Origin of the sequence: Campylobacter sp. 7477a (assembly GCF_014892335.1) — a bacterium.
Lineage (GTDB): Bacteria > Campylobacterota > Campylobacteria > Campylobacterales > Campylobacteraceae > Campylobacter_A > Campylobacter_A californiensis.
The window spans coordinates 1-57287 of record NZ_JADBJH010000001.1; the positions used below are offsets into that span (position 1 = coordinate 1).

Annotated in this window: 58 protein-coding genes and 4 tRNA genes (1 of these 62 running past the window's edge); 30 read left to right on the top strand and 32 right to left on the bottom strand. The window is 36.7% G+C overall.

Annotated features, from left to right (window positions below; all coding sequences use genetic code 11):
- The first annotated feature begins 160 nt into the window (after window positions 1-160).
- Window positions 161-382, top strand: a complete 222-nt coding sequence (locus tag CCAL5182_RS00005) for a hypothetical protein (RefSeq protein WP_336609920.1) — start codon at window positions 161-163, stop codon at window positions 380-382.
- An 813-nt stretch (window positions 383-1195) separates the two neighbouring features.
- On the opposite strand, the gene CCAL5182_RS00010 is transcribed toward CCAL5182_RS00005, so the two are convergent.
- From CCAL5182_RS00010 to CCAL5182_RS00020, 3 genes are all read right to left on the bottom strand, one after another.
- Window positions 1196-1417: a hypothetical protein gene (locus CCAL5182_RS00010; RefSeq protein WP_336609921.1), complete on the bottom strand. Its 222-nt coding sequence runs from the start codon at window positions 1415-1417 to the stop codon at window positions 1196-1198.
- A 4-nt stretch (window positions 1418-1421) separates the two neighbouring features.
- Window positions 1422-2372: a hypothetical protein gene (locus tag CCAL5182_RS00015; protein WP_336609922.1), complete on the bottom strand. Its 951-nt coding sequence runs from the start codon at window positions 2370-2372 to the stop codon at window positions 1422-1424.
- A 76-nt stretch (window positions 2373-2448) separates the two neighbouring features.
- On the bottom strand, window positions 2449-2892 hold the full coding sequence (locus tag CCAL5182_RS00020) for a helix-turn-helix domain-containing protein (RefSeq protein ID WP_336609923.1): 444 nt from the start codon (window positions 2890-2892) through the stop codon (window positions 2449-2451).
- A gap of 135 nt (window positions 2893-3027) precedes the next feature.
- Here CCAL5182_RS00020 and CCAL5182_RS00025 point away from each other — a divergent pair, with 135 nt between their 5' ends.
- The 5 genes from CCAL5182_RS00025 to CCAL5182_RS00045 all read left to right on the top strand — a co-directional run bounded on the left by CCAL5182_RS00025 (window position 3028) and on the right by CCAL5182_RS00045 (window position 6160).
- Window positions 3028-3237: a hypothetical protein gene (locus CCAL5182_RS00025; RefSeq protein ID WP_336609924.1), complete on the top strand. Its 210-nt coding sequence runs from the start codon at window positions 3028-3030 to the stop codon at window positions 3235-3237.
- A gap of 224 nt (window positions 3238-3461) precedes the next feature.
- A complete protein-coding gene (locus CCAL5182_RS00030; protein WP_336609925.1) occupies window positions 3462-4376 on the top strand; it encodes a helix-turn-helix domain-containing protein in 915 nt (304 codons plus the stop codon).
- An 8-nt stretch (window positions 4377-4384) separates the two neighbouring features.
- Window positions 4385-4798 carry a hypothetical protein gene (locus CCAL5182_RS00035; protein ID WP_336609926.1) on the top strand — a complete coding sequence of 138 codons (414 nt, stop codon included), beginning with the start codon at window positions 4385-4387 and terminating at the stop codon, window positions 4796-4798.
- Window positions 4788-5054 carry a hypothetical protein gene (locus CCAL5182_RS00040; protein ID WP_336609927.1) on the top strand — a complete coding sequence of 89 codons (267 nt, stop codon included), beginning with the start codon at window positions 4788-4790 and terminating at the stop codon, window positions 5052-5054. The genes CCAL5182_RS00035 and CCAL5182_RS00040 overlap by 11 nt, the downstream gene beginning before the upstream one ends.
- Entirely contained in the window at window positions 5048-6160 is a 1113-nt protein-coding gene (locus tag CCAL5182_RS00045) for a tyrosine-type recombinase/integrase (protein WP_336609928.1), read from the top strand. Before CCAL5182_RS00040 ends, CCAL5182_RS00045 begins: the two co-directional genes overlap by 7 nt.
- Before the next feature lie 188 nt (window positions 6161-6348).
- Here the strand turns inward: CCAL5182_RS00045 and CCAL5182_RS00050 are convergent.
- The 4 genes from CCAL5182_RS00050 to flgL all read right to left on the bottom strand — a co-directional run bounded on the left by CCAL5182_RS00050 (window position 6349) and on the right by flgL (window position 11133).
- Window positions 6349-6423, bottom strand: a tRNA-Met gene (locus tag CCAL5182_RS00050).
- Between the two features lie 20 nt (window positions 6424-6443).
- A tRNA-Gln gene (locus CCAL5182_RS00055) sits at window positions 6444-6518 on the bottom strand.
- Between the two features lie 98 nt (window positions 6519-6616).
- On the bottom strand, window positions 6617-8704 hold the full coding sequence (locus CCAL5182_RS00060; RefSeq protein WP_442862133.1) for a DNA translocase FtsK 4TM domain-containing protein: 2088 nt from the start codon (window positions 8702-8704) through the stop codon (window positions 6617-6619).
- A gap of 164 nt (window positions 8705-8868) precedes the next feature.
- Window positions 8869-11133, bottom strand: a complete 2265-nt coding sequence (gene flgL / locus CCAL5182_RS00065; RefSeq protein WP_336609929.1) for a flagellar hook-associated protein FlgL — start codon at window positions 11131-11133, stop codon at window positions 8869-8871.
- Window positions 11134-11241: 108 nt separating this feature from the next.
- Here flgL and CCAL5182_RS00070 point away from each other — a divergent pair, with 108 nt between their 5' ends.
- The 4 genes from CCAL5182_RS00070 (at window position 11242) to CCAL5182_RS00085 (ending at window position 13404) form a co-directional block, all read left to right on the top strand.
- Window positions 11242-11982, top strand: coding sequence for a YaaA family protein (locus CCAL5182_RS00070; RefSeq protein ID WP_336609930.1), 741 nt, complete (start codon window positions 11242-11244; stop codon window positions 11980-11982).
- A 129-nt stretch (window positions 11983-12111) separates the two neighbouring features.
- Window positions 12112-12414 (top strand): HU family DNA-binding protein, encoded by a 303-nt coding sequence (locus CCAL5182_RS00075; RefSeq protein ID WP_169935850.1) that lies wholly within the window; start codon window positions 12112-12114, stop codon window positions 12412-12414.
- 90 nt (window positions 12415-12504) lie between these two features.
- Window positions 12505-12591 (top strand) — tRNA-Leu (locus CCAL5182_RS00080).
- Window positions 12592-12666: 75 nt separating this feature from the next.
- The gene (locus tag CCAL5182_RS00085) at window positions 12667-13404 is read left to right on the top strand and encodes a hypothetical protein (RefSeq protein WP_170016113.1); all 738 of its coding nucleotides are present in this window, start codon (window positions 12667-12669) and stop codon (window positions 13402-13404) included.
- Here CCAL5182_RS00085 and murG read toward each other — a convergent pair.
- From murG to CCAL5182_RS00100, 3 genes are all read right to left on the bottom strand, one after another.
- Window positions 13396-14430: an undecaprenyldiphospho-muramoylpentapeptide beta-N-acetylglucosaminyltransferase gene (gene murG, locus CCAL5182_RS00090; RefSeq protein WP_336609931.1), complete on the bottom strand. Its 1035-nt coding sequence runs from the start codon at window positions 14428-14430 to the stop codon at window positions 13396-13398. The genes CCAL5182_RS00085 and murG overlap by 9 nt on opposite strands.
- Window positions 14427-15587 (bottom strand): peptidoglycan glycosyltransferase FtsW, encoded by a 1161-nt coding sequence (locus tag CCAL5182_RS00095; protein ID WP_169935856.1) that lies wholly within the window; start codon window positions 15585-15587, stop codon window positions 14427-14429. The genes murG and CCAL5182_RS00095 overlap by 4 nt, the downstream gene beginning before the upstream one ends.
- A 73-nt stretch (window positions 15588-15660) precedes the next feature.
- A complete protein-coding gene (locus CCAL5182_RS00100; protein ID WP_336609932.1) occupies window positions 15661-16722 on the bottom strand; it encodes a tyrosine-type recombinase/integrase in 1062 nt (353 codons plus the stop codon).
- 79 nt (window positions 16723-16801) lie between these two features.
- Here CCAL5182_RS00100 and murI point away from each other — a divergent pair, with 79 nt between their 5' ends.
- The 4 genes from murI to CCAL5182_RS00120 all read left to right on the top strand — a co-directional run bounded on the left by murI (window position 16802) and on the right by CCAL5182_RS00120 (window position 22138).
- On the top strand, window positions 16802-17602 hold the full coding sequence (gene murI / locus CCAL5182_RS00105; RefSeq protein ID WP_336609933.1) for a glutamate racemase: 801 nt from the start codon (window positions 16802-16804) through the stop codon (window positions 17600-17602).
- 66 nt (window positions 17603-17668) lie between these two features.
- Window positions 17669-18862, top strand: a complete 1194-nt coding sequence (locus tag CCAL5182_RS00110; protein WP_169971705.1) for an efflux RND transporter periplasmic adaptor subunit — start codon at window positions 17669-17671, stop codon at window positions 18860-18862.
- Window positions 18859-20787: a MacB family efflux pump subunit gene (locus CCAL5182_RS00115; RefSeq protein ID WP_336609934.1), complete on the top strand. Its 1929-nt coding sequence runs from the start codon at window positions 18859-18861 to the stop codon at window positions 20785-20787. Before CCAL5182_RS00110 ends, CCAL5182_RS00115 begins: the two co-directional genes overlap by 4 nt.
- A gap of 1 nt (window position 20788) precedes the next feature.
- Window positions 20789-22138, top strand: coding sequence for a TolC family protein (locus CCAL5182_RS00120; RefSeq protein ID WP_336609935.1), 1350 nt, complete (start codon window positions 20789-20791; stop codon window positions 22136-22138).
- Window positions 22139-22617: 479 nt separating this feature from the next.
- Here CCAL5182_RS00120 and CCAL5182_RS00125 read toward each other — a convergent pair whose 3' ends face one another.
- Genes CCAL5182_RS00125 through CCAL5182_RS00140 form a run of 4 tightly spaced genes read right to left on the bottom strand, consistent with a single transcriptional unit; the run spans window position 22618 to window position 25150 of the window.
- Window positions 22618-23112: a SixA phosphatase family protein gene (locus CCAL5182_RS00125; RefSeq protein ID WP_169971708.1), complete on the bottom strand. Its 495-nt coding sequence runs from the start codon at window positions 23110-23112 to the stop codon at window positions 22618-22620.
- Window positions 23105-23920, bottom strand: coding sequence for a ferritin-like domain-containing protein (locus CCAL5182_RS00130; RefSeq protein ID WP_336609936.1), 816 nt, complete (start codon window positions 23918-23920; stop codon window positions 23105-23107). Before CCAL5182_RS00130 ends, CCAL5182_RS00125 begins: the two co-directional genes overlap by 8 nt.
- Window positions 23921-23928: 8 nt before the next feature.
- Window positions 23929-24453, bottom strand: a complete 525-nt coding sequence (locus tag CCAL5182_RS00135) for a rhomboid family intramembrane serine protease (RefSeq protein ID WP_336610004.1) — start codon at window positions 24451-24453, stop codon at window positions 23929-23931.
- Window positions 24454-24463: 10 nt separating this feature from the next.
- Window positions 24464-25150 (bottom strand): NlpC/P60 family protein, encoded by a 687-nt coding sequence (locus tag CCAL5182_RS00140; RefSeq protein ID WP_169935873.1) that lies wholly within the window; start codon window positions 25148-25150, stop codon window positions 24464-24466.
- A 141-nt stretch (window positions 25151-25291) separates the two neighbouring features.
- Between CCAL5182_RS00140 and murA the strand changes: the two genes are divergently transcribed.
- The 15 genes from murA to CCAL5182_RS00215 all read left to right on the top strand — a co-directional run bounded on the left by murA (window position 25292) and on the right by CCAL5182_RS00215 (window position 38460).
- Complete coding sequence (murA, locus tag CCAL5182_RS00145) at window positions 25292-26557, top strand: UDP-N-acetylglucosamine 1-carboxyvinyltransferase (protein ID WP_336610005.1); 1266 nt, start codon at window positions 25292-25294, stop codon at window positions 26555-26557.
- 1 nt (window position 26558) lies between these two features.
- On the top strand, window positions 26559-27719 hold the full coding sequence (locus CCAL5182_RS00150; RefSeq protein WP_336609937.1) for a molybdopterin molybdotransferase MoeA: 1161 nt from the start codon (window positions 26559-26561) through the stop codon (window positions 27717-27719).
- 43 nt (window positions 27720-27762) lie between these two features.
- Window positions 27763-27837: transfer RNA gene (locus CCAL5182_RS00155), tRNA-Gly, on the top strand.
- Window positions 27838-27905: 68 nt separating this feature from the next.
- Window positions 27906-28712, top strand: a complete 807-nt coding sequence (gene flgA, locus CCAL5182_RS00160) for a flagellar basal body P-ring formation chaperone FlgA (RefSeq protein WP_336609938.1) — start codon at window positions 27906-27908, stop codon at window positions 28710-28712.
- Window positions 28709-29260 carry a UbiX family flavin prenyltransferase gene (locus tag CCAL5182_RS00165; RefSeq protein WP_336609939.1) on the top strand — a complete coding sequence of 184 codons (552 nt, stop codon included), beginning with the start codon at window positions 28709-28711 and terminating at the stop codon, window positions 29258-29260. The genes flgA and CCAL5182_RS00165 overlap by 4 nt, the downstream gene beginning before the upstream one ends.
- A 57-nt stretch (window positions 29261-29317) precedes the next feature.
- Window positions 29318-29788 carry a pantetheine-phosphate adenylyltransferase gene (gene coaD, locus CCAL5182_RS00170; protein WP_169935882.1) on the top strand — a complete coding sequence of 157 codons (471 nt, stop codon included), beginning with the start codon at window positions 29318-29320 and terminating at the stop codon, window positions 29786-29788.
- A 2-nt stretch (window positions 29789-29790) separates the two neighbouring features.
- Window positions 29791-30375, top strand: a complete 585-nt coding sequence (gene tmk, locus CCAL5182_RS00175; protein WP_169935884.1) for a dTMP kinase — start codon at window positions 29791-29793, stop codon at window positions 30373-30375.
- Between the two features lie 20 nt (window positions 30376-30395).
- Window positions 30396-31634 (top strand): histidine--tRNA ligase, encoded by a 1239-nt coding sequence (gene hisS / locus CCAL5182_RS00180; RefSeq protein WP_336609940.1) that lies wholly within the window; start codon window positions 30396-30398, stop codon window positions 31632-31634.
- On the top strand, window positions 31627-33462 hold the full coding sequence (gene speA, locus CCAL5182_RS00185; protein WP_336609941.1) for a biosynthetic arginine decarboxylase: 1836 nt from the start codon (window positions 31627-31629) through the stop codon (window positions 33460-33462). Before hisS ends, speA begins: the two co-directional genes overlap by 8 nt.
- A gap of 114 nt (window positions 33463-33576) precedes the next feature.
- Complete coding sequence (locus tag CCAL5182_RS00190; RefSeq protein ID WP_336609942.1) at window positions 33577-34746, top strand: pyridoxal phosphate-dependent aminotransferase; 1170 nt, start codon at window positions 33577-33579, stop codon at window positions 34744-34746.
- Window positions 34747-34831: 85 nt separating this feature from the next.
- Window positions 34832-35035, top strand: a complete 204-nt coding sequence (gene thiS, locus CCAL5182_RS00195) for a sulfur carrier protein ThiS (protein ID WP_169935893.1) — start codon at window positions 34832-34834, stop codon at window positions 35033-35035.
- Complete coding sequence (gene thiF, locus CCAL5182_RS00200) at window positions 35035-35889, top strand: sulfur carrier protein ThiS adenylyltransferase ThiF (RefSeq protein WP_336609943.1); 855 nt, start codon at window positions 35035-35037, stop codon at window positions 35887-35889. Before thiS ends, thiF begins: the two co-directional genes overlap by 1 nt.
- Before the next feature lie 12 nt (window positions 35890-35901).
- Window positions 35902-36669, top strand: a complete 768-nt coding sequence (locus CCAL5182_RS00205) for a thiazole synthase (RefSeq protein ID WP_169935897.1) — start codon at window positions 35902-35904, stop codon at window positions 36667-36669.
- Window positions 36669-37829, top strand: a complete 1161-nt coding sequence (thiH, locus tag CCAL5182_RS00210; protein ID WP_336609944.1) for a 2-iminoacetate synthase ThiH — start codon at window positions 36669-36671, stop codon at window positions 37827-37829. The genes CCAL5182_RS00205 and thiH overlap by 1 nt, the downstream gene beginning before the upstream one ends.
- On the top strand, window positions 37822-38460 hold the full coding sequence (locus CCAL5182_RS00215; protein ID WP_336609945.1) for a thiamine phosphate synthase: 639 nt from the start codon (window positions 37822-37824) through the stop codon (window positions 38458-38460). The genes thiH and CCAL5182_RS00215 overlap by 8 nt, the downstream gene beginning before the upstream one ends.
- 34 nt (window positions 38461-38494) lie before the next feature.
- On the opposite strand, the gene CCAL5182_RS00220 is transcribed toward CCAL5182_RS00215, so the two are convergent.
- The 10 genes from CCAL5182_RS00220 to mltG all read right to left on the bottom strand — a co-directional run bounded on the left by CCAL5182_RS00220 (window position 38495) and on the right by mltG (window position 48006).
- On the bottom strand, window positions 38495-38980 hold the full coding sequence (locus CCAL5182_RS00220) for a flavodoxin domain-containing protein (RefSeq protein WP_336609946.1): 486 nt from the start codon (window positions 38978-38980) through the stop codon (window positions 38495-38497).
- A 55-nt stretch (window positions 38981-39035) separates the two neighbouring features.
- Window positions 39036-39587, bottom strand: a complete 552-nt coding sequence (locus CCAL5182_RS00225) for a 2-oxoacid:acceptor oxidoreductase family protein (protein ID WP_336609947.1) — start codon at window positions 39585-39587, stop codon at window positions 39036-39038.
- Window positions 39584-40429, bottom strand: coding sequence for a 2-oxoglutarate ferredoxin oxidoreductase subunit beta (locus tag CCAL5182_RS00230; protein WP_336609948.1), 846 nt, complete (start codon window positions 40427-40429; stop codon window positions 39584-39586). Before CCAL5182_RS00230 ends, CCAL5182_RS00225 begins: the two co-directional genes overlap by 4 nt.
- Window positions 40419-41546 carry a 2-oxoglutarate synthase subunit alpha gene (locus tag CCAL5182_RS00235; RefSeq protein ID WP_336609949.1) on the bottom strand — a complete coding sequence of 376 codons (1128 nt, stop codon included), beginning with the start codon at window positions 41544-41546 and terminating at the stop codon, window positions 40419-40421. The genes CCAL5182_RS00230 and CCAL5182_RS00235 overlap by 11 nt, the downstream gene beginning before the upstream one ends.
- Window positions 41547-41852, bottom strand: a complete 306-nt coding sequence (locus tag CCAL5182_RS00240) for a 4Fe-4S binding protein (protein WP_169971722.1) — start codon at window positions 41850-41852, stop codon at window positions 41547-41549.
- Window positions 41836-42735 (bottom strand): succinate--CoA ligase subunit alpha, encoded by a 900-nt coding sequence (gene sucD / locus CCAL5182_RS00245; RefSeq protein WP_336609950.1) that lies wholly within the window; start codon window positions 42733-42735, stop codon window positions 41836-41838. Before sucD ends, CCAL5182_RS00240 begins: the two co-directional genes overlap by 17 nt.
- A 1-nt stretch (window position 42736) precedes the next feature.
- Window positions 42737-43912 carry an ADP-forming succinate--CoA ligase subunit beta gene (gene sucC, locus CCAL5182_RS00250; protein WP_336609951.1) on the bottom strand — a complete coding sequence of 392 codons (1176 nt, stop codon included), beginning with the start codon at window positions 43910-43912 and terminating at the stop codon, window positions 42737-42739.
- Window positions 43912-44802, bottom strand: coding sequence for a lactate/malate family dehydrogenase (locus tag CCAL5182_RS00255; RefSeq protein WP_169935915.1), 891 nt, complete (start codon window positions 44800-44802; stop codon window positions 43912-43914). The genes sucC and CCAL5182_RS00255 overlap by 1 nt, the downstream gene beginning before the upstream one ends.
- Window positions 44803-44805: 3 nt before the next feature.
- A complete protein-coding gene (locus CCAL5182_RS00260) occupies window positions 44806-46989 on the bottom strand; it encodes an NADP-dependent isocitrate dehydrogenase (protein ID WP_336609952.1) in 2184 nt (727 codons plus the stop codon).
- Between the two features lie 72 nt (window positions 46990-47061).
- On the bottom strand, window positions 47062-48006 hold the full coding sequence (gene mltG / locus CCAL5182_RS00265; protein WP_336609953.1) for an endolytic transglycosylase MltG: 945 nt from the start codon (window positions 48004-48006) through the stop codon (window positions 47062-47064).
- Here mltG and CCAL5182_RS00270 point away from each other — a divergent pair.
- The gene (locus CCAL5182_RS00270) at window positions 47954-50521 is read left to right on the top strand and encodes a YhdP family protein (RefSeq protein WP_336609954.1); all 2568 of its coding nucleotides are present in this window, start codon (window positions 47954-47956) and stop codon (window positions 50519-50521) included. The two genes, mltG and CCAL5182_RS00270, sit on opposite strands and share 53 nt — an antisense overlap.
- Before the next feature lie 48 nt (window positions 50522-50569).
- Here CCAL5182_RS00270 and hypA read toward each other — a convergent pair whose 3' ends face one another.
- The 8 genes from hypA to CCAL5182_RS00310 form a co-directional block, all read right to left on the bottom strand.
- Window positions 50570-50911 carry a hydrogenase maturation nickel metallochaperone HypA gene (gene hypA / locus CCAL5182_RS00275; RefSeq protein ID WP_170000122.1) on the bottom strand — a complete coding sequence of 114 codons (342 nt, stop codon included), beginning with the start codon at window positions 50909-50911 and terminating at the stop codon, window positions 50570-50572.
- Window positions 50911-51900, bottom strand: a complete 990-nt coding sequence (hypE, locus tag CCAL5182_RS00280; protein WP_336609955.1) for a hydrogenase expression/formation protein HypE — start codon at window positions 51898-51900, stop codon at window positions 50911-50913. The genes hypA and hypE overlap by 1 nt, the downstream gene beginning before the upstream one ends.
- Window positions 51897-52988: a hydrogenase formation protein HypD gene (hypD, locus tag CCAL5182_RS00285; protein WP_336609956.1), complete on the bottom strand. Its 1092-nt coding sequence runs from the start codon at window positions 52986-52988 to the stop codon at window positions 51897-51899. Before hypD ends, hypE begins: the two co-directional genes overlap by 4 nt.
- Window positions 52972-53262: a HypC/HybG/HupF family hydrogenase formation chaperone gene (locus tag CCAL5182_RS00290; RefSeq protein ID WP_336609957.1), complete on the bottom strand. Its 291-nt coding sequence runs from the start codon at window positions 53260-53262 to the stop codon at window positions 52972-52974. The genes hypD and CCAL5182_RS00290 overlap by 17 nt, the downstream gene beginning before the upstream one ends.
- On the bottom strand, window positions 53262-54074 hold the full coding sequence (gene hypB / locus CCAL5182_RS00295; RefSeq protein ID WP_336609958.1) for a hydrogenase nickel incorporation protein HypB: 813 nt from the start codon (window positions 54072-54074) through the stop codon (window positions 53262-53264). Before hypB ends, CCAL5182_RS00290 begins: the two co-directional genes overlap by 1 nt.
- Window positions 54075-54289: 215 nt before the next feature.
- Complete coding sequence (gene nikR, locus CCAL5182_RS00300; protein WP_169935934.1) at window positions 54290-54703, bottom strand: nickel-responsive transcriptional regulator NikR; 414 nt, start codon at window positions 54701-54703, stop codon at window positions 54290-54292.
- Between the two features lie 46 nt (window positions 54704-54749).
- On the bottom strand, window positions 54750-56960 hold the full coding sequence (gene hypF, locus CCAL5182_RS00305) for a carbamoyltransferase HypF (RefSeq protein ID WP_336609959.1): 2211 nt from the start codon (window positions 56958-56960) through the stop codon (window positions 54750-54752).
- A gap of 36 nt (window positions 56961-56996) precedes the next feature.
- Window positions 56997-57287, bottom strand: the final stretch of a protein-coding gene (locus CCAL5182_RS00310) for a hypothetical protein (protein ID WP_336609960.1). It continues 1191 nt past the right edge of the window; only the last 291 of its 1482 coding nucleotides appear in the window; its start codon lies off the right edge, out of view; the stop codon is at window positions 56997-56999.

Genomic DNA, 57287 nt, shown 5'->3' on the forward strand with positions numbered 1-57287 from the left:
CTTTTGCTCCTTTAAAACATTTTGTTTTATTTTTATGGAATAATAACACAATTTATTTTATTTGTCAAGAGTTTTTAAAACATTTTGAATTATTTTTTTCAAAAAATAAGTTATTTTGTTTTATTTTGGTATAATTTAGGAAAAATAATCTAGGAAAAAAATGACAAAGCAAGAATTTACAAGCAAGCTCAAAGAGCTTGGTCTTTCGGTGGTTGAATTTTCGGATATGGTCGGGCTAAACCCGGCTAGCGTAAGAAGCTTCAATGACGAAAAACGCCCGATTCCTCAATGGATAGATAGCTGGATCGAACTATACGAAAAGTCAAAGTGTTATACTGAGCTCAAAGAAAAGATTTTTGAGATAGAAAAAATAGAGGCGTAATAGGCGATATTGCGTTTGTTCTGCGTTTTTGTTTTATTTTACTTTTATCGTTATGGTTTGCCTTGCTGTCGTTACTACGATGCGCTGCCCACATTTTTACCGACCGTATTTTATACCTGCCCGCACGCCGCCCCATTTTATAGCGATTTTTGGGGTTTAGGTTGTTTGTGCGGTAGTTTTTTAACCTTTAAATATGAAGTTTTGGGCTAGTTTTATCCAAAATTTGCGGTGCAAAGAGCGGTTTTGAAAAAAGTTGCAAGTTTTGCAAAATGGATTTTGGCTTGAGACGGCAGCGTGAAACATAGATTTGGGATGATGAACGCTTGGGTGGAGTTTTTGCGCGGTCGTTGAGTTTTTTTGGCGGGACGGTCGGTTGCAAGACGTATGAAAATTTTTAAAAATTTGCCGCCTTTGGGTATTTGACCCGTAGGCGCAATGTAACAAATGGCGTATTTGTGGGCTTTTTGCTAAGCCGATTTGGCACACTAGGCGGATTTTGTGCCAAAACAGCGAATTTTTAGGATAGCTACTTTTGCTTTTTTGAGATATGACCGTCTTTGTTTTTTGGATTTTGATTTTGCGTCGGCGGAGTTTTTTGTTTTGTTTGCACGGGGAAATTTCACGGAAGAAAGGAGCGTGGGTAAATTTCTAGCCGACAGGGGGGGTGGCTGACCCCGCTTACTTGCAAATTATCCCTATCGGGCAATCTCACAAACTATTAAAATTTTGAAGTCTTTGCAAAAATTCAAAGTTGGCGTTAAAAACACAACAAGCCATCAAGATAAAATTTTTATCCTTTAAAATGTGGAGTTTTTAAAATTTACTACTTCGCCTTTTTTTTGTGCCTTTTTTACCGGTGTATGGGTTGCGGTTGCCTTTGGTAGAGTAGTTATTTTTCATTGTGCCATCTCTATTACTTTTAAAATGTGGGGCGACGTATTTGCCCTTTTTAGTGATGTATCCGCTCGTAAATGAACCGCTAAAAGCAAAGCTAAAAGCCCCTAATAAACACAAAAATAAAACCGCTTTTTTCATTTATTTAGTAGCCTCCTTTTGTCATATATTTGTATTTATTACACCCAGCCTGCGAGCCATAATCACAAGCTTTTGCAAAGAGTTTTTTAGAGAGATTTAAATCATACTTTACGCACTGACCGCTTATGTAAGCCCAGCCGAGCAAAAAACAAGCTTCACCGTCTGCCTTGTCGCATAGGTCTGTCATTAGTTTTTTACCCTCTTTGCATTGGTTGTTAAACATAAGCTCTTCAGCCAGTGCTGGTCCGAATGACCTATCAAGTTCATACGCTTTTCTAAAATATTTAATTGCCTTTTTTGGGTCTGGATAATCATCGTCCAACTCGACACACAACTTCAAATTATCCCTATCTCCTTTTGGTGAAACAAAACAATAGGCTAAATTTCGGCAAAATTTAACTTGATTATCGACCATACAATATCTATCCATTAAGGCTTCTCTTTGGTTGTGGTTAAGTTTAAATAATCTAGCTTCGCAGGCTTCCCAGTTGCCTAAATCGCAACTTTTAGTATAGTATTCAAAAGAGAGCCTTGCAAGCTCAGCTTTTTTGTCAGATACGGCAGTTTTAAATTCATACAAAATATTGTCAGGCTCGTCTGATAAAAGTGCGGCAATACCAAAACAATGATCGGCGCTATTATTTTTTAGGCAAGGTTTCTCAAAAAGCCCTGCTAATTTATTAAAATATTTTGTTTGCTCCTGCTTTGAAGCATTAATATCATCGCTTTTGCTCATAATGTCATATGTAAAAAAACAATACGAAATTATATTGAGGTTGTCGCATTTGTTTTTTAGGTATTCAAAGCCTTTTTTGACAGCTTCTATACCTTGAAGTTTTGAAATATAAGACGCCATCTCCTGCTCTTGGACTTTATCAAAAACAATGAGCCTACTAAATGTGCTTTCTGCGGATAGCGCTAGTGTCAAAGATATAATCAATAATAGTTTTTTCATTTTTTTTCTTTTTATTTTTAAGTTTAAAGCGAGTTCTCATAAGCGGCTTTTACTTTGCGTAAAATTTCGATGAGCCTTAATAGTTCTTATTATCTCTTTCTTTTTCTAGTTTATCAACTAGCGACATAAAATAGTAAAAAATAGACGGGGTGCGATATTTTTTATACAGCTCCGCAAATTCATCCAATCTTTTTTTTTCAACTTCTAGTAGTTGTAAATTTACGTCTTTTTCGATTGTTTCACCAGCAAAGGCTATGTTTAAATTATTGTTTTGGCTTATCGTATTGTCATTACCATCAAAAACGATATTATTATCTTTAATATTTCTATTAGTGAGTGTTTCCATACTTACTCCTAATTTTTGTGAAATTTCTAAAAGTCTATTGGATGGAATTTCGCCGTTTGTTTGCCACGTCCCTATTGTTTTATATGGAACTCCTAACATATCTCCAACCTCTTTATATGTTTTTACCCCAAGTAAAACTTTTAATTTTGTGAGTATTAAAGAACTTTGTTTCATTGTTGTTCCCCCTAAATTTTTATAACACTTGACAACACTCTTAAAAAATAATATAATTCTCTAAAACACTTTAAAACACTTTAGTAAAGTTTAGTGAAGTTTTAGTAATTATATCAAAAAATAAAAGGTTGTTGTATGAAAGCTTTAAAAATAGTAATAGATAGGGAAAAAATTGTTAATGAATTTGGAAATATCACAAATTTTGCCAAAGAAAAAGAGTTAAATGCTAGTAGTATTTTTGCCATCCTTAAAAAAAATGGTAAGGCTATATATTTTCAGCCAAAATCTAGCGTCAAACAAACCTACGACAAACTAAAAGAACTAGGCTACATAATAAGTGCGTAGCCTGCGTTTGTTGTAATGCCCTGCCAAATCTTAATTCGTGAATATCGGCAGGGTTTTAGAGCAAACGCTCGAAAGCAGAAGCTTTGGCTAGATAGCTCCGCGTGCGGCGCGGATAACTGCAAGATCTTTTACTTAGCATTGTTAATAGCAATAGGTGCCATAAATGGCTAACAATGCTAAGCGTCCTATTTTTGGGCGTTTAGCTGAAATTTAAAGCAGTTAAAATGGGTAAAATATCGTATATGCCTACGCGGCTTGAGATGGATGAGAGCGTCAGCGATAAGGCTAAAATATTTTATATGAAAATTTTAAGACTTTCAAATAACGATGATGAGTTTTGCTACGCTACGAATGAGTATTTTATGAAAATTATGAAGTGCGGCAAGGATTTGATCATCGATATGTTAAAAGAGCTTGAAAAAGGTGAGTATATAAAGATACTTTATGCAAATAAAAATAATAGGTCCGGACGTAAAATTTATGCCAAAATCGACATAGATTTCGTGTCGGCAGAAACCGACACGGATAGTTTTGTCTCGGCTACAGCCGACACGCCGTGTCGGCAAAATCCGACACGACAACCTATTATATATAATAAATTTAATATAAAAGAAAATTTAAAAAGAAAAAATCAAAATTTTGATGATGTTATTTGCGATGAATTATCAAAATCTAAAAATGAAAATCTTGATAAATTTTTAGACGCTAAAAGCAAAAAACAAAATCAAGTTAGAGTGCAAATTTTAAATATCGCTTTACCAAGTCAAATTAATCCGCAAATGTGGGCGGAGTTTGTACAAATGCGAAGCGAGATAAAAAAGCCTCTTACACAAACAGCGGCTAGTCGCATAATAAAGCGACTTGAAAGCTTCATCGCACAAGGCTATGACGCAAACGAGATACTTGACCGCTCTATACGCAACTCTTGGCAAGATGTCTTTGAACCGATTAAAACCGCAAATGTGGGCGGCGTGAAGGCAAATGCCGACGCTGATGACGCAAGGATAAGGGCGGTAGTGATGGACGATGAGTTTGACGTGATAGATGCCGCCAAAAACGGTATAAAAACGCTAGTGGACGGCAGACGCGTAGCGTATGGAAGCTATCAGGGCAAGACCAGGTTTTATTTTCTAGACTAGGAGAGGTGATGAAAAAAACGATCGCGGCGATAAGCGGACGCGGCAATTTTGCTCCGCTTGAACTGGAAATGATAGGCGAGCTGGTTTCGCTCGTGCCAAAGGATAATCTGCAGGACTTTGCTAGAGCTTTGCTCTGCGACACGCACGAGCTAAACAAGCTAAAGAGTGCGACCATAACGCTACCAATGGTGTTTTATTACGTAAAAGACGCCGTAAGGCGATACGCAAAAGAGCAAAGCGAACTCATCTACTTAAGGCTGCGTGGCGGAGAAAACAGCGTCTTAAACGAGCTTTTTAGCGATGATGAGCTAGGAGAGATTGAAACGCTTGGCTGGGGAGACGGCATAAAAAGCAAGATAGAAACAAAGATTTTTTCTAAAATGTGCGGCGAAAAGTTTAAGGAGTTTGGCGATGACGGCTAATGTAGAAGCCTTGCAAATGCAGATAAATGAGCTAAACAACAAGGTGGATTTAATCCTTTTTGAACTTATGCGAAACAAAAGGCAGTGCCTAAGCATAAAACAAGCGGCTGAAATTTTGCGTATCAGCTACGCCGGAGTGTATAAAAAGGCAGTGATAAATCACGCATTAGAGCCTGATAAGGAGATGTTTTTAAAAGACGGCAAGTGGTTTATCACATATTCCGGGTTAAGTAGATTAAAGGAGATGGTATGGTAAAATTCGCTCCGTCAAATAAGCGCGATGTCCTTACGCAAAAGGACGAAATAATGAAACACGCATATTTACGTGGAAATGTAGTGTGGGTAAAAGGAAGCGTAGATGGTAAAAGATACCGCGTCAGCACAAACAAGAGAGCCGATAAATATACTCTTGCTTGGGCTGAAAAACACTGGGCTGAAATCATCAACAACGCAATTTTATCTAAACAAAAAAACGAAATAAAGGGAGCAAAGGAAGTAAAACTAAGTGAGTTTGCTACTGCTTGGCTAAACTCATATCGCGGCAACGTAAGAGAGCTAACGCATAAGGCTTACGTAGCCGATACACACAAAAGAATTTTAAGCGTATTCGGCGATAAGCGTTTAAGTGAGATCACTCATTTAGACCTTACAAGGTGGCAGGGCGATTTAAAGACTACGTTATCGGCTAAGCGGATAAATAATTTGCGTAATCTATTTAGTCAAATTTTAGACGCCGGCGTAGATATGGAGCTAATTAACAAAAATCCATTCGTTAGCGTAAAAAAGCTAAAAAATGAAAAAACGCAGATCGCACCGTTAAGTCTTGACGAAGTAAAGCTTGTGATAAGTGCAGCCGATAGGCACTTTGCAAATGTGTTAAAGGTAGCGTTTTTTACCGGAATGAGAACCGGCGAGCTAATCGCTTTAAGGTGGGATAAAATAGACTTTGAGCGTGAGACGATACGTATAGACGCGGCTATCCGTCAAGGGCTATACGGCGTGCCAAAAACCCAAAGCTCAGTCCGAACGATAAAAATGCTACCTATCGTAAAAGAGGCGCTTTTAGAGCTTTATAACGATAGCGAGTGGGTAATACCGAATTCGCAAGGCGGTATGCTTTATGAGCCAAAAACTCTTAGCCAAAAATGGACGGCACTGCTTAAAAAAGTAGGCTTAGAACACCGCGTCTTTTATCAGACAAGGCATACCTTTGCGTCCATTATGTTAAACAAAAACGAGGACGTCTTGTGGGTAAGCTCTACAATGGGACACGCAGACGCCTCGATTACATTTAAGCGATACGCTAAAACGCTAGATAGCGACAAGCAAAGAGCTAAATTTCTAAACGAAATAGAGCTTTGAACCGCTTGGCTTGGCTAAATATCAGCTTAAACGGTACACTGTGTCAAAATATGACAAATACCAATTTTAGGACGATTAAGCCGAATATCGCCTAAAACAAAATGGCACAATTTTGGCACACTTGGGTTTTGAGCCTAAAAAGTAAAATGTGAAAGATCTGTTAAAACGCCTATTTTAGGGTTTTTATTTGGTTGCAGAGAGCGGATTTGAACCGCTGACCTTCGGGTTATGAGCCCGACGAGCTACCACTGCTCTACTCTGCGTCATTTGGATATTAAGGGGGTGGATGGGGTAAGAGGATTCGAACCTCTGAATGACTGGACCAAAACCAGTTGCCTTACCGCTTGGCGATACCCCAACGCTTTAAAAAAGAAATTGAATTATACATTTTTTTTATTTCTTTGTCAAGGGAATTTTAAAAAATTTTGCAAAAAATATTAAAATTCCCTCAAATATCTATAAAATTTCTCTTTGTCCTTTTGCATTAAGTGGGCTTAAGACGCCCATTTTTTCCAGTTGCTCTAGGATATTTGCCGAGCGATTATACCCTATGCTTAGACGCCTTTGTAGATAGCTTATGGATGTTTTTTGCTCACTTAGTATAATGGCTTTTGCCTCTTCATAAAGTGGATCAAGCTCTCCGGCATTTAGCGTAGCTTCGCTATTTTCTCCACTGCTTCCAGCTTCAGCTAAAAATCTCTCATCATAAACTACTTCTTGTTGTGATTTTAAAAACTCAACAATGCTTTCTATCTCTTTTTCACTTGCAAATGGCGCATGTAGGCGTATTATACCAGGACTTCCGGGAGGGGTAAATAGCATATCACCACGTCCTAGCAAGCTTTCTGCTCCCATTTGATCAAGTATGACTTTGCTGTCTATGCGCTGTCCGACACGGTAGCTGATACGGCTTGGTAGGTTAGCTTTTATTAGACCGGTTACTACGTCCACACTTGGGCGTTGCGTGGCGACTATTAGATGTATACCGCTTGCTCTTGCCATCTGTGCCAGACGCCCGATATATAGCTCCACGTCCTTGCCACTAGTCATCATAAGGTCAGCCAACTCATCAATGATAACTACGATGTATGGGAATTGCTCGCCACCTTCTGCTTTCATCTTTTCGTTGTAGCTTTCGATATTTTTTGTGCGTGTGTGGCTCATGATAGTATAACGTCGCTCCATTTCAGCGACCATATTTGATAGAGCCGTTATGGCTTGTTTGGCCTGAGTGATAACAGGTGTTAAAAGATGCGGTATGTCGTTATAAATGCTAAACTCCAGCATTTTTGGGTCTATCATCATGAGACGAAGGGTTTGCGGGCTGTTGCGGTATAGCAAGCTTAGCAGCATGGCGTTTATGCCCACACTCTTGCCACTTCCGGTTGTTCCTGCGATGAGAAGGTGCGGGAGTTTTTTAAGGTCTGTTATAAAAGGTGCTCCGACTATGTCTTTGCCAAGTGCCATTGTTAGTGGGCTTTTGGCGTTTTTAAAGATTTCGCTATCTAAAATTTCTTTTAGGTAGATGGTTTCGGTGTTTGTGTTTGGCACCTCTATGCCAACTACGTCTTTGCCTGGAATTGGTGCCTGGATACGTATGGTTTGAGCACGTAAAGCCATAGCAAGATCGTCTTGAAGTGTTAAAATTTTACTGACTTTTATATGTGGGGCAGGGCGAAATTCAAATGTTGTAACGATCGGTCCTGTGTATGTACGAACCACATCGCCGTCTATCTTAAATTTACGAAGTTTATCAAGCAAGTCTGAAATTTTTTGATCAATTTCTGCTTCGTTTATGTGAGTTGATCTTTTTGGTGGATCTTTTAGAAATTTAAGCGATGGAAGCTCGAAGTTTTTAGGTTTTTCGATTTTACCTTTTTCTATCTCCTCGAGTAATTTTTTATTTTCTACAACTTCATTTAAAATTTCAACGCCTTGAATTTTTAACTTTCTATTGATGCTTGGCTCATCAAATTCGCTGTTTATGTCAGGTTCTAAATTTATTTGTGTATCGGCTTCATCTGTGTTTGAAATTTCTATTTGTTCTATAACTTGCTCGTCCACATATGTTTTGATATCGTCTTTAGTATTTGAAATTTCTTTTAGTTTTTTGCGTTCTATAGTTTGTTTTTGACTTGTTTTTTGTTCTTGATTTTTAAATTTTAAATTTACCGTAGGGTCTACAAAAGCTCGCCTTAGCACAACTATAATATTATCTCTAAAGATAAGTCCGACAGAGATAACAAACATCATAAGTATCACTATGCATGTGCCAAATGTACCGATAACGTCCCTTAGAGCATCGTTGATGAAATTTCCGACTTCTCCGCTGTTTGCGATAGATGTTGTGATCGATTGAAGCATTAAGATTGCAATAAAAAATAAAAAAAATCCAAGCAGGCTTTGGGCTAATTCGCTATCAAATTTATTGTGTTTTTTATAAAACAAATAGCTTAAGATAATCAGCAAAAATGGATAAACATAAGCAATAAGTCCAAATAGCTTAAAATTTAAATTTCCAAGCAACTCACCGACAGAACCCACAAAATCAGCTGTCGGAGCTATGGTTGCAATGCCAAAAAATAGTAAAATACAAATGATTATTGTTAAGATTGATTGGTGTAAAATTTTTAATCCTTTTTAATAAAAAGACTTATTATAACACAGCGGAGTTTAAAAATTTTAAAAGCGAGCGTGCCTGCCCGCTTTTACATGTAGTTTAAAAGACTTAGCTGGTTGATTTTAGAAGTAGCCTGAAGCATCGCTTGGTAGGCTAGGGATTTTTGAGTAAATGCAAGATAGGCTTCGGCGTAGTCAGCATCCATTATGTCTGATTTTACCGTTTGAACATTTACTTTCATAAGCTCGGCTCGTTCTTTCGTTGTTGTTATTAAATTTGTTTGAGATCCAATCTTGGTTATCTCTTTATTTACGTGATCCATTAAGTGATCAAGTCTTTGCAGTGCACCTTGCATGCCTGTGTTTCTTGGATCGCCGTTTTCATCGCTGGCACGGTAATACCCCTGCCTAACAGCCTCTATCATGCTATCAAGGTCGGCAAACATATCAATACCGGGCTCGTCTATCGTAACCGCGTTATTTTCCATAAAGCTAAACACAGAGCCATTGCCTTGTTTTGTTGCTGCGGTATTGCCTGTGCTATCACCATAAAATTTACCGCTTTCGCTTGCGTCTTGTATGCTAAGCTCGATATTTGTTACGCTTTGAGTTTTGTCGGTTAGTGTTATTCTGCCTTTGTCATCTAAATTTACTTCTACTGAGCCGTGTGATTTTTCTATAGCATCTTTGTATGCTTCATAGTTTTGTCTTCTTTGTTCTGTTGTGGTTGTGGCATTTTCCACATGAGGCGGATTTGGTATATTGTCACTCGCCGCCATTGCTACTATATCCATTAGTTGTCTATATGTAAAGTCGTTTGTCTGTGTTCTATACTCGCCAAATTCGTCCGCATTATACACAGCTAGAGATCTTGTGGCAGGCGTTCCTGTGGGGAAGGCATTGTTGCCATTAGCGTCGGTTGCTTGTATGGTAAATAAGACCGGCGTAGACGGATCTTGAGCGCCCAATCTTAATTCGATGGTGTATTTTATACCTGTTTTTGATTTGACTTCTATGGCTAGTTTTTGGTTATCGATATTATATCTGTCTTGTGAATTTGGATAAAGCTGCTGGGCTGCAGCCGTTTGACTTAAGCGTGTGGAGTCTGTGGCTACTTCTCCTGTTTTTCTATTAACCTGAGAGATATTGCCTATAAGCTGATTATTGCTTTTTTCAAACATTACATTATCGTAATCAAAAGAGTCAACTTTGTTTGAAGCTTTATCTTTAAAGTTGCTTTTTATAAAATTTGTTATATGCACATCGCCATTGTCTGCTAAAGTCTGTAAGGCTGATAATGTATCAACTGCTTGAAGAGGAGAATTTCCTGCCGTTTCATCAGCGATCGCCGTAGCAAGATCAGCTTTGTTGTCAACTTTAACAGTAGCGGCTACCATGTGAAAGTCTAGGACTTGAGAGCCTTTTGTTAGATCTTTTATATTAAATTGACCGTCATTGTTTATACTTACGTCAACGACTTTTGAGCCTTTAGTATTGCCAAACTCATAACCGATCTTATCCATTAAGCCTTCAAGCGTCGTGTCGCCTGTTACTTTAAATTTACTAGTAAAGCTTGTTCCGTCCGGTTTTGTTCCCTGTAAGAAAAAGTATGTGCCAGGGAAGTCAATGTCTTTATCGGTAAAATCATAATCTGAATTTATGGTATTTTTGTTATTTACATAGTTTAGTCCAACCATTTGTTTTATGGTTGATTGTTCGTTTAGGTATTTTAATTCAGTTCCATTTGAATAGTCTTTGGTGTTGTCTATCAAGCTTACATTTGTGGTTAAAATTTTATTATAGTCGTTATCTGAACCTAAAAATACTTGCTTCCCTGGAATGTTATAAGCCAGCTCTATCTGCGCTCCTGCTGAAGTTTTCATGCTTTCGCCGTTTCCTTGATACTTGCCTGAACCATCTATAGGCTTGGTATCAACGGCTGAACCTGAGAATAAAAACTGACCGTTCACGGAAGTGTTTGCGATATTTACAAGATGGTCTTTTATACCGACAAGCTCATTTGCAAGAGCTTCCAGTGATGTAGAACTATGCACGTCACTAGCTGCTTGTATCATCTTTGTTTTAAAATTTTCAAGTTGCTTTTCAAATTCTTGCAGTGATTTATCTGTATTTTTGGCGAAATTTACAGACTTTGATGTAGCTTCTATGACTTGGCTGAAGGTTTCTACTTCATAATCAAGCCTCATTCCGTCGTTATATAAACTAGCATCGTCGTATGCTTGATTTATCTTAATGCCGTTTGAAAGTTGCAAGTAGTTTTTTTGAACTCCGGCCATATTTCTTTGATAGTCATATAATGTTTGGTTGTAACGCCATTGATTTGTTATTCTCATTTTAATTCCTCTTTATTGGCAGATAAAGCAAAAATAGTTCCGCTTTTTATAATATCGGATAAAAAGTAAAATTATTTACACTATAATTAGACCCTTAAAGGAGTAAGTATGAAAATTTTATTTTCTCCAAGTGAGAGTAAAAGCGCGTTTAACAACGACGAAAGATTGGACAAAAGGAGTCTTGTATTTTTAGATTTGTATGAAAAAAGACTAGAAATTCTAAACATATATAATGAATTTATAAAAACTTCCAGTATAGATAAAATTTCAAAACTTTTTGGGATAAAAAATTTAATCGATGATAAGAGTTTAAGGCAGGATGTTTTTACAAAAGGTTTAATAAAAGCGGTTTTGCGCTATGACGGTGTTGCTTATAAGCACTTAAATTACCGAGATTTAAGTCAAAATTCACAAAATTATATAGATAAAAATGTGGTTATATTTTCAAATTTATTTGGACCCATTCTTGCCGGAGATAAAATTTTTGAATACAAATTGAAGCAGGGTGAGAAGATTAACGGTGTGAATATTGAAAAATTTTATAATGAACATTTTAGCAAAAGTCTTGATGAATTTTTACAAGATAATGATATTTTGGATCTTCGTGCAGGGTATTATGAGAAATTTTATCAAGTAAAAAAAGAGCACACAAGCTTTAAATTTATAAAAAATGGGAAAATAGTAAGCCATCACACAAAAGCATATCGAGGCAAAATTTTAAATCAAATCGCAAAAGATAATATTAATAGCAAAAAAGAGCTTATGGATGTAAATTTTGATGGACTAAAGTTAGTTGAGATCAAGAAGATAGGGCTAAAAAACGAGGTTTGTTTCGAGATAATGTGCTAAAAGCGCCTAATTTAGTTGAATTTTTACCAAAATATTGAAAAAGATAGCTAAAATAGGCAAAAAGCTATTGTTTTTTTTATAAAAACATTGTAGAATTAGCGCATTACAATTCTTATATAAGGACGATTTATGAAAAAAGCTGAATTTATTCAAGCTGTTGCCGATAAGGCCGGTCTTTCAAAAAAAGATTCTCTTAAAGTTGTTGACGCTGCTTTAGAGACTATAGCTGCTGCTCTTGAGAAAGGTGATTCTGTTAGCTTTATTGGTTTTGGTACTTTTGATACAACTGAAAGAGCTGCTAGAAAAGCAAGAGTTCCTGGAACAAAACAAGTTATCGACGTTCCTGCTAGCAAAGCTGTTAAATTTAAAGTTGGCAAAAAACTTAAAGAAGCAGTTGCCGCAGCCGCAGCAAAAAAATCTAAAAAGAAATAATTTTCTTAACCCAAAAGCCCTTTTATACAAAGGGCTTTAAATTTAGCTCACTTTTAGATATATTTGATACAATCACATTTCTAATTTTTAGCCCGAGTGGTGAAACTGGTAGACGCGCCAGACTCAAAATCTGGTAAGGGCAACCTTGTGTCGGTTCGAGTCCGACCTCGGGCACCATTATATATATTTTATACAAAAACTTCAAAACATATCAAATTTATAGTAGAATATCAAAAAATAAAAGAGAATAATATGAATTATACCACTATAAAAAATGAGATAGAAAATATAAAAAAAGAATTTGCGCTTTTAGATAGGGATTTTGACAAAGAAATTATTCCTTATGTTGATGTTTTTGAGTTTAATAAAAATGTTGATATGCTTAAAGCTAAATTTTATAGCAAAAACAATGAGAGCGATTTTTTTAATAATCTTTTTAATACAAATGACTACTACGAAGAGATAAGTCTGCATTTACGCAGAATGAACGATGTCTTAAAGGAAAGAGCCGCAAAAGAGGGTGTTAGCCTTGAGGCAAATAAAAATATCAAAAATAGTTTGGAAAAAATTTCAGATATTATCGCTATTTTGATAGAAGAATACAAAGAAAGTGTTAAAAAAGCGAAAGCTAATTTTATAAATTTTAATAACCAAGAAGAAAAAGAGATAAAAGAGATTTTAAGGGACTTAACGGGGCTTAAAGAGCAGATGAAGCGAGTTTTGAATTATGACTCAAAAATAGCTTCAAATGTAGTTCTTGTTGAGTTTAAAAACATATTTAGTTTTCTAACTAGTGCTATAACGGTTGCCAAAAAACGAAAAGATGAGCTTTTGCTTGTAGAGATAGCAGACGCAACTGACCGTATAATGCAAATCATAAATCCAGTCTTTAGTAGCAAAAGTCTTGTAAAAACAGAGCTTATCTATCACTATCTAAGCTATGAGCTTCAAGAGATAAAAGCAAGCGCGGTTGGCGAGCATCTAACCTAACTTGCTAAAAATTTTATCAACTATCTCTTTGGCTCCGTTTTGGTCTATCATGCTTTGTAGCGCTTTTGAGCTGTGATTTATATCAAATTCTTTAATCATTTTTAAAACACTATCAGTATCCACACCAGAGTCGTTTTGTAAACAAATTTTAGCTATATTTTTTTCAAATAAAAATTTAGCATTGTAGTATTGGTGATTTTTAGCGGCATGAGGATAGGGGATAAATATCGCAGGCAAGGCATTTGCGCAAAGTTCCCAAAGTGAGCTAGCTCCTGCACGACTTATAGCTAGGTCTGCGATCGACATTTTTTGTTCCAAATTTTTACTAAATTCAAAAATTTCTACATCATTTTCTAAACTTATACCTAAATTTCTATATCTTTCTTCAAGTTTTACAAGTGCGTTTTTGCCACATTGATGAATGATCTTTATGCCGCTTTCTTTAAGCTTAGGAGCTAAATTTACGGCAAGATCATTTATCGTTCTTGCTCCTTGTGATCCGCCTAAAAATATCACGGTTTTTAGCTCTTTTCTAATCCTTGACGTAGCAAAAAATTTACTGCCTACTGGATAATTGCATGGAGAAATTTTATCATATGAGCTGTAGTATCCCTTTGCATATGGTTTTAAAAGTTTGTTTAACTTACCTGTAATTGCGTTTTGTTCGTGTATAAAAAGTGGAATTTTGCACATTATAGCAGCAAATGCGGCAGGTGCGGCAGAGTAGCCACCAACAATAATAACGGCTCTTGCCTTATGTTTTTTTAAAATTTTACAACATTTTAGTGAGAGCTTAAAGATGTTTAGTAGAGATAAAATTTTATCAAAGCCTCTTTTGTTTACTACGCCACTACTTTCTAAGAAAATTCTTTCACTAAAATTTTCATCATTTTCAAACCAAAGCTTGTCCTGACCTCTTGTTGAGCCGATAAAAATCGGCTTTTGATCGCGAAGGTTAAGTTCTTCGCATAAACTTTTGACAATAGCTAGATGTCCTCCGGTTCCGCCACCACTAATAACCATCATATTTTCGCCTTTTTGCTTATCATTAAAACCATACCTATGCCTATACAAACGGCCAATATCGAACTACCACCATAGCTTAAAAACGGCACAGCGATACCTTTTATCGGTGTTATCGAAGTTATTCCGTAGCTATTCATAAGAAATGAAAACGATATGATAAGTCCGATACCGAGCGAGAATAGGTGATAAACTTTATTTTCGCTTCTGGCTGAAATTCTAAAAATTCTATAAAGTAACGCAAGCATAATAGCAACTATGCATAAAATTCCAACGACGCCGACTTCTTCTGCTATGCCTGCTAAAACAAAGTCCGTATGAACTTCACTTAAAAAGCCAAGCTTAAAAACGCCGGCACCAAGTCCTTCTCCTAAGAAATCCCCATGTTTTATAGCATTTAGTGAGTGTGAAATTTGATAAGGCTCCGGCGCATCATCCACTCTTAAAATTTCAGCTATATTTTCAGGTAGTATCGATAAAACCATGCCTTGTATCGTTCCCCACCATGATTTTATGCGTAAAATCCTGTGTTCAGAGCTGATAATGGCAACGATAGCAAGCAAGGCTGCACCTAAAAAACCTATGCTAAAAAATTTCATGCTAGTTCCTGCAAAAAGCGCCATCATGATAAGTGTTAATGCAAGCACGACAACTTGTCCAAGGTCATTTTGAAGAACGGCGATAAGATAAACCACTATCAGAAAGACGCAGATGTAAGGTAAAAGAAGTTTAAGTTCCTCTTTTATGCTTTTTTTGTTTTCATTTATCTTTCTGGCAAAACTCCATGCTAGAAAATAAACAAAACCTATCTTAAAAAACTCAACCGGCGCTAGCGAAAACCCGGGAAGTCTTATCCATCTACGCGCGCCACCTGCCTCCGTTACCATTGAAGAGGGTAGCATGTGCATAAGACCCATTGTGATTATACAAAAACCAAAAAGCCCAAAACCTATCCAGATAAGAGCTTTGTCGGGATTAAGTCTTGAAAGTCCCCACATCAAAAAAATACCTATACAACCTACTATAAGTTGCCTAATAAAAAAGTGATATTGACTATAATCAAACTGTAAAACCGTAAAAACAGGTAAGGATAGTGAAAATGTGATACTAATCGTAATCAGTGTCACGCAAAGGTAAAAAATAATCTTATCAACAGCCAAGATCTACTCCAAAAATTTATAGCCTTTTATTGTATTGAAACTCTACTTACAAAGCGATAAATGATCGTTTATACTAGCCATTTAGCTCTTCGGCAACTTGCGCGGCAAGTTTGAGCTTGTCGTTGTCAAAGTGAGTGTAAATTCTTGAAGTATTTAGGCTTGCATGACCCAAGGCTTCCTGCACTAAAACAAGGTCTTTTTGCTTTTTGTAAAGCATTGTTGCAAATGTGTGACGAAGCATATGTGCGCCGTTTTTTTCTTTACGGATACCGGCGCTAAATAAAATTTGCTCGACTATGCGACTTACGTATGCCTGAGTTAGCCTTGTGCCTTTTTTATTGATAAATAAATACCCCTCTTTATTTATGTAGTTTATGGCGATCGCGTCAATATGGGCTTCTATGAGGTGTCTTTTTATCATGACGATACGGTATTTGTTGCCTTTGCCTCTAATTCTTATGATATAAAGATCGCCTTCTTCCGTTATATCTTTTCGCTTTAAATTTAAAGCCTCGCTTACGCGAATTCCTGTGAAGATTATTGTTTTGATGATTAGCTTATTGCGATTTGTGTTTACCTTAAAGTCGGCATTTTTAATGGCATTTAGAAATTTATTAACCTCTTCTTCGCTCATAAATTCAGGTAGTTTTTGACCTCTAACTCCGCTTATACCGCCCCAGTTTTTTAAATTTATATCAAAAACATGAGCCTTGCCGTCTTCTTCGTTTTGTTTATCCAAAAACGCAAAGAAATTTATAACAGAAATTCTATAGTTTTTCTTACTCGCATCGCTTAGTCCGCCAGTAACGCTGGCTAAAACTTCGCTTATTAACTCTTCATCTATCACTTTTAAACTCGAAAGCTCGTAAAATTTAAGCGTCTCATAAATTTTTTTAAGTGGATTAAAGTAGGTGTTTATGCCCGTTAGTCCTGCATTTCTTGAAATTTTAACAAGTCCGTCAAGCTCTTCTATGCTTTTTATATCTCTGCTTAGCTTATAGTTTACGGTAGCTAAAGCCTTTGGATCTCTTAGTTCTTTATTAGAAAGAGAGCTTAATTTAAATTTGACATATCTTACGAGCCAAAACAGCATAGAGTTTTCAAAACTATCTTTTGCATCAAGCGGGTATTTCAATATATAAGCCTTATAAATTTAATAATTGAAAATTATATCCAAAAATGAGTTATAATAACGCCTTTAAAAGGAATTTGTAATGAAAATAGCTTTTTTTGACTCTGGTCTTGGCGGGCTTAGTGTGCTTCATCTGGCGCTAAAACGCTTAAAAAACGAAGAATTTTTATATTATGCAGATAAAGACAATGTTCCTTACGGCTTAAAAAGCAGGGAGGAGATTTTAAATTTCACGACAAAGAGCGTGGAATTTTTAATAAAGCAAGGCGCAAAAGCTGTCGTTATCGCATGTAATACCGCAACAAGCGTAGCGATAAACGAACTTAGAGCAAAATTTAACATACCGATAATCGGCATGGAGCCTGCTGTTAAAAAAGCTATTGACTTACAGCAAGAAATACCTGATGAAAATGATCTTAGAGTTTTACTTATCGCAACTCCCGTAACCGCGGTTGGCAAAAAACTAAAAGATCTTATCGGGCGCGTTGATACAAACCATTTAGTCGATATTTTACCGCTTCCAAAGCTTGTAGAATTTGCAGAAAAAGAAGAGTTTGCCTCAATTGATGTCTTGGAATATTTAAATAGCGAGCTTTTAAAATTTAATCTTACAAACTACTCCTCTATTGTGCTTGGATGTACGCATTTTAATTATTTTAAAGATACTCTAAGGCGGATTTTGCCAAGCAATATAAAAATACTTGACGGTAACGAAGGCACAGTAAATAAGCTAATATCCGAGCTTGAGGGCTTAAATTTAATTGAAAACAACAAGCAAAGCGTAGAGTTTTTTTACTCATCAAAACAAGTATCATCCGGTAGTGAGATCACAAAACTAAAGCGATATCTCAAGCGACTTGATGAGATGATAGATATAGCGTAAAATTTAATTTTTTATTTATTTTTTTTAAATAGAATTGCCGAGTATTTTAAAATTTAAAGTGAAACTATGAAAAAAATTTTCAAATTTATAGCATTTTTAGCAGTGGTTGTGGTTGGCGGTTTTTACATCTATGCAGAGTATTTTAAGCCAAAGGAGCGCATAGAATTTATCACCCAAAAGGCTGTTAAAAAAAGCTTTTCTAACAAAGTAGAAGCGACTGGTGAGATATTTGCCACAGAACTTGTGGATGTTGGCGCGCAGGTTAGTGGGCAGATAAAAAGGCTATACGTAGGGCTTGGTGATAAGGTAAAAAAGGGCGATATGATAGCCGAGATCGATAGCTCAACGCAGCAAAATAACGTAAATGATAAGCGTGCTCAACTTGAAATTTATGAGGCTAGACTTGCTAGTGCAAAAGTAGCTCTTGAGATATCAAAAACACAGTTTGAGCGTGAAAAAACACTATACGCAAAGAGTGCTACTTCAAAACAAGAATTTGAAAATGCAAAAAACACTTACGCAACAAATGAAGCCTCTTTAAGAGAAATTTACGCACAGATTAATCAAACCAAAATCGAACTAAATACCGCCGAGATCAACCTTGGTTATACTAAAATCACAGCACCAAATGATGGGGTGATCGTATCTGTGCAAGTAGAGCAGGGGCAAACAGTAAACTCAAATCAAACAACGCCGACCATTGTTAATATCGCAGACCTTAGTAAGGTAAAAATGAAAATGCAAATCGCAGAGGGCGACATAACAAAGATAAAAGTCGGCACCCCTGTTGAGTACTCGATACTTTCTGAGCCAAATATGAAATTTAAAACAGTTGTTAGCTCGATAGACCCCGGTCTTACAAGGCTTAGTGACGGAACTTACTCAAGCTCAAGCTCCTCCTCAAGCTCAAGTTCTTCAAGCTCTTCGGCAGTTTACTACTATGCGCAAAGCATAGTTGAAAATACTGACGGTATCCTTCGTATCGGCATGACTACGCAAAACACTCTTTTGGTAACCAAAGTAGATGATGCTATCGTCATACCAAGCCTTGCTATAAAAAAAGAAAAAGACAAAAGCTATGTAAATGTCCTAAAAGGCGATCAAGAAGTTGTAAGAGTAGAAGTAAAAACAGGCATAAGAGATAGCCTTGAGACACAAATAATAAGCGGTATAGATGAGGGCGATGAGATCATAACATCGCAAGGTAGTTCTAGTGAGATCGCTCAAATGGTCGCAAAGGCAAATAGAGGTCCAAGGTGATCGAACTAAAAAATATCGTAAAGAAATTCAAAGTCGGCGATGGTGAGATTGAGATTTTACATGGCATAAATTTAAATATAAAAAAGGGCGAATTTATAGCCATCATCGGTCAGTCTGGATCTGGTAAATCAACACTTATGAATATCTTAGGCTGTCTTGATAGTCCAAGCTACGGTGAGTATCTGCTAGAAAATGAAAACATCTCAAAATTTAACTCAGATGAACTTGCGAATTTAAGACGCAATAAATTCGGCTTTATATTTCAAAGATACAACCTCTTAGCGAGCATGAATGCGCTTGAAAATGTCGCGCTTCCAAGCGTTTATGCCGGAGTTAGTAAAAAGGATAGACAAAGCAGAGCGCATGAAATTTTAACATCTCTTGAGCTTGATGATAAGTCATTAAGTTTGCCAAACAAGCTATCTGGGGGGCAACAACAGCGTGTTAGTATAGCACGTGCGCTCATGAACGGCGGAGAGATCATTCTAGCTGATGAGCCAACAGGCGCGCTTGATAGTAAAAGTGGTCTTATGGTGATGGATATCTTGTTAAATTTACACAAACAAGGCCATACTATAATCATCGTCACACACGATCCAAAAATAGCAAAATACGCTAATCGCATCATAGAGATAAAAGATGGTCATATCATAAAAGACGAGAGTAAAAAAGATGAAATTTATACTCTAAAAAGACCAAAACCTCAACAAAAAAGCTCATTTATCTACTATAAAGATCAGCTTATCGAAAGCTTTAAAATGTCTGTAAGTGCGATGCTTGCGCATAAGCTTCGTTCGCTTTTAACCATGCTTGGTATCATCATCGGTATAGCCGCGGTAGTAAGTATGGTAGCGCTAGGAAAGGGCTCGCAAGAGCAAATTTTAGCCAGTATAAGAAAGATAGGCACAAACACTATCGACATAATGCCTGGGCAAAGTTTTGGTGATATGCACTCAGGACGCGTTAAAACTCTTGTGATAAGCGACGCGCAAATGCTTGCAAATCAATCGTTCTTAGAGTCAGTCACTCCAAATACCTCCACAAGTGGAACAATAACATATCAAAACACCTCGCTTACGGCTAGTTTAAGAGGTGGCGGCTCGGGGACGTTTGACGTAAACGGACTAAAATTAGAGCAGGGTAGGACTTATGACGATGAGGAGGTAAGAGATTCGGCTTCTGTTGTGGTGATCGATCAAAATACCAAAAACAGTCTTTTCCCACACGAAAATCCAGTCGGGCAAACCATACTTTTTAATAAAAAACCACTTAAGATCATCGGTGTGTTAAAAAAGGATGATTTTACATTCGGAGATGCTAACGCGCTTAGGATTTATGCTCCTTACACGACTGTTATAAACAAAATCACAGGCGATAGGCATATAAACTCTATAACCGCCAGGGTAAAAGAGAGCGTAAATGCACAAATTGCAGAAAAAAGCATAACAGAACTTCTAACTATAAAGCATGGTAAAAAGGACTTTTTTACTAGAAATTCAGATAGCGTAAAACAAACCGTCGAAAGCACGATATCAACCATGAGAATTCTTATCTCAAGTATCGCAGTGATCTCGCTTATAGTTGGTGGTATAGGTGTCATGAACATCATGCTCGTATCAGTTACCGAGCGCACAAAAGAGATCGGTATAAAAATGGCGATAGGTGCAAGACAGGGCAATATCTTACAGCAATTTCTTATAGAAGCCATCTTGCTCTGTGTCATCGGCGGTGCGATCGGCGTAGCTACAGCTTATGGCATAGGCTATATCTGTAATAACATTTTAAGCGGATTTAAGATGATATTTTCAAATGAATCAATAATAGTTGCCATCACAACATCGATGGTTATTGGAGTGGTTTTTGGCTATATGCCAGCCAAAAATGCGTCAAAACTAAATCCAATAGATGCACTTTCAAGGGAGTAAAATGAGAATTTTAAGCTTGGCACTTGTGGCAGTTTTAAGCGGTTGTGCCGTTAAGGACGTAAATGAAAATTTCAGCGAAATTTTACTTCAAAACGAAAATAGGGCAGATGTAAGTATAAACACAAAATGGTGGCAAGAATACAACAAAAACTATCTAAATGAGCTTATCGAGCTTGGCATAAAAAACAATATCGACCTTGCTAAAGCAGCCGTTGCTATCAACAAAGCCATGGCTCAAGCAGGTGTTTTAGAAGCCGAACTTATACATACTTTTAATGCAAGCGTTGAAGTAGAGCGTTCGCGCGATATATCTACAAATTCGTCTTGGACGCGAACAAATGCAAGTGGAATTTCATTAAATTATGAGATCGATTTGTTTAGAAAACTAGCCAATGCAAGAGATGCTGCCTTATGGGAAGCACGCGCTACCCGTTTTGACCTTGAAGCCAGTAAGTTGAGTGTTATAAATGGCATAGTAGACGGTTACTTTAATATTGCATACTTAAACGAGAGTATAAGGTATTATAAAATTTTACTGGATAATTATGAAAAACTGCAGCAAATCGTCTTGGTAAAATTTCAAAGCGGAAAAGAAGAAGAACTGTCTTTGACCAAACTACAAAATTCCGTCATTAGCACTAAAACCAGGCTACTAAATGCTCAAAATGAACTTTTAACTATCAAAAAAAATATTAAAATTTTACTTAATGTAAAACCTGGTTTTGAACTAAAAACAGATGAAATTTTAATAAGCGACATTATCCCGATCGGAGTTGATCTGGAAATACCACTTGAAAGTATCTCAACTCGTCCTGATTTGCAAGCTGCTATTTTTAGGATAGAAGAGGGGCTTTTAAATTTAAAAGCCAGTCAAAAAGACTTTTATCCAAGTATCACGATAGGGGCTAGTTTAAGAGGAAGTGATGAGAATTTTTCAGATAGTTTTTCTATGAAATTTCTAAGCGGTAATGTATCATTAAATTTACCGTTTTTAAACTATTCAAAACTTAAATCAAACCTAAAAATTTCAGAAGCAAATTTTGAAAGCGCAAAACTAAACTATCTAAGCACGCTAAACACGGCTTTAAACGAAATTTCAACTAGCTATAAGTCATATGAAAAAGATACGCGAGTGTTTGACAACTATGTAAAGCAGTTTGACAATACACAAAAAATCAGTGAAATTTATAATAACAAATACCAATACGGCAAAGCAGAGCTAAAAGACTACCTTGAAGCGCTAAATGATCAAACAGACGCTTATATAAATTTACTATCCGGAAAATACAATCTCCTGCAAGACGAGATAGAAATTTATCAAGCTATGGCCGGCAAATTTACCAAGAGATAAATCAACAGTTCATAAAATTATTTATTTTAAAATATATATAAAATTACTTTCATTAAGCCAAGTCATCTTGGCTTTGATTTAGCGTAGCAAAAATTTCCAATACATAAAAGTTATCATAAAGCCAAAATTTCAAAGCAAAATCAAAAACATAAAATTTCATGCAATATAATACAACAAAACGTAAAACCGAGACAAATTTTATATTTTGTATTGAAAACTATAATTTTCAAATTATTATTTATATTTTTCTTTAATCTATCCTTTTTAACTTTAAAGTGCCTATTTTAGGGATTTATCTGACTTTACTTTTTGTAATATAAAAATTTATCCATGAAATTTATTGTAAAAAAATGCATAAATAAATATGTTTTATTTTCTGTATGGATAAAAACTTATTTTTTAGATATAAAATCACACGAAGCTGCAAAAATTATGCAATGTATAAAAATGTATATAAATAAAAGTAAAAATTAAAAAAGTTATTTTTTGTGTTTTTTGGGGTAGTCAAAGAAAAGCGCTTTTGCACTCCCCTCTTTTATTTGATTAAAAGTTGTTTTTATCTTAACACAAAAAATTCCGCTCGTTGGAATGTTACCGATAAAAGAGTCGCTTAGAAGTTCTGAAATTTCAGTTATGCTTGGATTATGAAGTACGATGAAAACCTCTTTTATATCTTCGTCTAAATTTTGCACAAATTCTATAAGTTTATCTGTGCTTATATCATAAAGTTCGTCTTTGAGAATGATTTTGTGTTTGAAATTTATATTTTGTGAGATGATTTTTGCCGTCTGCTCGCAACGTTTTGCACTGCTTGAAAAAATGGCATTTGGCATGATTTTGTGTTTTAGTAGCCTTTGTGCCATAAATTTTGCATTTTCTTTGCCACGCGAAGTAAGCTCTCTACTAAAGTCTTTGCTTGTGTCTTTATTTTCCTTTTGCGCTTTTGCGTGTCTGATAAAATAAATTTTATGCATTTTGAGACTTTTGTAAATTTTTGATCATCTCAAGTTCTTCTTTGCTAAAGCCAGCTTTTAGTCTATCTGCTTCATTTAGCTCTCTACTTGTTTTAAAGGAATTTGGATAGAGAGTTTGTATGATATTTATGTATTCGCTTGGATTTATATTTAGCTGTTTGCAAGCAAATTTAAACCACTTATCACCTTTACTGACATGAGAAATTTCCTCTTGCAAAATGACATTTAACGCCCCAATAAGCTCTTTATCTCCGCCCTCTTTTTGAAGTTTTTGTATGATATGAGCGTTTGCGTCAAGTCCGTTTGCCTCCATATATCTTGGCAAAAGCGCCATACGTTTAACAAGGCTTTCTTGCGTCTTGCAAAGGGCGATAAAAAGTCCGTCATGAACACTTAAGTTACCGTATTTTGCGCCCTGCTCTTTAAGTAAATTTTCTATCATATTAAAGTGTCTTATCTCGTCTTGTGCTACTTCAAGCCAGTCTAGATAGTATGTTCTTGGCAGATTATCAAAACGATAACATGCATCAAGAGCGATGTCTATAGCGCTAAATTCTATATGGGCCACAGAGTGGATAAAGGCTAGCTTTTTATCTTTTGGTTTTGTCTTTTTATTAAATTCTTTCATGCTGACGACATCACAAAAACTTGCGTAACAAGGAGTTTTAAGCTCTTGTGCAGGTGAGTTTCTTTTTAAATTTATATCCTCATTTGCTTTAAATTTGTCGTAAAATATCTGAAATTTATTAAATTTAGTGATTATGTCGCTTTCGTTTATAATCTCAAAAAGTTCATCAAAAAAATTCATGTCATTCCTTATTTAAATGACATTTTAGCATAAATATATCCTATCGCAAAACCAAGCAAATGCGCATACCAAGCGATATTTACTCCAAAAAATAACGGAGCAAAACTCATAAGCAAAAGTGCTATAACAAGTCCTTTTCGCGTCTCTTTGTCTGTCAAAAACGACAAAACACCCAAAAGAACACATATCGCGCCACTTGCACCAACTACAGTGACAACTTGCGCATTAAAATAAAGCATATAATACACATAAATGAGTGCTAAAAACGAAGTTGCAATGCCACCTAAAATATATATAAGTAAAAATCTAAAATGTCCCAAATTTCGCTCTAAAATAGAGCCAAATTGAAACAAAACAACCATATTCATAATTAGATGCGAAAGCGAACCATGTAAGAACATCGATGTTAGCGGCTGAAAAGAAAATATAAAATTTTGAGCAAAACCGGCGTTTAGGCCAAAAATTGTATTAAAATTTTGTCCGACAAAAAGATAGATAAGACAATTTATACATATTAATATGTAAGTAACGATCAAATTTGCTCTACCTTACTATGCCATATCCGGCAAATCTATTTGAAGCAAGGCAGCTTGTTTTGTTGCTTTTACATCTTAACATATAGCTGTTGATCTCTTTTTTCCCGATCTTATATGTGTTTTTTTGTCTTAAATTCATATAACTATGTGTTATTTTGCCGCTGTAATTATGTATAAATTTAACCGTTCCATCTTTTGCTACTTCGGTGACTATACCGATGTGGGTTATGTTACTTTTGTCTTTATTTTTACCTGCGGCTCTTCCTAGGGTATTTGCAAAAAATATCAGATCTCCAACCCTGGGTTCGGTAAATGAAATTTGCTTTTTGCTACTATATAGGTTAAAGATAGCCTTTGACTTTCTACCTGACTTATCGTAGTGTTTTGATATGCTTTTCTCATCAAAATACATATTTTCGTGTTTTTTATTTACCACTGATATGAAACCGGAGCAGTCGCCGCCTATTTTTGTGTTTAGGTATTTGTTAAAAAACGACCCGAAATTTTTATGCTCTCGAGTATCTTGTTTGTCTTTGTCAAGATACGCTTCCAAGTATGTTTGCTCTTCTTTTTTTTGGAGAGGGACGTCTGTTTTTATGACCTCGTTTATGGGTAGTTTTTTGTTTTGATTAAGAGTAGCACAACCTGTAAAAAGAACGATCAAAGTAGCTAAAACTATGGAACGCTTAAGCATAAATTTCCTAATCACTTAAATTTAAAGTAAGTATTTTACCTATGCAAAGTAAATGGATGGTTTTTGGAAATTTAATTTTGTTTTATAAGCAAAAAATCACTATAATCAAGGCAAAAATTTAAATTCTAAGGTAAAATTATGATGCATTATTTGCAAATACAAGGCGGAGCGAAACTAAGTGGCGAAGTTGCTATAAGTGGTGCTAAAAACGCAGCTCTCCCGTTGATCGCACTAACACTGCTTGCTAAAAATGAATTAAAACTTACAAATGTTCCAAATGTTGCAGATATTAAGACTCTAGCACAGTTGCTTGTAAATTTAGGCGCTAGTTGTGAATTTGAAGATCCAAATACTCTTAAGGTCAATACAAGTAGTGTAAATTCGACCATGGCAAACTATGACATAGTTAGAAAAATGAGAGCATCTATCTTAACTCTTGGTCCTTTATTATCCCGTTTTGGACATTGTGAGGTTAGTTTGCCAGGAGGTTGTGCCATCGGTCAAAGACCTATAGACCTTCACCTTAGTGCGCTTGAAAAAATGGGCGCAAATATCGAAATAAAACAAGGTTATATCGTGGCTAGTGCACCAAATGGACTAAATGAAGCTCGCATAGTTTTTGACAAGATAACCGTAACCGGAAGCGAAAACATCATCATGGCGGCAGCTTTAGCACATGGAACTACAAGACTTTTAAACGTGGCAAAAGAGCCTGAAGTCGTGCAAGTGTGTGAAATTTTAAAGGCATCTGGCATAAACATAGAAGGCATAGGAACTAGTGAGCTAGTAATCGAAGGAAGCGGTCAAAGATTACTTACTATACCTGACATAAAAGTTATCCCTGATAGGATAGAAGCAGGTACTTACCTTTGCGCAGGTGCTATAACAAATTCTAAGATAACAGTGACTAAAGTAAATGCAAAACACATGCTTGCCGTTATAGCAAAGCTTGAAGAGATGGGTTTTGGCATAGAGATAGATGATGATAAGATAACGATAAGTCCAGCTAAAGAGATCAAGCCTTGCGAGATCATAACGACTGAGTATCCAGGATTTCCTACTGATATGCAAGCGCAGTTTATGGCATTAGCCCTTGTTGCAAATGGCGTTAGCGTGATAGATGAAAGACTCTTTGAAAATCGCTTTATGCACGTAAGTGAGCTAGCTAGAATGGGCGCTGATATCAGACTAAATGGTCATATTGCAAGTGTTTATGGCGGCAGTGAGCTAAATTCCGCCGATGTTATGGCAACTGATCTTAGAGCAAGCTCTGCGCTTATCTTGGCAGCTCTTGTTGCAAAAGGTGAAACAAGAGTTCATAGGATATATCATCTTGATAGGGGTTATGAGAATTTAGAGCTTAAATTTAAACAACTTGGTGCAAATATCACAAGACTAGAGGAATGAAATGGAAGTTTTTGAAGCTATAGATGAGATTTTTAGAAATTTTAATCCGCCCTATTCGCTGGAAATTTTACCTATAAATGAAGCTTGCGGTAGAATTTTGAGTAAAGATGTCGTGGCGGTTAAAAATTTACCCTGCTTTGACAACTCTGCGCTTGACGGCTATGCTGTAAAATTTGAAGATAAAGACAAGCCTTTTGTATTGATTGATAGCGTTCTTGCAGGAGATAAGCGAACTACTAAGATAAATCAAAACGAATGCATAAAGATAATGACGGGAGCTAAAATGCCTCTTGGGGCTGATACCGTCATGCGTCTTGAAGAGTGTATCGTAGATAAAAATTTAATCCATGCTCCTAAGAACTTAAAAAAAGGAGACGCTTATAGATTTACCGCCGAAGAGGTAAAAATAGGTGAAATTTTGCTTAAAAAAGGCGAAAAACTAAACGCAAGAGTGGTTATGATGTTGGCTACGCAAGGTATTAGCTTTGTTGAAGTTTTTGCATTGCCGCGCATTGGAATTTACTCAAGTGGAGATGAGATAGTAGAACCTTGGCAAAATGCCGACGATGATCAAATTTATAATGCAAATGCCGTTGGTATCGGCGCCATACTCACTCTAAATGGCTTTAAAAGCTCTTATCTTGGCATTATTCAAGATAGCTTTGAAGCGACCGTGACTGCCTTAAATCAAAGCAATAAATTTGATGTTATTATCTGTTCTGGCGGTGCAAGCAAGGGAGAGGCTGACTTTATGAAAAAAGCCCTTGAAGCTATCGGTTTTAATGAACTTTTTCATAAGGTAAATATGCGTCCTGGAGCGCCATTTAAAGCATATAAAAAAGACGGAAAAATGGTTTTTGTCTTGCCCGGTAACCCAATGGCAGCATATCTTTGCGCAAATTTATTTATACTTCCGTTGCTTTTATCGCAGAGACTAAAATTTGAAAAAGTAACGCTAAAAGAAAATATAAAAATAAAACCAGGACGAGCAAATATCGTGTTAGGAAGCGTTGATAATTTTGAGTTTCATGTTACCAATGAAAACAGATACGGCTCCGGAATGATAAAACCACTCTTAAAAAGTAACGCTATTTATATCTCAAATCCAAGCGAAAGTGAAATTTTAGCAAATTCTGACATTTTTATCACAAGGATCTCTTGACAAATGATATTAAATCTGCTAAAATGCGCTTTCTCATTTGGTTGCGGGAATAGCTCAGGGGTAGAGCATAACCTTGCCAAGGTTAGGGTCGCGAGTTCGAATCTCGTTTCCCGCTCCATTTTTTTTATATCCACATTTTTTTTACTTTCTTTAACAAGTTTTGCAAAAGAAGTCAGTGTTTATCCGATGTATTGTATCGATCAAGATGAAATTTCACTTTATACATTTGGGTTTGACGGCGAAGATAATGAAATTTTAAATTTAAACGGACAAAGAGCCGCAAAGATAGATACAAAAGAACTTCACGAAATTTTAACGGCAAATTTTAAAACATATAAAGATAAAAGCGGAGGAAGCGTATCCTTTGTTAGAAATTGCACACTTATGGATAATGTATTAATGAGGTTTTTACACGCTCTTAGTGATGAATTTTCAGGGATAAAGATAGAAAGTGTCGATATAAAACCTCAAAGCACATTGCCTGAAAATTTTAATGATTTTCGTCTTGAAAATATCTTTATAAATTCAAAAGATCGTTCAAGCGGAACATTTAGAGCCTCGTTTGAACAACCCGATCTTACCTCAAAAAGCATATTTTTCCAATACTCTTTTAAAGCTAAAATGCCTGTATTTTTGGCTCTTAACTCAATGGATTATAAACATATCTTGGGCCTTCTTGACTATCAAAGTGGGTATGTTGAGTTTAATAAATATCAAAAAGATTATATCTCGTCGTTTCCAAACTCAACTTTGATAACCAGAACAAAGATAAAAGCCGGTGAAATTCTCTCGACAAAACACTTTATAGCAGCTTCTTTAGTAAAAAAAGGAGACAGTGTCAAGGCGGTGCTAAATGAAGGCGGTGTTAGCATCATAATCGAAGTAAAAGCGCTTGAAAATGGAAATTTGGGTGATATTATTAAGATTAGAACAAGGGATAACAAAATTTTATCTGCAGTTGTCTCCTCGTCAAAACAGGTGATGATCCAATGAAAAGCGTAATCATAGCAATAACCGGAGCCAGTGGTGTAAATTTAGGGCTAAAGCTCATAAATGAAGCTAAAAAATATGCCAAAATCCATGCCGTAATTAGTCATGCGGCCAAAAAAACTTTGCTGCTAGAAGAAGGTATCGAAATAAGCAAATTTGAAGATAAGGGTGTTAAATTTTACGATGACGATGATACAGGTGCGGCTATTGCATCGGGCTCGTTTAAGATAGATGCGATGATAGTTGCGCCCTGCTCTATAAATACTTTGGCTAAAATTCATGCCGGGTTTGCCGATACTTTGATAACTAGAGCGGCTGCAGTTAGTCTAAAAGAGCGAAGAAGGCTTGTTTTGGCGGTTAGAGAGATGCCTTTTTCAACCATATCCTTAGAGCATATGTCTAAACTATCACTTTGTGGAGCAGTTATCGCTCCGCCTATCTTAGGATATTATTCAGGAGTTAAGATATTAAAAGACATGGAAAATTTTATAATCGGCAAATGGCTTGATTTGCTTGATATAGAAAATGAAATTTACAAAAGATGGAACTAACCAAAAGCCGTAATTTAGTAATAAAAGTATAAAATATAAAAATTTAAAGGCGGTAAAGTGAAAGCGTGCATATACCCGGGCACTTTTGATCCTATAACCAACGGACACCTTGACGTTATAAGGCGTGCTACTAAAATTTTTGATAAAGTAATAGTCGCGGTAGCTAAAAATGATAGTAAAAAGCCGTTATTTAGCTTTGAAAAACGTGTAAATATGGTAGAAATTTCGATACAAAATTTTAAAAATGTTTGTGTTGAAGGTTTTGATAATTTACTGGTTGATTTTGCTAAGCAAAGAGGCATAAACACAGTGATACGGGGTCTTAGAGCGGTAAGCGACTTTGAATACGAACTGCAAATAGGCTATGCAAACGCTGCGCTTTGGGAGGATTTTGAGACGGTTTATCTTATGCCAAGCCTTAAAAATGCTTTCATCTCAAGCTCGATAGTTCGTTCGGTATTTTTGCACAACGGCGATGTAAGCAAGCTTGTACCAGTTGAAATTTTAGAAATTTTAAAGGCAAAGTGATAATGTATATTTTATTTGAAGGCATAGACGGAGTTGGAAAAAGCACGCAAATAGAGCTTTTATCCGCAAAATACCAAAATCCTATCATCACAAAAGAACCCGGAGGAACGGAGTTTGGTGTGCATGTTAGGGAAATTTTACTCGGCGGTAAATTTAAATTAAGCCCAAGAGCTGAGGCCTTGATGTTTTTGGCTGATAGAGCCGAACATTATGCAAAAGTTGTTGCGCCTAATGCCAATAAAATCGTCATTAGCGATAGAGGATTTATATCAGGTATAGCTTATGCCTTAGCTAACGAAAACAGCTATGATGCTAAAATTTTACTAGAATTTAACAAATTTGCCCTTAACTCAAATTTGCCGGATAAGGTTGTATTTTTTGAGGCAGATAAGGAGCTTTTAGAGCAAAGGTTGCTTAGTAGAGGCGGATCGGACGCAGTAGAAGCAAGAGGTTTTGAGTATCTTTTGCTTGTTCAGCAAAATATGAAAAATTTACTCTTAGACTTAAATTTAAACACGCTTTATATAGATGCGAGCAAAAGCGTGCAAGAGATAAGTAAAGAGATAGAAGAATTTATACAATTTTAAAATAAACTAAAAGGACAAAAATGATAACAGCACTTCGCGGAATGAAAGACATGCTTCAAGATAGAAGTAAACTATATGAATACATTGTAAAAACCTGTGAAGACGTGGCTAAAAACTACGGTTATACTCAGATAAAAACTCCACATCTTGAAGAGACTGCTCTTTTTAAACGAAGTGTTGGAGAAAGTAGCGATATCGTCGGTAAAGAGATGTATCAGTTTACTGATAAGGGCAACAACGATGTATGCTTACGCCCTGAAGGCACTGCGGGGGTTGTTAGGGCTTATATCGAAGCCAAACTTGACCGTGCAGGTGGCGTTTATAGGTGGTTTTATCATGGCTCTATGTTTAGATACGAAAGACCTCAAAAGGGTCGCTTAAGAGAATTTCACCAGTTTGGCGTGGAGTGTTTTGGTGAGGCTAGCGTTTATGAGGACGCAAGTATTATTTTAATGATAAGTGAAATTTTAAAACGCTTAGATATCAAAGCCACACTTAAAATAAACTCTCTTGGAGATGTTTCTTCTATGGCTAGCTATAAAGAAAAATTAGTCAAATTTTTAGATGCAAATGAGAGTGAAATTTGCAATGATTGTCTTAGAAGAAAAGAGCTTAACCCTATAAGAACGCTTGATTGCAAAAATGAAAAATGCCAAGAAATTTATCAAAATGCACCGCTAATGATAGAAAATTTAAGCAAAGAAGCTGCGGATGACTTTGATAAGCTAAAGAAAATTTTAGACGAAAACAACATAGGTTATGAGGTCGATCCAAAGCTTGTGCGAGGGCTTGATTATTACTGCAAGACTGCATTTGAGTTTATTAGCAATGAGATAGGCTCTCAAAGCGCGGTAGCCGGTGGCGGACGATATGATAGGCTTGTGGAGTATCTTGGTGGGAAAGCAAGCTATGGAGTTGGATTTGCCATGGGCATAGAGCGTATAATGGAAATTTTAAGCTCAAGAGATATTAAAAACGAGCGAAACGGAGTTTATATTTGTGCATTAGATGAGCAAAATTTGGACTTTGTATATTCGCTTGGGACTAAAATGCGGGATAAATTTAAAGTAGAGATATCCTATGAAGCCAAAAAACTTCAAAAACATTTGCAAATAGCAGACAATAAAGGCGCTAAAATTTTCCTTTGCATAGGAGAAAATGAACGCGCAAATAGTCAAATTTGGTATAAAAATTTAGACAATAAAACCGAAAAAACTATAAATTTAAATGAGCTTGAAAAGGAACTTGATAATGAATGATTACGGTTTAAATATCTGGGGAAACTCAAATTTTGTCATAGAAAATGGCAAGGTTTGCATAAATTCGGCAGGAAAACCAGCGATAATCGACATTGTAAAAGATATACGCAAAGAGGGCTATAGAGGTCCATTGCTTCTTCGTTTTCCACACCTTATACAAAAGCAGATCGAGCAAATTCATGCAAGCTTTGCTAAGGCAAAAAAGGAATTTGAGTATAAAGGAAATTTTAACGCGGTTTTTCCTCTAAAAGTAAATCAATACCCAGGTTTTGTTAAAAACCTAACACACCTTGGCAAGCCGTATAACTACGGGCTTGAAGCAGGAAGTAAGGCAGAGCTTCTTTTGACTATGGCATACAACAACGACGGCGCACCAATAACGGTAAACGGATTTAAAGATAAAGAGCTTATAAATATCGGCTTTATCGCGGCTGAAATGGGACACAACATAACTTTAACCATCGAGGGCCTAAATGAGCTTGAAGCGATCATCGCAACCGCAAAGGAGAGATTTGCCCCAAAACCAAACATCGGACTTCGCATACGTCTGCACTCTGCAGGCTCTGGCATATGGGCTAAGAGCGGTGGAATTTATTCTAAATTCGGACTAACTTCAACCGAGCTTATCGAAGCGGTAAATTTGCTTAAAAAAGCGAATTTGCTTGATTGCTTTACTATGATACACTTTCATATCGGCTCGCAAATAAATGAAATTCACCCACTTAAAAAGGCGCTAACCGAGGCAGGCAACATCTATGTTGAGCTAAGAAAAATGGGTGCAACAAACCTAAAAGCCATAAATTTAGGCGGCGGTTTGGCGATTGAGTATTCGCAATTTAAACAAACTATAAGCCGCAACTATACTCTAAACGAATATGCAAACGACGTTGTTTATCTTCTAAAAAATATCGCAAATCAAAAAAATGAATTCGAGCCTGATATTTTTATAGAAAGCGGGCGTTTTGTTTCGGCTTCTCACGCACTTTTGGTGGCTCCTGTGCTTGAACTTTTCAGTCAAGACCATACCGAAGAAAAGCTAAATTTAAAAAAGAAAAATCCACCTTTAATAACCGAACTTTACGATCTTTACGAGACGATAAAGCCTTCAAATGCACTTGAATATCTGCATGATGCGATCCATCATATGGAAAGTGTGCTTACGCTATTTGACCTTGGTTATGTTGATCTTCAAGATCGCTCAAATGCAGAAATTTTAGTCCAGCTGATAAGTAAAAAAGCCGTTATCATGCTCGGCAATAAAAATAGCACCGCAGACCTTGTGCGCATACAAGAGGAGATAAAAGAGCGTTATCTAGTAAATTTCTCGATGTTTCAATCCATGCCCGACTTTTGGGGTTTACAGCAAAACTTCCCTATCATGCCACTAGATAGGCTTGATATACGCCCTACACTTCCTGCTTGTATCTGGGATATAACATGCGATAGCGACGGCGAGATAAGCTACAACGAAGACGGTAACCAGCTCTTCTTGCACGATGTAGATGTTGAAAAAGAGGAGTATTTTTTGGGATTTTTCCTAGTTGGTGCGTATCAAGAAGTTCTTGGGATGAAGCACAACCTCTTTACTCATCCTACGGAAGCAACGATAGAGCTTACGCCTGAAGGCTACACTATAAAAGATGTGATCGAAAGTCAGTCGATACTTGATATCATGGAGGATCTTGACTATGATATTTACGAGATACAAGACACTTTGAACGAAAGGCTTGAAAAGTCAAATTTAATCAACGAAACACAGAAAAAACAAATTTTAGGAGAACTTTATCTGTTTTTAAATGACAATAGTTATCTAAAAACTATTAATTGATTACTTATTGAAACATGAGGTTAAAAAGCGATCTTAAATTTTAAATTTTTGGGTCGCTTCAAAAATTATTTGTTATAAAATTACTTTAAAAAATTTACAAAGGGGAAGTTAAAAATGGTTTTAGCAAAAAGAATGCAAACTCTAAGCGAGTCTTTAACAATAGCGATCAGTTCAAAAGCAAAAGAGATGAAAGCGGCAGGGATTGATGTCATCAGTCTTTCAGCGGGCGAACCTGACTTTGACACACCTGTAACTATAAAAAACAGTGTAAAAGAAGCACTCGATAAAGGCTGCTCAAAATACACCCCGGTTCCTGGAACGGCTGAAGTTTTAAAAGCAATCTCGGCTAAATTTGAAAGAGATAACGGACTAAAATACGAACCTAGTCAGATAATAACAAACGTCGGAGCCAAGCATTCTTTATTTAACGTCTTTCAAGCACTTGTTGATGAGGGCGATGAAGTTATCATACCAAGCCCGTATTGGGTAAGTTACCCGGAGATAGTGAAATTCTGCGGAGGCAAGCCTGTATTTATCGAAACAAACGAAAGCGCTGAATTTAAAATCACCCCTCAACAACTCAAAGACGCTATAACTCCAAAAACAAAAATTTTAAGCCTAAACCACCCTACAAATCCAACAGGATCAGTATATACTCGCAATGAGATAGCAGCTCTTGGAGAGGTGCTAAAGGGCACTGACATCATCATAACAAGCGATGAAATTTATGAAAAATTAGTTTATGACGTAGAATTCGTATCAGTTGCATCTGTTAATCAAGATCTTTTTAATCGCACCGTCACGATAAATGGACTAAGCAAATGCGGCGCAATGCCTGGTTGGAGATTTGGCTATATAGCAAGTCCGATAAACGAGTTAAATGCAGCCATGAAAAAGCTACAAAGCCAAAGTACTAGCAACATAAGCTCTATCGTCCAAGCAGGTGCCATACCTTCACTTTTAGGAAAAACAGACGATGATATAGAACGCATGAGACGCGAGTATCAATCACGTCGCGATATCGCAGTTAATCTTATAAACGAGATAGATGGGCTTAGTGTAGACTCGCCAAAAGGTGCATTTTATCTATTTGTAAACTGCTCTAAAGTTGAACCAGATAGCATGAAATTTTGTCAAGACATGCTTTTAAAAGCAAATGTAGCCACTGTTCCTGGGGTTGGATTTGGTATGGATGGATATTTTAGGATAAGCTTTGCTACAGATATAGGAAGTATCAAAAAGGCTATCGCTAGGATAGCAGAGTTTGTAAAAACTTACAAATAATCTAAAGACGGAGCTTTCCGTCTTCTTTTTTCCATTTATAAATTTTAGATACAATACCACGATAAAAATTTTAAGGCACTTTATAATGGTAAACATAGTCCTAAACGGCAAAGAAATCACTCTTGAAAGTGATATGACAGTAGAGGAATTTTTACTCAAATTTGGATTTGAACTCAAATTTATAGCACTTGAGCGCGACTATGAAATTTTACCAAGAAACATGTGGCAAGAACAGATGATGAGTCTTGGTAAAAAATATGAAGTGGTAGAATTTGTAGGAGGCGGTTAATGAAGCAAATAGCAATAAACGGTGTTAAATTTGAAGTTTTGGCAAGTGATTTGAATGAGTTAAAGTCTGAAATTTTTGATAATAAAAATGGAGAAATTTATAAATTTTTAACTAAATTTAATGCCGATGAGCCTGATATTTTTATCGTTGACGGCTTTGCAACAAAAGAAAATTTAGTGCTAAATGACGGTTCTAACGTAGTGTTTATAAAACGTGGTGTTATGCCTCAAAAAGATGTTTTAAAAGCAATGATAGCCGCAAGAAATTCGCCTGAGCTAAATGAGGCTTTATCAAATGCCTGCATCGGAGTAGCCGGACTTGGAGGACTTGGATCAAACATTGCCTTAAGCCTTGCTCGCGTAGGTGTAGCAAAGCTTGTGCTAGCCGACTTTGACGTAGTCGAGCCTAGCAATCTAAACCGACAACAATACTTTGTAAAGCATATCGGCATGAAAAAAACCGAGGCATTAAAAAATTTAATCACCGATGTAAATCCTTTTGTCGAAGTTATAACCCATGATGTGCTTCTTGATAGTTCAAATGTAGCTGAAGTTTTTGCGCCATGTTCTATCGTGTGTGAGGCATTTGATAATGTCGTAGGCAAAGCAATGATAGTAAACGAAGCCGGACTAAGCTTAAAAGATAAGCAGATAATTGGCGCATCAGGCATGGCTGGGCATTATAGCTCAAACCTCATAAAAACTATCAAATTTGCAAAAAACGTTCATATTTGTGGAGATCTTGTAAATGCCGCAAAGCATGGACAAGGACTAATGGCTCCAAGAGTCGCGATATGTGCTAATCACGAAGCAAACCTAGCCATCCGCCTTCTTATGGGTCTTGAAGCAAATTAATAAAGGCAAAATATGCAACAAAACAATACTTTAAAACTTGGAGATAAAGAATTTAGCTCAAGGTTTATTTTAGGCTCTGGCAAATACAGCCATGAGTTAATAACTGCTGCTATAAATGAAGCAAATGCGCAAATCATCACACTAGCGCTTCGCCGTGTAAATGAAAGCAAAGATAGAAATATACTTGATTTTATACCAAAAAATGTCACGCTCCTACCAAATACAAGCGGAGCTAGAAATGCCGAGGAGGCAGTGCGTATAGCTAGACTTTCACGTGAGCTTGGTTGTGGAAATTTTGTAAAGATAGAGATCATAACCGACTCAAAATACCTTTTCCCCGATAACTACGAAACTATAAAAGCGACTGAAATTTTGGCCAAAGAGGGTTTTGTTGTCATGCCTTATATGTATCCCGAGCTAAATTCGGCAAGAGCCATGATAAACAGCGGCGCAGCTTGTGTTATGCCTCTTGGCGCACCTATCGGATCAAATCAAGGCTTGGTTTTTAAAAATATCATTGAAATTTTAATAAACGAGGTAGAAGCTCCGATCATAGTTGATGCCGGTATCGGTCGCCCGTCTCAGGCTTGTGAGGCTATGGAACTTGGAGCAGCGGCAGTCATGGCAAATACCGCGATCGCAACTTCTAAAAACATAACCCTTATGGCAAGAGCGTTTAAAAACGCCATAAATGCCGGTCGTGAGGGCTATCTTGCAGGGCTTGGACGAGTAAAAGATAGCGCTAGCGCAAGCTCTCCGTTGACGGGATTTTTAGAATAATGAAATTTAGTCAATTTAAAACCGACCACATGAAGCTTTTGCCGCATATGCAAAACATAGGCGATGAGATAATGAATACCGTCTTAAAAGAGCGAGAGAGCTATAAGCCTGAAATTTATACCAAAGATGATGTCTTGGCTGCACTTGAGAGTAAAATTTGCACTTTAGAAAATTTAAAAGCGCTTTTAAGTCCTGCGGCGTCTGAATTTTTAGAGCAAATAGCCTTGCTTGCCATGAAAAAAACAAGGGAAAATTTTGGTATAAACGTTAGCGTTTTTACTCCGCTTTACATAGCAAATCACTGTGATAATCTCTGTGTTTATTGCGGATTTAACTCTAAAAACAATATACAAAGAGCTAAGTTAAGCGAGAGTGAGATCGAAGCTGAACTAAAAGAGATAGCAAAAACCGGGCTTGAAGACATCTTGATACTTACCGGCGAAAGCGAGACAAATTCCGATATAAACTACATCGCAAAAGCGTGCAAGATAGCAAAGAGGTATTTTAAGATAGTCGGAGTTGAAGTTTATCCTGTAAATTCGGCCGATTACGCCCTACTTCACAAAAGCGGAGTAGACTATGTAACCGTTTTTCAAGAAACTTATAATCCTTCAAAATACGAAAAACTTCACCTTGCAGGAAATAAAAGGATTTTCCCATACAGGCTAAATGCGCAAGAAAGAGCTCTTATGGGAGGCATGAGAGGGGTTGGTTTTGCCGCTCTTTTAGGACTCGACGACTTTAGGTTAGACGCATTTTCTACAGCACTGCATGCTAGTTTGGTGCAGAAAAAATACCCTCATGCAGAGATCGCATTTTCAGTACCTAGACTTCGTCCTATCATAAACAACTCCAAGATCAATCCAAGAGATGTCCGTGAGCGCGAGCTTTTGCAAGTGATATGCGCTTATCGTATCTTTATGCCAAGCGCAAACATAACTATCTCAACTCGTGAGCGCGCTTTGTTTCGCGATAATGCCGTTAAAATCGCCGCAAACAAAATAAGCGCAGGAGTAAATGTCGGTATCGGTGCACACTCGGATAACAAAAAAGGCGATGAGCAGTTTGAGATAGAAGACTCTCGCTCGGTTGATGAAATTTGCGCCATGATAAGAGCTCAAGGACTTGAGCCTTTAATGAGCGAATATATCTATGTCTAAACTTCTTGTAATAGGCTCAACGGCTCTTTGTGAAGGGGATTTTTTAGATAAAATTTCAAAGCTCTGCAAAGCCGGCGTAGATGAAATTTTACTTCGTGAAAAAGAGCTTAACGAGAATAAATTTCGCTTGCTTGCTTTTAAGGTAGATGAAATTTGTAAGAAATTTAACACAAAACTCGTTATCAATCAATTTTTTAATATCGCGTGCGAGCTTGAGAGATCGTTTTGGATGAGTTCAAAACAACTCGAAACGCTTATAAATTTAAAAACAGATGAGTTTGGGCTTAACATGCGAAATTTAGCCGAGCATAAAAAGCAAAATTTAAATGCTAAAATTTACGCTCCGGCTCATACTTTTGACGAAGCTCTTAACTCCTCTAAATTTGCAGATATTTTGGTCGCTTCTCATATATTTGCTACAAATTCCAAAGTAGGACTTGAACCAAAAGGGGTTTGTTTTATTAAAGAACTAAAAGCTAAATTTGATAAAGAAATTTACGCTCTTGGTGGCATAAACGAAACAAACGCCAAAGATATCTTGAACGCCGGAGTGGATGGAATTTGCACCATGAGTTTAGCCATGAGATGTGAGGATGAGTTTAAATTTGTAAGGAATTTTAAACCTCTTTAAGAAAAGTCTATCTCAAAGAGGTTTTTAGCATGGTTTAAATTTGCTCTTTTAAAGCAATGACCCATTTATCTATGCGAGCTTCATACTCTTTGTCACCTTTTGTATCAAGCGCAAGTCCTATAAATTTGCCATTTATAAAAGCCGAAGAGCTATCAAATTTATAGCCATCAAGTTCACTTTGTCCTATCAAAATAGCATCTTTGATGCAAGGTAAGAAATCAACCACTCCGCTTACAAAGCTATCAGCGTGTCTTTCTTGGTTGCCTACGGCTACTATCGCGACTTTTTTGCCTTTTAAATTCGCCTCTTTTAGTTCGCTTAACTTGTTTTTCCAGTCATCGTGCAGTTCGCCAAAACCATAGCTTGAACTAGCTAAGATCAAAATGTCTTGCTCTTCAAAGACAGCCTTAGTTACTTCATTTACAGGCAAAACCTTGGCGTTTAGTTTCCCACCAAGATACTCGCATGCTTTTTTAGTATCGCCTTTGCCTGTTGCGTAAAAAATAGCTACTTTACTCATTTTATTCCTTTTGATAAATTTAGAGTATTTTACTCTTTTTTGTATTAAAGTTTAACTAATTCATCACTTCTTTTGCGTATTTTATCCCTAGATCATACGCTTTAGCATTTGCTTCTTGCACCTTTTTTGGCACGTGAGATAGCATACTTGCTTTTACAAGCTTGTTATCCAAGCAACCGCTCATTTGCACCGCAACTCCAAGCGCTACAACGCTTTGAGTGATAACGTTTCCAACTTCGTCTTTAGCGATAGAGATGATAGGAATTTCATAAATTTTCCATTTTTTTAAATCATCTTGGCTTGGTTTTACAAGGTTTGGTTCTACGACTATGATACCGCCCTCTTTTACTCCGTCTTTAAAAAGATCATAACTTTTTTGTGCGGTTGCTAGCATAAAGTCTATCTCGCCTTCGTTTGCATAAGGGTATAAAATTTCATTTTCATCAAGGATGATATCAACCTTTGTCGGTCCTCCGCGAACTTGAGAAGTATATGTGGAAGCTTTTACGCCATATCCGCTGTCTTCTATCTTTGCTGCGGCTAAAATTTCACCAGCCATTATAACGCCCTGCCCACCGACACCGACAAATCTAAGTTGAGTTTTCATACTATCTCCTCAAAATTTATCTTTGTACCGTCTTTAGCGGCTGCGATAACTTTCGCATAGGCTTTTGAATACTCGGTTTTAGTTTCATCTTTATGTAAAACTCCGAGCGGAAAAAGTCCTTTTTGCTCATTTTTGCTCATTTGATCAAATTTGATTTTGTTTACACTTCTTTCTTTGATCCACTCAAGCATTTTTACGGCTTCGCCCATTTTATTTTTACGACCCAAATTTACATGACAGTTTGAAAATACATCAAAAAAACTATATCCGTCGTGCTTAAAGCCTTCAACAAAAAGTTTCGTAAGTCTTTCAGGTTCTATAACGCTTCCTCTTGCAACAAATGTTGCTCCGGCTGCGATGGCTAAATTTGTTGCATTAAAGCTAGGGTCGATGTTGCCAAGTTGAGCTGTAGCCGTCCAAAATCCTCTTGGAGTAGTCGGGCTTGTTTGAGAATTTGTAAGTCCATAGATAAAGTTGTTTATAAGGATATGGTTAAGTCCGATATTTCTTCTGCATCCATGTATGGTGTGGTTGCCACCTATGGCAAGACCGTCCCCATCACCTGTTACAACGATAACATGTTTGCTTGGATTTGCTAGTTTTATACCTGTAGCATAAGCTATGGCGCGACCATGTGTAGTATGAACAGTATTACAATTTACATAGCTTGAAAATCTTCCGCTACAGCCTATGCCTGAAACAACACATACGTCATTCATGTCCCAGCCTAGCTGATCTATCGCCCTAATGACACTTTTTAAAATAACTCCGTCCCCACAGCCCCAGCACCAAAGCGTAGGCATTTTATCAGTTCTTAAATAATTATCGTAATTAAATGCCATAGCACTCTCCTATCTTGGCTTCTATCTCACTTGGAGTGAGTGGTCTGCCGTTTGCTTTTAGTAATTTTTGTGTTTCTTTTTTTATGACTTTTTCGATCTCGCCACTGTATTGACCTAAATTTAACTCGCAAACTAAAATTTTATCAAATTTGTCGGCAATTTCCTTTAATGCGTTTTTAGGCATCGGGAAAAGCGATATAGGTTTCAAAAGCCCTACTTTTAGTCCTTTTTGACGTAAATTTAGTATAGCTTGTTTGGCTGCAAGAGCGACACTTCCGTATGCAATGATACAAATTTGAGCGTCATCTAACATAAATTCTTCGCTTTGTTCTATCTTATCCGTGTGTAAATTTATTTTATTAAACAGCCTGTTTATATTATACTCAACGATATTTCCATCTTCCGTAGGAAAGCCAGTTTCTCCGTGATGAAGACCTGTGATATGATAGCGGTAGCCTTTAAAGAAAGGATTTAGCGTTGCAGGAGCGTCAAATTTAGCGGCATAAGGCTTGTATGAGCTTGGATCTCCTTTAAATTCATCTCTTTTGTAAATTTCAAGTTCGTAAATTTCAGGCAAACTTACCTTTGCCTGCATATGCGCTACCGTTTCGTCAAGAAGCAACATAACTGGTGTCATAAAACGTGCGGCTAGGTTAAACGCGTGGATGGTTTGAGTATAGCACTCAGCCAAACTCGAAGGCGCTAAAACTATCATATTAACATCGCCGTGAGTTGGGTTTTTAGCTTGTAAGACATCGCCTTGTGCCACACGAGTAGGAAGTCCCGTAGAAGGTCCGCCGCGCATAACGTTTACGATAACGATAGGAATTTCAGCTATAAAACCCAAGCCTATCTGCTCTGCTTTTAGAGAAATTCCGGGACCTGAGCTTGCTGTCATTGCTTTTGCACCGCTCATAGCCGCTCCAAGAGCCACAGATATACCCGCTATCTCATCTTCCATTTGTATAAATGTTCCGCCATTTTGCGGCAACAAAAGACTTAATTCGTGTGCTATCTCACTGCTTGGGGTTATGGGATATCCGCCAAAAAAGTTACAACCGCACTCTATGGCAGCCATAGCTACGAGCGAATTTCCCGTTGATACTATCTCTCTCATCTACGCCTCCAGCTTTTGAAATTTATTTTCTTTTACCAAAAGTGCTCTTTCTTTGCTTTCTGGCGTAAGCTTGGCAAATTTATATCCTTTATCGGCAACATAAATCGCAAAATCAGGACAATGTAACTCACAGTCGCGACAACCTATACAAGACTCAGGATGAACTACTTCGATTATCTTACCAAGCACTGCAGAGATTTCTATACGCATACCAAGAACTCCCGCGGGACAGTTGCTCACGCAGATATCGCAAGCCTTACACCTGCTTTCATCAACCCAAACGGGCACATCATCTCTTATGATCATAAAATTTTCCTTCATTATATATTTGTTTTAATTTTTCACATATTTTGGCAGGATTTGTAACCGTATAAGCACCGACACTTTCAAGTATCTCAAATTTGGCTCTTGCGCTTGCGTTCTTTGAATTTATAATGGCTCCAGCATGTCCCATTTTACGCCCTTGCGGTGCACTGGCTCCTGCTATGAATGCAACAACCGGCTTTTTTAAATTTCTTATGATGTCTGCTGCGTTGCTCTCAAGTTCGCCACCGATCTCGCCTATCATAACGATAGCTTTTGTATCCTCGTCTTTGTCAAACTCTAGTAAGATTTCATCATAAGCCATACCGATAACAGCGTCTCCACCTATGCCAATCGCACTTGATATGCCAAAACCTTGGGCTTTTATCTGATTTGCGGCTTCATATGTTAGAGTGCCTGACTTGGAGATGATCCCGACATTTATCTTGTCTTTTTCAAAGACGCAACTAGGCATTATGCCAAGTTTACACTCGCCTGCGCTTATGATGCCCGGCGAATTTGGTCCGATTATCTTCATACCGCATTTTTTTGCGTAGGTTTTTGCCTCTAGCATATCAAGAACAGGCAGATATTCTGTTATAACAACGCAAAGCCTTATGCCTGCATTTGCCGCCTCGATGATCGCATCTTTGCAAAAATTCGCAGAAACAAACACCATGCTAACATCAGCGCCAGTAGCCTCTTTTGCCTCTTTTACGGTGTTATAAATTTTAACCCCAAGATGGGTTTGCCCACCTTTAAAAGGGGTAACTCCGGCTAAAATTTGCGTGCCGTAGTCCAAACAGCTTTGAGTATGAAAGCTACCTTCCTTGCCCGTTATGCCTTGGACTATGACTTTTGTGTTTTTGTCTATAAATATACTCATGTCATAAGCTCGTTTCTTTGGCAAGTTTTACGGCTAGCTTTGCACCATCAAGCAAATTTTGACTTGCATGTAGCCCTTTTAAGGCAGACTCTTTTAACATTTGCATGGCTTCTTTTGCATTCGTGCCGTCAAGCCTAACAACCACAGGCACGTCTAGACCTATCTCTTTACATGCTTTTATCACACCAGAAGCGATACGGTCGCATCTTACTATGCCGCCAAAAATATTTACGAAAATCACCTTGACGTTTTTATCTTTTAAAATGAGCCTAAAAGCCTTTGCCACACCGTCACTTGTTGCACTTCCGCCAACGTCTAAAAAATTTGCCGCATCTGCGCCAAGCTCTTTTATGATATCCATAGTTGTCATCGCAAGCCCTGCACCGTTTACAACGCAACCAACACTTCCATTAAATTTTATGTAATTTAACTTTTGCTCTTTGGCTTCATTTTCGCTTGGATCAGCTTGAGACGGATCACTTAGAGCTAAAATTTCAGGATGTCTAAAAAGAGCACTATCGTCAAAACTTATCTTTGCATCAAGCGCATAAATTTCATCATCTTGCGTTAAAACAAGCGGGTTTATCTCTATTAAATTTGCGTCTTTTTGAATATAAATTTGATATAGTTTTAAAATCGTTTCATGAAGTTTTAACGCTAGTTCTTTATTGATGTCAAGAAATACCACAAGCTCTTGAACGTGAAACAAGCAAAGCCCTATCTGCGGATCTATACTTATATTTTTTATAAGATGTGGACTTATTTGTGCAGCTTCTTCTATACTCATGCCGCCGTTTTTTGAAACGATCAGGCTGATGCTCTCGTTGTTTCTATCAAATGTCAAACTTAGATAAATTTCTTGTTTAAATTTAATAGCCTCTTCGATGTAAATTTTTTCAACAAGCATTCCGTCTTTTGAAGTTTGCTTGGTTATAAGGCGAGTGTTTAGCATACTAGCCACCCACTCTAACGCCTCTTGTTTGTCTTTTGTTATCTTCACACCACCGCCAAGTCCACGACCACCTGCATGAATTTGCGCTTTTAGGATAAATTTATCTGTTTGCAAAACATCTAAAGCCTCTTTGGTCTCATTTAAATTTGCAACTAAAATACCGTTTGCGACATTTATGCCATAGTCTTTAAAAATCCGCTTGGCTTGGTATTCGTGAATGTTCATTATAAATTTTCTTTTAAGAAATTTATGTTCTTTCTGATCTCGTCCTGACTTGCGTTTAGCTCATCTAAGTCTTCTTGATCCAAATTTAGCTCTAAAATTTCGCCAACCCCGTTTTTGCTTAGTTTTACCAACCTACCGCAAGAAAGATCATCGTCTAAGATCACACTTGCGCTAACAATCTCGCCTTTTTGATCTTTTATCTCTTCACACATCTTTACAACAGCTGCCGCAGGAGCGTAATACGCCGAAGTTCCGAGTAGTTTTACTATCTTTGCTCCACCTGTTTTTGTCTCGTGTTTTAAGACTTCAAAGTTTTCTTTGTTTAAATTTACATTGATATTTTTATTGGATATGACCATTTTATCATTGTGCGCTCCAACAACTTTTGTTCTAAGCTCACTCATATCTTGTGATAAAATTTGAGCAAGCTCAAAACGACATCTTGCGCCGTCCAGCTCGCCAGCCATACCCAAAACACGACTTTTATCAAAGCCGCTAAACTTACGTGCAACCCAAACCATAACATCAAGCGGGTTTGTAACGACGATTATTATCGCATTTGGAGCAAATTTGGCGATATTTTCGGCGCTTGACTTTACTACTAGAGCGTTTTTAATAAGCAAGTCTTCTCTGCTTTGACCATCTTTTCTAGGGCTACCTGCCGTAACAACAACTATATCGCTGTTTTTAACTAGCTCAAAGTTATCCGCGCCGACGACTTTGGTTTTAGCACCAAACACACAGCTTGCTTGCGTTATGTCGATAGCCTTCGCCTTTGCAACATCATTAAAAATATCAACAAGTGCGATCTCATCACAAACCTCTCTCATGCAAAGAGCGTAAGCTATGCTTGCTCCGACATTTCCTGCTCCGATTATACTTATCTTCATTTTTTATCCTATTATTTTATTTAGTGTTTGACTAGGTCTCATGATATTAGAACTTTTTTGCTCATCCGGATAAAAATATCCACCAAAATCAACTCCATCCCCTTGAATTTCGCAAAGTTCATTTAAAATTTTAGCTTCGTTAGCTAGCAAATCATCTGCTAAATTTGTAAATTCTTTGCCAAGTTCACTATTTTTAAGCTCTTGCGCCCAGTAAAGGGCTAGATAGTAGTGGCTCGCTCTAGTGTCTGGATTTTTAACTCCCATTTGTGGTGATTTGTTATTTTTTAGGTATAAATTTACGGCACCATCTAGTGTTTTAGCTAAAATTTTAGCGTTTTTATTGCCTTTAGAATTAGCAAGATGTTCTAGCGAGGCTATGAGAGCTAGGTATTCGCCAAGACTATCCCAGATGAGATGGTTTTGCTCAATTAGCTCTTTTACTAGCACAGGTGCAGTTCCACCCGCTCCAGTCTCAAACATACCTCCTCCGCAAAGCAAAGGCACGACAGATAGCATTTTTGAGCTAGTGCCAAGCTCTAGTATCGGGAAAAGATCAGTTAAATAGTCACGCAAGACATTCCCTGTAACGCCTATAACATTTTTACCCTCTCTTATGATGTCAAGGCATTTCTCGCATGCTTTTTCATAGTTTAAAATTTCATACTTTACGCCTGCATTTTCAAATTTCAAAAGATCTATTTTTGATTTTAAATTTCTATCGTGCGCTCTGTTTTCATCAAGCCAAAAAACTAGCGGTTCGCCTGTTATCTTGCCTCTATTTAAAGCTAGGTCTATCCAGCTTTTTATAGCATCATCTTTTGCTTGAGTCATGCGGAAGATATCGCCGCTTTGCACATTAAATTTAAATACCTCTTTATCGTCTTTATCAACTACGATAAATTCTCCATCATCTTTTGCAATGAAAGTCTTATCGTGACTGCCGTATTCTTCAGCTTTTTTAGCCATTAAACCGACATTTGAGACGCTTCCTATTTTGGTGACATCAAGTGAGCCTTTTTCTTTTAGGTTGTTTATGCAAGCTTGATAAAGAGTGGCGTAAGTTTTGTCGGGTATTATCGCTAAAGTCTCTTTTGGTTCGCCGTTTTTATCATACATTGTTCCAGAATTTCTTATCATGGCAGGCATTGAAGCGTCGATTATCGTATCGTTTGGAACGTGAAAATTCGTAACACCTTGTGCGCTATTTACCATCGCAACACTTGCCGATGAGGTAAAAATTTCATCAAATTTAGCTTTGATCCTGTTTTGATCTGTCTCTTTTAGAGTTGAAATTTTAGCAAAGATATCTTTTAAACCGTTGTTTTCATTTATCTCTAGGCTTTTAAAAATTTCACCAAACTCATCAAATGCTTTATTAAAAAAGATCTTTATCGCATGACCAAATATAGCAGGATCGCTTACTTTCATCATCGTAGCTTTTAGATGTAAGCTTACCAGTAAGTCATCATCTTTTGCGCTTTTAAAGGCATCTTGATAAAATTTATCAAGCTTTTTTACACTCATAAAACTAGCGTCTATTATCTCATCTTTTAAGATTTCAAGCTCTTTTAGTTTTGTCTTCTCACCATTTTTATTTATAAAATTTATTGTATAAACATCATCTTTTTTACTGATGACAGACTCTTCGTTGGCGTAAAAATCCCCATCTTGCATGTGTGCTACACGAGTTTTTACATTTTTATCCCACTCGCCCGTGGAGTGTGGATTTGCCCTTGCGTAGTCTTTTACCGCCTTTACACAGCGCCTGTCAGAGTTGCCTTGTCTAAGGACTGGATTAACCGCGCTTCCAATTATCTTTGCGTATTTTTTTGCTATCTCTTCATCTTCTTTTGTTTTTATCTCATTTGGATATAACGGTAGATCAAAGCCTTTGCTTCTAAGCTCGCTAATGGCAGCATTTAGTTGAGGAAGTGTTGCTGAAATATTTGGAAGTTTTATGATATTTGCGTCAGCACTCTTTGTAAGCTCTCCTAATAGCTCAAGAGCGTTTTCGTGTTTATTAGCTAAAATATCACTAAATTCAGCCAGTATTCGTCCTGCTAAAGATATATCTTTTTGTGATATTTTTATGCCTGCCTTCGATAAAAAACTTTGCAAAATAGGCAATAACGAATAACTCGAAAACAACGGGGCTTCATCCGTCTTAGTCCAAATGATCTCACTCATATTTATTCCTTGGTTTTTTATAAATTTATCGTTTTTTTGTTAAAAAACAATTATAAAATAAAATTTTAAACACTACCTACCTATATTTTGATTATGTTCGGTTAAAGTTTTTGAAAATTTATGTTTTTTTGTTCTTTTATCTCTTACAAAATACAAATAATCACTACTTGCGGGGCTTATCGCCGCTTTTATCGCATTTATAGAAACTGAAGAAACCGGGCTTGGCGGAAGTCCGTCGTTTAGATATGTGTTAAATTTGCTCATGTCAGTGCGTATACGCTCCGGGGTTATCGTCTTATGAGAGTAGATACCATAGTTTAAAGTCCCGTCCATTTGTAGTCTCATGCCCTTTTTTAGGCGGTTGTAGATGACAGAGCTAACAAGAGGCATTTCGTCATTACTTGCGGCTTCTTTTTGGATAACTGAAGCGATGATTAAAAACTTAAACCATTTTTTTTCATCATATTCACCAAAAATTTTCATACTAAGGTCTTGATGTGCTTTTTTTGATGAATTTACAAGATAGTAAGCCAGGTGTCTTTCGCTGATGCCAAGCGGGATTTTATATGTATTTGGCATGATAAAGCCGTCAGGAAGTGGAGATATCGCGTTGTATTCGGCATTTAAAATTTGCTCGTTTAAGCCAAGTTCTTTTGAAATTTGGTTTAAAAATATCACAGTGGTTTCGCCTGGGATCAAAGTTATGTCCTTAAGAGCGGCTTTTGCTACTGTTAACTTGCGTAAAAAATCAATCCTGCTTAACTTAGTGCTTTGCATATTTATCCAGCCTGATTGTGGTGATCCGATAAATATCAGTGCGTATTTGTCGATACTACTTAGGTTAAAGTTACGGTTAGATAAATAAGATATAATTTCACCAACACCGCCTTTTGGGATAAAAACGACTTCGCTTGTATTTATAGGACGTGTTAGATATATAAAAATACTTAGGAAAAATATAAGTATGGCATCAAAAAAAATAGCTAAATATGGGTTTTTTATAAAATTTTTAATCATCTTTGTTCTTTCTTTAGTCTTGCTCTTAAAATTTGGAATTAAGGTTGAAAACCTCGAATTTGACGAGCTTAGAATAGAACAATTATACATAAAACTCGATAAAAAACTAATACTTAGAGCAAAAGAATTAAAATTTCCTCAGCTAAAAGTGCAGAAAGAGGAAAAGACCTCAGGTAATTACCTAATCGATGTTACTCAAAGTGCCAAATGGCTTGATATGCTTTTTCAAGAAATTTCACTTCACAGCTTAAAGATCGGAGACAATGAACTTAAAATTTTATTTGAAAACAACTCCTTTTTTGTGGGCAACAAGCATTTTGGGCTAGATGTTAAAATGCAAGAAAGAGAAGAAGCCGGGGTTGATAACTTTAACATATCAAACCTTGCTTTTAAGGACTTTAATGTAACCTTGTCTGGCTTTGGAAGTGCTGATATCAAAAAACAAAAATACGCATTTTCTGGAAGTTTTAATTCGTTTGAGATAAACGGAAGGATTGATTTTACGCTTGTAGATGGGATTTTAAGATATAAAGCTTATGACATTAAGGCAAATTCTTTGCGGGATTTTATGAATGATCTTGATTTGAAATTTAACTTAAACGAGGATGTTAAAAATTGGATCTACGGCTTTATTATCGCACAAGATTACAATATCAAAGAGTTAAATGGCAAGGTGGATTTAGAAAATTCGGAATTTTATCTAGATGATCTTAATGCCACAGCCGTTGCAAAAGGCCTAAAGGTAAAATTTGAAAAGAGCCTAGAGGCGGTTGATGTAAAAGAAGCGAGCATAAAACTTAAAAACTCAAATTTATACTTTGATCTTTTAGAGCCGGTATATAAAGGTCGCAAACTTGACGGCTCAAACCTTGTTATCTATAATATTTTTGACGAAAAAGAGGCTGGAATTTTACTTAATCTAAAAACTCGCTCAATGTATGATAGTGTTATAAATGATATTTTAAAAGCTTATGATATAAAAATACCGATAAATCAAACAAGTGGGAAAATGGACGCCACACTATTGCTTGATATAAATTTCGATACGATAAACGTCATCGCAAATGGCGATTTTAACGCAACAAATGCGGGCATAGACATAGCGGGAGCGAAATTTAATGCTAAAAATGCCGACATAAAACTCATAAATACAGACATACTAAAGATCGATGCAAAGAATTTTGGTCTTGAGTTTTTTAACAGCGACGCAAGAGCGAACATAGACATCAATAAAAGTGTCGGCGATATAAGAGCAAATTTAAAAAACCTTGATCTTGGCTCAGATGATGCTAAAATTTTAAGCCTCAAAGATGAAAAAATACAAGCAAAGCTTGACTTTAGCGGAGATGATACAAAGCTTAATATATTAAATTTCGACCTAAATTTAAGTTTTGGCGATGAGAATAAAATACAAACAAACAACGCAAGTTTGATCAAACACTCGCCACTTTTAAACCAGATCGGCATAAGTGATTTTAGAGACTTTACGCTTACTACGAAGGATTTTAACACTCTAAACATAGACGCAAACGATCTTAAATTTAACCTGCCTTTTTATCATAAAGACGGTACTAAATACGAAGTAGACGACTTTAACATCGATGTAAACATACAAAAGCTTACCTCAAAAGGTCGCTCAAAAAGCGGACTTATCAAATTTAACACAAAACAAAGCGATGTAAATATCACAACGCAAAATCTAAATCTACAAATAGACACAAATGAAACAAACGATCAAGAGAGGCTTTACGCACTTAATTTATACGCAAAAAATGCCGACGTAACGATAAAAGATCTAAACAGAACACTTACGTTTGACAACTTGGAATTTTATGAGAAAGCCGACGAGATGATAATTAGAGGTTTTCCATCAAACGGGCGTTTTGGATTTGTCAAAAATAACCAAAAAATCGACCTTGACGCCACAGGGATAAGCGGTGAATTTGTTAATCAATTTTTTGGATTTAACAGCTTTGAGAGTGGAAATTTTAGGCTAAAGATACTTGGGGAAAGCAAGGATTTATTTAAGGGTGAGGCGAGATTTCACAGTGCTTACATTAAGGATTATATATTTTACCAACAGCTTTTAAGCTTTATAAACTCCGTTCCTGCGCTTTTAAGCTTTAAAACGCCTGATTTTAACGATAAAGGCTTTACGGTAAAAAGCGGTAAAATTTTATTTGAAAAAGATGGCTCTTTGATAAAATTTATAGCAATAGACATCGAAGGAAGCAGTGCCGATATCGCAGGAAAAGGCACGATAGATCTTGAAAGTAAGGTGATAAATATCGATCTTGAGCTTAAGATACTAAAAGACGCAAGTAATATCATCGATAAAATTCCTGTAGTCAATCAAATCATACTTGGCAAAGAACGCTCGTTTTCAACGCTCATCACTATTCGCGGAACAACGCAAAAGCCGGAGTATTCGACTCAAATTTTACAAGATACCTTGCTTTCCCCGTTTAATATCATAAAAAATATTATAGAGGCTCCGTTTTTGATTTTTGATTGATTGTTAAGTGTAGTTTAATTTTAAGAATAATACATAAAATTTTATGTATTATTCCATTTTTAGTTGCATGAGCATCATGTCTTCGCCGTCTATAACATCAAGCTCGTTTGAGCCGCAATTTGGGCATAAAAATTCATTTTTATCAAGCTCATTTTCCTTGTTGCAGCTTTTGCATTTTATGATTATATTTTGCAAATTTATAGTAAGCTTGGCGCTATCACATATACTTCCTGCTTTGCAAACATCAAACGCACTTTGTAGATAATGTGGCTCAACTCCGCTTAAACGCCCTATTTTGATGATGATTTCATTAACTTTTTTTGCACCGTTTTTTTTGGCATTTTGCTCGCAAAGAGTGAGTAAATTTTGAGCGATACTTAGTTCGTGCATTAACAGATCCTTGGCAAAAGCTCGCCTTTTGGAGGCTCTAAAAACCTACGTGATTTATAAGCGTTTTCTATAATAACCCTTGAGTTTTTACTATCTAAAATTTCACCTATCTCACTTGCATTTTGGTCAAATTCTTTTAAAATTTTAAGCGCCAAAGGTGCGTCTTCTTCGCTTACGGCAAGGACAAAAGTCCCTTCGTTTGCAAGCTCGTAAGGTTCAAATCCAAATAACTCGCATATCCCCGTAACTTCATCGCTTACTTTTATCTTTTCTTCAAAAACCAAGATGTCAAGGTTGCCAAATTTCGACCACTCGTTTAAAACTGCGCTCAAGCCGCCTCTTGTGGCATCCCTCATGCAAAGCGGTTTTATGCCGTTTTTTACAAGCTCCAAAACAACACTGTTTAAACTTTTGCAATCACTTTTTAACGCAGAACTTAGCTCAAATTCTTCTCTGCTTGCAAGTATAACGCCACCATGTCTTCCGATATCTCCCGATAACAAAACTTTAGCCTTTGGACGCAAGCTTTTAAGCTCTACATTGTCGCAGATTATTTCGCCGATCCCTGATGTGTTGATAAAAATTTTATCACACTTTCCTCTTGGCACAACCTTTGTATCCCCGCAAACAACCTTTACACCGTCATTTTTACAAATTTCTGCTAGCGAGGTTAAAATTTGCTTTAGCTCATCTATCTCAAGCCCCTCTTCGATGATTAACGAGCAACTTAGATACTTTGCTTTAGCTCCAACCATCGCAAGGTCATTTATGGTGCCGCAAGCTGCGATCTTGCCGATGTCTCCACCGTTAAAAAATATAGGAGTGACCACAAAACTATCGGTGCTAAAGGCACATTTTGAGTTTAAATTTAAGATAGCCGAGTCGTTACTTTGTGATAAAATTTCATTATCAAAAATTTTAAAAATAGTTTCATTTATAAGCGAGTTCATCTCCTCGCCACCACCACCGTGGCTAAGCATTATCTTCATGAAATCCTCTTTGCGTATTTAAAATATGCCGCACAAGCACCCTCGCTTGAAACCATGCAAGAGCCTATTGGATTTTGCGGAGTGCACGCTTTTGCAAAGACTTTGCATTCAAACGGTTTTGCTTGCCCACGTAAAATTTTACCGCATATGCAGGCCTTACTCTCGCCTTTGCTTTCTACATTACAGTCAAATTTCTGCCTTGCATCAAGGTGTGCATACTCATCTCGTAGTCTCATACCACTATCTTTTATCACGCCAAGTCCTCGCCACTCAAAGTCACATGGGATAAAGTATTTTGCGATTAGCTCTTTTGCTTTTAAATTTCCGTCTTTGCTAACGACACGTTCGTATTCGTTATAGACCTCATGAGTGCCTAAATTTTGCTGTCTTACTAAATTTAAGACACTAGCCATGATATCAAGTGGCTCAAATCCGCTAATAGCAATCGGTCTTGCAAACTCCTCGCTAAGCTCTTTATAAATTTCACTTCCAGTTATAACACTTACGTGGCTAGGTCCTAAAAATGCATCTATATTGACATTTTCATCTTGCATGATAGCTCGAACCGGAGCGGGAACTGTGACGTGATTTATATGAAAGTATAAATTTTTAATACCCTGCTCTATAGTCTTTTCAACCAGATTTGCGCTCATTGGAGTTGTGGTTTCAAAACCTATTGCAAAAAATATTACATTTTTATCAGGGTTTTGTTTGGCGATTTTAAGAGCGTCAAGCGGTGTGTAAAGCGCGCGTATATCATGCCCTTGAGCTCTTAACTTTTGCAAGCTTGTATATGAGCCTGGCACCCTAAGCATATCGGCTAAGGTGCAAAACACCACACCCTCAAGCGCTGCTAATTTACAGGCTTCGTCTATGCGCGAGCGTGGCATAACACAAACCGGGCAACCCGGACCGTGGATAAAATTTATATTTTTGCCAACTAGATCAGGCAAGGCAAATTTCATAATAGAGTGCGTATGTCCACCGCAAATTTCCATGATATTTAGCGGTTTTTTACTCTCTTTTTTTATTAACGAACTAAGAGTTAGGATAAGTTCCTTATCGCGAAAATCATTTATCAGATCCATCAAAATCCCTTAGTCCCATGTCGCCGTCATAGCTGTCTATCACGCCGTTTTTCATGTCTTTGGCTATTTGTTTATAAATTTGTATACTTTCTTGCGCGATCTTTGTGTCTATCTTTTCCATTGCGTATCCGACATGGATTAGGACGTATTCACCCGGGCTTACCGGCTCTGCGATTAGATCAAGACTAACTCTTCTTTGAACGCCAAGCGTCTCAACTAGTGCTACATTATCGCTATCTATCTCGATAACTTTTGATGGTATAGAAAGGCACATTATCTCATCTCTTTTTTAAATTTTAGATACTCAACCCACTTTTGGACACCTTCGCCTGTTTTGCTATCTATCTCGATAATGTCGATTTTGGGATTAAGTTTTCTTGCGTCTTTTTTTACCCTTTCTATATCAAAGTCAAAATAAGGAAGAAGTGAAATTTTACTTATCAAAAGCACATCTGCCGCGCGAAACATTACAGGGTACTTACTTACTTTATCGTCGCCTTCAGGCACTGATATAAGCACTGCGTTAAAATGCGAGCCTACATCATAACTAGCAGGGCAGACTAAATTTCCGACATTTTCTATAAACACCATATCAAGCTCATTTAAAGGCAGATGATGAAGTCCTTCATGTACCATAAAAGCGTCCAAATGGCATGTTTGACCGGTGGTTATCTGGTGAGCCTTACCGCCTGCAAGCACTACACGATCCGCATCTTGGTTAGTTTCTAAGTCGCCCTCGACTACGCCGATTTTGATGTTTGAATTTTTTATAGTAGCTTCTAAAAGAGTGGTTTTACCAGCCCCTGGTGAACTCATTAAATTTACGCATAAAATTTTATGCTCGTCAAGATGAGCTCTATTGTGCTCTGCCTCGGCATCATTTGCCGATAAAATTTTTTCTATAACATCTATCGTTTTGCTTTCATTTAACACCGGATGTGCATGCGAATGCTCGTGTTCGTGGGCTTTTTTGTCAGTATGAGATAAAATTCCGTCATGAGAATGCGAGTGAGTATGTTTTGTACCGTCCGTATGAGTATGTTCGTGTGAGTGACCAGGCAGCGAGCAACCGCAATCTTTACACATTTTTAGCTCCTTAAATATTAATTTTATAAGTTTAACTCTTTGATTATTAGATAAAGCTTAAATTTAAATTTTAAATTTTTAGAAGAAAAAATGTAGTAAAATTTATAAAATTTTAACTTGACTGTAAATTTTAGAAGCATAAAATTTCATAAATTTAAATACTAAAATAACCTACCACTATAAATTTATATTTTAATTAAAAATATTAAGTGTTATCAGGTGTGCGGAACGGCTGCTTTTGTAAGTTCGGCAAATTTAACACCTTTTAGTCCTGATATCCTATCGCTAAAACGCTTTATTTTATCAGCTTCACCGCGTAAAACAAGCGTCTCAAGACAGTTGTGATGATCTATATGAATGTGTGTTGTGCAGACGATTTTTATATCAGCATCATGTTCAAGCTCTAACATCTTAACAACAAGCTCATTTTGATGATGTGTGTAAATGACTGTTAAAACACCTACAAGTTCGCCACTTGAAGTCTCCCAACTATCTTTTACCATCTTTTCTCTTATGAGATCTCGTGTCAGTTCGCTTCTTGAAGCATATCCTTGCTCTGCGATCTTTTTGTCAAGTTCGTCCAGAAGCGATTTAGGTAAAGAAACGCTAAATCTAATTATCTCATCCATGTTAGCCCCCTTAACTTAAACTTATATTATTATAAAACTTTAAAGCTTAAATTTTAGATAAAAGATAATAAATTTGACCCAAAGCTATATTTGTATCGTTATCACAAAATTTAGAACAGTGATAAAAATTTATATTTTTATCTTTTAAATTCCTAATCACACGTGATAAAAGTGTCGAATTTTGAAACACTCCTCCAGAAAGCAAGACATCTTTTTTGCCTTCTTTAGATACTTGAGTTACTAGATCTGCGATAGCATTAATAAAGCCAGTAACTGCGTGCTTTGCGTCATCTTTTAGAGCCGATTTAAAGGCATTTTTAAAATTTATAACACCATTTTTTATCTCAAATTTATAAGAATAATCCAAACTTTCATCATAAAATTTATCAAGTTCCATACCGCTTTGGGCCTCGTAACTTATGCTTTCTAAACCCAATATAACGCTTGCAAATGCGTCAAACACGCGGCCTAAAGAGCTAGTGTGTATATTGGTAACATTATGTGCTGTTTTTAGCGCCAAAAGTCTTTTTGCGTCAAATTTTGATAAAAATTCTCTCGCTTCATCTTCAAGATCATATTTTAATATGATAGAGTAAGCGATTTGATAGATGTTTTTTATGCTGTTTTCGCCACCTATTAGTTTAAATTCATCAAAACAATAAAGCCTCTTATAGCCGTTTTGATCTATTTTTAATACCTCTCCACCCCAAATTTTACCATCCTCACCATATCCTGTGCCATCAAAACAAAAGCCGATGTATTCGCCATCTTTTGGTAAATTATGCTCAAACATAACAGCTAAAAGATGTGCATAATGATGCTGGATGGCACTTAAAGTAAATCCCTGCTCTTTAGCCCATTTTGTATTTAAAAAATGCGGGTGAAGGTCGCAAATCACGTGATCAAATTTAAGCTCGTAGGTTTTAACAAAAAGGTTTAAAACATTTAAAAATCTATCAAAAGTAGCTACATTTTTAAGATCTCCAATGTATGGGCTTATCATAATTTGCCCGTTATGATAGATGGCAAATTGATTTTTGAGTTCGGCACCAAGGGCTAAAAATGCCCCTTTTTTGTTGAAATTTGAATGAAAAAAGTATGGATTAAGCCCGCGCGAAGTGCGTGTAAAATTTATCTCCTCTTGCACCGTAAAAGCGATACTATCGTCACTGGGAGAGTAAATTTGTCTATCGTGGTCAAGATAAAAATCAATAACATCGCCAAGCTTATAAAGTAGCTCTGCTTCGTTATATATCACCGGCTCACCGGAGATATTTGCGCTAGTTGCCACGATATTTGTATCAAGGTATTCAAAAAGCGCTAAATGGATACCGCTAAATGCTAGCATAATGCCAAGACGGTTTAAATTTGGCGCGATACTTGGCGCTAAAGTACTGTTTGGCTTTGCTTTTAAAAGCACGATCGGCTTTAAATTTGAAGTTAAAAGCTCCTCTTCCTTGCTTGAAATTTCAGCCAGCTCTTTAACGTTTTGCAAATTTTTACACATTATAGCAAACGGCTTATGTGGGCGATGTTTGCGAAGTCTAAGCGCATTTATCGCATTTTGATTATGCGCGTCGCAAACTAGATGAAAGCCGCCAAGTCCTTTTATGGCTAAAATTTTACCATCTTTTATAAGCTGCGTGGCTTGTTTTATCGAGTCTTCGTTTTGGGTTAAAATTTTACCGACTTTATCTTTTAACATAAACTTAGGACCGCATTTTGGACATGAGATGGGCTGTGCGTGATAGCGACGATCGAGTGGATTTTTATACTCACTCTCGCAACTTTCACACATCTTAAATTCATTCATGGTTGTGTTTATACGATCATATGGCAGGGATTTTATGATAGAAAATCTCGGACCGCAATTCGTGCAGTTTATAAATGGATATAGATAGCGAGGATTTGACCGATCATAAAACTCTCGTTCGCACTCTTTGCAAATAGCAAAATCAGGTAGTATGGCAGCTGCTTTTTGGGCTGATCTAGAAGCAATGATGTTTAGCTCGTCAAAGACTTTATCGCCTTTAAATTTCCTTAGCTCATCTATCCTAGCAAGCGGAACTAGCTCAGCAAATAGTGCCTTTTCAAATGATAATAGCGCCTTTTCTTTTCCATAAAGGCTTAGCTTTACACCTTCGTCGTCATTGTAAATTTCACCCTTTAGTCCATACCTGATCGCTAGTGAATACACAAATGGTCTAAAACCAACACCCTGAACTAAACCTGAAATTTCAAAATTATAATTTATCATTTGAAATTTATAACAAAAATTTAATAAATTCGGGCTTTACAGTGATATTTTAATGCCCAAACTGCTAAAATCAAGCTTAAAATTTGGCTCAAATTCGCGCTTAAATGTTTTTAATACAGCTTCTTCTTTAAATAAATCTCCGCTAAATTTCACGGTTTTTATATCAAATTCATCCGCTTTTTCAAGCATGAAATTTGCTAAAAAGCCAGCCAGTGAACTTACCACACCATAGCTTATGTTGCCCTCTTGCGCTCCGGCTAGCATAAAACTCATGGTGCTTCTTATAAATTTAGCCACATCAAAAACACCGTCTTTAACCTTACAATC

Bases quoted from the DNA above. Each gene is read 5' to 3' on its own strand.
- CCAL5182_RS00205 (WP_169935897.1), top strand. From the start codon at position 35,902: ATGCAACAAAACAATACTTTAAAACTTGGAGATAAAGAATTTAGCTCA.
- CCAL5182_RS00240 (WP_169971722.1), bottom strand. From the start codon at position 41,852: ATGATCATAAGAGATGATGTGCCCGTTTGGGTTGATGAAAGCAGGTGT.
- CCAL5182_RS00225 (WP_336609947.1), bottom strand. From the start codon at position 39,587: ATGAAAACTCAACTTAGATTTGTCGGTGTCGGTGGGCAGGGCGTTATA.
- CCAL5182_RS00130 (WP_336609936.1), bottom strand. From the start codon at position 23,920: ATGAATTTTTTTGATGAACTTTTTGAGATTATAAACGAAAGCGACATA.
- CCAL5182_RS00220 (WP_336609946.1), bottom strand. From the start codon at position 38,980: ATGAGTAAAGTAGCTATTTTTTACGCAACAGGCAAAGGCGATACTAAA.
- CCAL5182_RS00040 (WP_336609927.1), top strand. From the start codon at position 4,788: ATGACGGCTAATGTAGAAGCCTTGCAAATGCAGATAAATGAGCTAAAC.
- sucD (WP_336609950.1), bottom strand. From the start codon at position 42,735: ATGAGTATATTTATAGACAAAAACACAAAAGTCATAGTCCAAGGCATA.
- thiF (WP_336609943.1), top strand. From the start codon at position 35,035: ATGAAGCAAATAGCAATAAACGGTGTTAAATTTGAAGTTTTGGCAAGT.
- CCAL5182_RS00165 (WP_336609939.1), top strand. From the start codon at position 28,709: ATGAAAAGCGTAATCATAGCAATAACCGGAGCCAGTGGTGTAAATTTA.
- CCAL5182_RS00075 (WP_169935850.1), top strand. From the start codon at position 12,112: ATGAAAAAAGCTGAATTTATTCAAGCTGTTGCCGATAAGGCCGGTCTT.
- mltG (WP_336609953.1), bottom strand. From the start codon at position 48,006: ATGATTAAAAATTTTATAAAAAACCCATATTTAGCTATTTTTTTTGAT.
- CCAL5182_RS00025 (WP_336609924.1), top strand. From the start codon at position 3,028: ATGAAAGCTTTAAAAATAGTAATAGATAGGGAAAAAATTGTTAATGAA.
- murI (WP_336609933.1), top strand. From the start codon at position 16,802: ATGAAAATAGCTTTTTTTGACTCTGGTCTTGGCGGGCTTAGTGTGCTT.
- hypA (WP_170000122.1), bottom strand. From the start codon at position 50,911: ATGCACGAACTAAGTATCGCTCAAAATTTACTCACTCTTTGCGAGCAA.
- CCAL5182_RS00290 (WP_336609957.1), bottom strand. From the start codon at position 53,262: ATGTGCCTTTCTATACCATCAAAAGTTATCGAGATAGATAGCGATAAT.
- CCAL5182_RS00045 (WP_336609928.1), top strand. From the start codon at position 5,048: ATGGTAAAATTCGCTCCGTCAAATAAGCGCGATGTCCTTACGCAAAAG.
- hypE (WP_336609955.1), bottom strand. From the start codon at position 51,900: ATGAAGATAATGCTTAGCCACGGTGGTGGTGGCGAGGAGATGAACTCG.
- CCAL5182_RS00120 (WP_336609935.1), top strand. From the start codon at position 20,789: ATGAGAATTTTAAGCTTGGCACTTGTGGCAGTTTTAAGCGGTTGTGCC.
- hisS (WP_336609940.1), top strand. From the start codon at position 30,396: ATGATAACAGCACTTCGCGGAATGAAAGACATGCTTCAAGATAGAAGT.
- CCAL5182_RS00020 (WP_336609923.1), bottom strand. From the start codon at position 2,892: ATGAAACAAAGTTCTTTAATACTCACAAAATTAAAAGTTTTACTTGGG.
- CCAL5182_RS00255 (WP_169935915.1), bottom strand. From the start codon at position 44,802: ATGAAGATAAGTATAATCGGAGCAGGAAATGTCGGAGCAAGCATAGCT.
- CCAL5182_RS00230 (WP_336609948.1), bottom strand. From the start codon at position 40,429: ATGGCATTTAATTACGATAATTATTTAAGAACTGATAAAATGCCTACG.
- murA (WP_336610005.1), top strand. From the start codon at position 25,292: ATGCATTATTTGCAAATACAAGGCGGAGCGAAACTAAGTGGCGAAGTT.
- hypD (WP_336609956.1), bottom strand. From the start codon at position 52,988: ATGGATCTGATAAATGATTTTCGCGATAAGGAACTTATCCTAACTCTT.
- thiH (WP_336609944.1), top strand. From the start codon at position 36,669: ATGAAATTTAGTCAATTTAAAACCGACCACATGAAGCTTTTGCCGCAT.
- CCAL5182_RS00150 (WP_336609937.1), top strand. From the start codon at position 26,559: ATGGAAGTTTTTGAAGCTATAGATGAGATTTTTAGAAATTTTAATCCG.
- murG (WP_336609931.1), bottom strand. From the start codon at position 14,430: ATGATGGTTATTAGTGGTGGCGGAACCGGAGGACATCTAGCTATTGTC.
- CCAL5182_RS00010 (WP_336609921.1), bottom strand. From the start codon at position 1,417: ATGAAAAAAGCGGTTTTATTTTTGTGTTTATTAGGGGCTTTTAGCTTT.
- thiS (WP_169935893.1), top strand. From the start codon at position 34,832: ATGGTAAACATAGTCCTAAACGGCAAAGAAATCACTCTTGAAAGTGAT.
- nikR (WP_169935934.1), bottom strand. From the start codon at position 54,703: ATGGATGAGATAATTAGATTTAGCGTTTCTTTACCTAAATCGCTTCTG.
- CCAL5182_RS00110 (WP_169971705.1), top strand. From the start codon at position 17,669: ATGAAAAAAATTTTCAAATTTATAGCATTTTTAGCAGTGGTTGTGGTT.
- CCAL5182_RS00015 (WP_336609922.1), bottom strand. From the start codon at position 2,372: ATGAAAAAACTATTATTGATTATATCTTTGACACTAGCGCTATCCGCA.
- CCAL5182_RS00260 (WP_336609952.1), bottom strand. From the start codon at position 46,989: ATGAGTGAGATCATTTGGACTAAGACGGATGAAGCCCCGTTGTTTTCG.
- CCAL5182_RS00125 (WP_169971708.1), bottom strand. From the start codon at position 23,112: ATGCATAAAATTTATTTTATCAGACACGCAAAAGCGCAAAAGGAAAAT.
- CCAL5182_RS00085 (WP_170016113.1), top strand. From the start codon at position 12,667: ATGAATTATACCACTATAAAAAATGAGATAGAAAATATAAAAAAAGAA.
- CCAL5182_RS00215 (WP_336609945.1), top strand. From the start codon at position 37,822: ATGTCTAAACTTCTTGTAATAGGCTCAACGGCTCTTTGTGAAGGGGAT.
- CCAL5182_RS00270 (WP_336609954.1), top strand. From the start codon at position 47,954: ATGGCATCAAAAAAAATAGCTAAATATGGGTTTTTTATAAAATTTTTA.
- CCAL5182_RS00140 (WP_169935873.1), bottom strand. From the start codon at position 25,150: ATGCTTAAGCGTTCCATAGTTTTAGCTACTTTGATCGTTCTTTTTACA.
- CCAL5182_RS00035 (WP_336609926.1), top strand. From the start codon at position 4,385: ATGAAAAAAACGATCGCGGCGATAAGCGGACGCGGCAATTTTGCTCCG.
- tmk (WP_169935884.1), top strand. From the start codon at position 29,791: ATGTATATTTTATTTGAAGGCATAGACGGAGTTGGAAAAAGCACGCAA.
- speA (WP_336609941.1), top strand. From the start codon at position 31,627: ATGAATGATTACGGTTTAAATATCTGGGGAAACTCAAATTTTGTCATA.
- flgL (WP_336609929.1), bottom strand. From the start codon at position 11,133: ATGAGAATAACAAATCAATGGCGTTACAACCAAACATTATATGACTAT.
- hypF (WP_336609959.1), bottom strand. From the start codon at position 56,960: ATGATAAATTATAATTTTGAAATTTCAGGTTTAGTTCAGGGTGTTGGT.
- CCAL5182_RS00005 (WP_336609920.1), top strand. From the start codon at position 161: ATGACAAAGCAAGAATTTACAAGCAAGCTCAAAGAGCTTGGTCTTTCG.
- CCAL5182_RS00190 (WP_336609942.1), top strand. From the start codon at position 33,577: ATGGTTTTAGCAAAAAGAATGCAAACTCTAAGCGAGTCTTTAACAATA.
- CCAL5182_RS00070 (WP_336609930.1), top strand. From the start codon at position 11,242: ATGAAAATTTTATTTTCTCCAAGTGAGAGTAAAAGCGCGTTTAACAAC.
- CCAL5182_RS00235 (WP_336609949.1), bottom strand. From the start codon at position 41,546: ATGAGAGAGATAGTATCAACGGGAAATTCGCTCGTAGCTATGGCTGCC.
- sucC (WP_336609951.1), bottom strand. From the start codon at position 43,912: ATGAACATTCACGAATACCAAGCCAAGCGGATTTTTAAAGACTATGGC.
- flgA (WP_336609938.1), top strand. From the start codon at position 27,906: ATGTATTGTATCGATCAAGATGAAATTTCACTTTATACATTTGGGTTT.
- hypB (WP_336609958.1), bottom strand. From the start codon at position 54,074: ATGTGTAAAGATTGCGGTTGCTCGCTGCCTGGTCACTCACACGAACAT.
- CCAL5182_RS00030 (WP_336609925.1), top strand. From the start codon at position 3,462: ATGGGTAAAATATCGTATATGCCTACGCGGCTTGAGATGGATGAGAGC.